Below are 56,555 nucleotides of genomic sequence, written 5' to 3'. Positions count from 1 at the left end.
GTTCGCCAGCTCGCCGCGGACTGGTGCGCCCAGCCGGGCACCCGGGTGCAGCTGCAGGAGATCACCCTGCCGGCGGTGTTCCCCGGGGTCGGCATCGGCCACGCGCTGCCGTTCGTGCTCGGTGCGCCCGACGCCCAGCGCTGGCTCTACGAGCGCTTCGTGGCTGCGGCCACCGGCAGCACCGGCCCGGCGCCGAGCACCTGCGCTCCGCAGGGCTGAGCTGCAGCAGGGCTGAGCCGCAGCGCGGTCAGCTGTTGGGGCAGCCGCCCTCGGGCAGGTTGTCCCTGGCCCAGGCGGTGAGCTCGCTCAGCGCCGGCAGCAGCGCCTGACCGGCGGGGGTGAGGCTGTACTCCACCGCCACCGGCGGGCCCTCCGCGACGGTGCGCTGCACCAGCCCGGCCTTGCTCAGCTCGCTGAGCCGCTCGGAGAGCACCGAGTCGCTGATGCCCCCGACCCCGCGGCGCAGCACGGCGAAGCCGGCCGGCCCGGCCAGCAGGGTGGCGAGGATGACGCCGTTCCAGCGCTTGCCCAGGAACCCGAACGCCCGCGCGAGCGCGGCGTCACAGACGCGCGGCTCGTGCAGGGGGGCACTCTCAGCTGGACTCACCACACCATCATAGGCAGGTGCTAGCGTCTCTCTTGTTGCTTGTTTTTTCGAAGCCAATAGGAAGTAGGTAGCACCCACGTGACCTCCACGACGAGCTCCACCGCCGGTACCGCGATCGACGAGCTCAGCCGTCAGATCCTGTTCACCGAGGCGCGCACCGCCAACGCCTTCACCGACACCCCCGTGACCGACGACGAGCTCGCCGGCATCTGGGACCTGGCCAAGTGGGCGCCCACCGCCGCCAACACCCAGCCGATGCGGGTGCTCTACGTGCGCACCGACGAAGGCAAGGCGCGGCTGCTGCCGCACATGGCCGAGGGCAACCAGGCCAAGACCGCCTCCGCCCCCGCGGTCGCCGTGCTCGCCGTGGACAGCCGCTTCCACGACCACCTGCCCACCGTCTTCCCGATCAACCCGGGGATGCGCGACGCCTTCGAGGCGGACGAGGCCATGCGCACCGGCATGGGCACGTTCAACGCCGCGCTGCAGGCCGGCTACTTCATCCTGGCCGTGCGCGCGGCCGGCCTGGCCGCAGGCCCGATGGCCGGCTTCGACCACGCCGGCATCGACGCGGAGTTCTTCGCCGACGGCCGCTGGCGCTCGCAGCTGGTGGTCAACATCGGCCACCCCGCCGCGGAGAACGCCTGGTTCGACCGGTTGCCCCGCCTGGAGCAGGCCGACACCCTCACCTGGGCCTGACTCCCCCGCTCCCCCCGGCGTTCAGGGCCCGCATCGCCGGCAACGGCCCCCAAGAAGGGCGTTGCGGGCCCTGAACGCCTCGAAGCTGAACGCCCGAAGGGGGCCGCCGGGCTCAGGCAGGGGAGCCGATCGCGCCGCCGTGCTCGAGCACCTCGGCCAGCTCTGCCTCCACCGCGGCCGCGCTGCCCAGGGTGAAGGCGATCTGGCGGCCCCACAGGAAGTAGCGGTGGATCGGGTAGTCGATGTCCGCGCCCATGCCGCCGTGCAGGTGCTGGGTGGCGTGCACCGCGCGGAGCCCACCCTTGGCCGCCCACCACTTGGCCACCAGGGTGGCCGCCCGCGCCTCCTCCTCCTGCCCGGCGTCCATCAGCCAGGCCGCCTTCTGGGTGGTCAGCCGGATGCTCTCGGTGTCCAGGTAGGCGTCCGCCGCGCGCACCGCCACGGCCTGGTTGGTGGACAGCGGCCGACCGAACTGCACCCGCTCGGAGGTGTACCTGGCGGTCATCGCCAGCGCCTCCTCGCACACGCCCAGCTGCAGCGCCGCCAGCGCCAGCTGGGCCCGTCGGCGCACCCAGGCGGTGATCTCCGCGCCGTCGCCGGGCAGCACGTCCTCCTGGCCCACCGCCACCCCGGACAGGCTCAGCGCCGCCGCGCTCTCGTGGTTGGTGACGTGCACCGGGGTGACCGTGACGCCGGCGCGGTCGGTGGGCACCACCACCACCATCACCTCGCCGGAGGGCAGCAGCGCCGGGGCGAGCACCGCGGCGGCGCGCTGCGCGGCGGGGACCACCGGCACCTCCCCGTGCAGGGTCCAGCCCTGCCCCGCCGGCTCGGCCCGCAGCACCGCCGCCACCCCGGCCGGCACGTCGAAGGCGCCGGTGACCAGGGTGGAGCCGTCCAGCAGCGAGGGCAGCCAGCGCTGCTGCTGCTCGGGCGAGCCGTGCTCGGCCAGCGGCAGCACGGCCATGCTCAGCACCGCCCACAGCGGCACGGGCGCCACCCGGCGGCCCTGCTGCTCCAGCAGGGTGATCATCCCCAGCGTGCCCAGCCCGGCGCCGCCGTGCTCCTCGCCCACCGCGATGCCCACCAGGCCGGCCTCGCTGAGCACCCGCCACAGCTTCTCGTCGAAGCCGCTGCCGTCGCGCTCGGCGGCGCGGAGCCGGTCCACCTCGCCGAGGTCGGTGAAGATCTGCCCGGCCAGCTCGCGCACGGAGGCCAGGTCGTCGTCAAGCTCGAACTCCATGTCAGCTCTTTCCACTCGTGCTGGGCTGCTTCGGGTCCTCGCGGCGCCGGGCGGCCAGGGCCATGCCCAGACACTTGGCGGCCACGATCTCGCGCATCACCTCGTTGGTGCCACCGCCGAAGGTGTTGTTCTGGGCCCGTCGGGCCAGTGCCTCCACCCGGCCCTGGATGGCGGCGCCGTGGCTCTCGGCGCGGAGCAGCCCCTCGGCGCCCAGCACCTCCTGCAGCATCCCGTAGGCGTTGACCACGGCCTCGGTGCCGAAGATCTTGGCCGCCGCGGAGTCCCCACCGCCCAGGGTGCCGGCGGCCACGTCGGCCACCAGCCGCAGGTTCATCAGGTCGGCCGCGCTGAGCAGCGTGTAGACCTCGGCCAGCTTGGCGCGCACCCAGGGCTGGTCGTAGGGCCGGCGGCCGTCCTGGTGCGTCTCCTTGGCCCAGGCCAGCACCTCGGCGAACAGCTCGTTGGCCACCCCGCCGCGGGCGGCCAGCGCCACCCGCTCGTGGTTGAGCTGGTGGGTGATCAGCTGCCAGCCGGCGTTCAGCTCGCCGACCACGTTGGTCAGCGGCACCCGGACGTTGTCGTAGTAGGTGGCGGCGGTGCTGATGCCGCCCACGGTGTGGATCTCGGTGACCGAGAAGCCCGGGGCGCTGGTGGGCACCAGCACCACCGAGATGCCCTGGTGGCGCGGGGCGTCGGGGTCGGTGCGCACGGCCAGCCAGATCCAGTCGGCGAAGACGCCGGCGCTGGTGAAGATCTTGTTGCCGTTGATCACCAGCTCGTCGCCGTCGATGGTGGCCTTGGTCTGCAGCGACGCCAGGTCGGTGCCCGCGCCCGGCTCGGTGTAGCCGATGGCGAAGATCAGCTCACCGGTGAGGATGGGCGGCAGGAAGAAGTCCTTCTGCTGCTGGGTGCCGTGCTTCATCAGCGCCGGGGCCACCGTGTTCAGGGTGACCAGCGACAGCGGGGCGTTGGCCCGGATCACCTCGTCGTAGAAGACGTAGAGGGCCTCCGGGTCCTCCCCCCGGCCGCCGTACTCGGCGGGAAAGCCCAGCCCCAGCCACCCGTCCCGGCCCATCTGGCGCAGGATCCGGGTGAAGACCGGCCCGCCCTCCGTCTGGTGGACCAGCGCGCGGCGGTCCTCGTCGTTGATGGTGGCGGCGAAGTAGTCGCGCAGCTCGCGGCGCAGCTGCTTCGACTCGGCGGACAGGTCCAGGTGCATCGGGGTGGCTCCTGCGGGTGGTGGGGGAAGTGGTCAGGTCGTCCGGCGCGCGGCTACTGCCACTTCGCGGCGAAGCGGCGGATGCTCTCGGCGATGCGCTCCACCTCGGCGTCGGTGAGGCCGTGGCTCATGCCCAGCGTCATCCCGCGGGCGAACACCGCGTCGGCCTCCGGCAGGCCCTCCTCCGGCTGGCGGAAGTCGATGCCAGCCATCATCGGGTGGCGGGTGATGTTGCCGCTCCACACCGTGCGGGTGTCGATGCCGTCGCCCTCGATGGCCTCCTGCAGGTCGCTGCGGGTGAAGGGCGCGTCGGCGTTGATCATCACCGGGTAGCACAGCCAGGCGGTGTCCAGGCCCGGTGTCTGCACCGGGGTGGTGAACAGCTCCGGGTGGGCGCCGTAGGCCGCGGTGTAGGCCGTGAAGGTCTGCTGACGACGCCGGTAGTTGGCCGGCAGCTTGTCCAGCTGGACCACGCCGTAGGCCGCGCCCAGCTCGGAGGGCTCGAAGTTCCAGGACAGCTCGTCGAAGATGAAGTCGTTGTCGTAGTCCACCCCGTCCAGCTCCTCGCGGAACACCCGGCCGGTGCCGGTGCTGCCGAAGAGGTTGGGCTCGGAGCGCCGGCCCCAGCGGCGCAGCAGCAGCGCGCGGTCGCGCAGCGCCACGTCGTCCACCATGACCATGCCGCCGGTGCCGGCGCAGGTGATGATGTGGGCCATCGAGAAGCTGGTCACGCTGATGTCGGCGCGGGCCCCCGTGGGGGTGCCGTGCAGGCGTGGGCCCAGCGCGTCGCAGGTGTCCTCGATGACCTTGAGCCCGTGCCGGTCGGCGACCGCTCGGATGGCGTCCCAGTCGGGGCAGTTGCCGGCCAGGTTCGGGATGAGGATGGCCCGCGTCTTGTCGCTGACCATCGCCTCGATCTTGGCCACGTCGACGTTGAAGGTGTTGGGCTCGACGTCGACGAACACCGGGACCAGCCCGGCCCGCACGATGGGGGCCACGTCGGTGGAGAAGGTCAGCGGCGAGGTGATGACCTCGCTGCCGGCGGGCAGGTCCAGCAGCTCGATGGCCAGGTACAGCCCCGAGGACCCGGAGTTGCACATCACCCCGTACGCCTTGCCGCTGAGCTCGGCGACGCGGGTCTCCATCTCGTGCACGTTCTTGCCGATGCGCAGCCCCTGGTGGCCGCTGCGCAGCACGTCCACGACCGCCTGGATCTCCTCCTCTCCGTGGGTGGCGCGGGCGTAGGTGATGCGCTCGGTCATGGTGGTGCTCCTTCAGGGGTCAGGGGTGCGGTGCGGGCGCCTCAGCGGTCGGCGGAGAGCACGATGGCGCTGTGCGGCACGGGCGAGCCGCCGGTGACCAGGACGTTGTCGAGGGACTTCGACGGCTGGTTGGTGGAGGTGCCGCGGATCAGCCGCACGCCCTCGGCGATGCCGTTGACGCCGTGGATGTAGCCCTCGCCCAGCTGTCCGCCGTGGGTGTTGATGGGCAGGCGTCCGTCGAGGTCGGCGTGGCCCTCGCGGAGGAAGTCCTTGGCCTCGCCGCGCCCGCAGAAGCCGTACTCCTCCAGCTGCAGCAGCACCATCGGGGTGAACGCGTCGTAGAGGATCGCGGCGTCGATGCTCTCCGGGCCGCCGCCGGACTGCTGCCACAGCTGCTTGGCCACCAGCTCCACCTCGGGCATCCGGTCGATGTCGTCGCGGTAGTAGCTGCTCATGGAGATCTGCTGCGGCCCCACCCCCTGGGCGGCCCCGGCGATGAGCGCCGGCGGGTGCGGCAGGTCGCGGGCGCGCTCGGCGCTGACGATGACCAGCGCCTGGCCGCCGTCGCTCTCCTGGCAGCAGTCGAGCATCCGCAGCGGGTCGGCGATCATCCGCGAGGCCTGGTGGTCGGCGAGGGTGATCGGCCGGTTGTGGAACCACGCCTTGGGGTTGTTGGCGGCGTGCTTGCGGGAGAGCACCGACACCCGCCCGAAGTCCTCGCTGGTGGCGCCGTAGCGCTCCATGTAGGTGCGCGCCAGGAACGCCTCCTGCTGGGCCGGGGTGAGCAGCCCGTAGGGGTTGATCCAGTTGCGGTACTCCTGGTCGGTGTTGGCGTTGTAGGCGAACGGCGGCGGGCCGGCGCCGAAGCGGTGGCCGGAGCGCTCGTTGAACGCGCGGTAGACCACCACCACGTCGGCCACGCCGGAGGAGACCGCCAGCGCCGCCTGCTGCACCGGGGCGCACGCGCCACCGCCGCCGTGCGGGATGCGGCTGAAGAACGTCAGCTCGGGGATGCCGAGCGCGCGGGCCACCGCGATCTCCGGGTTGGTCTCCATGGTGAACAGCGCGAAGCCGTCCACCTCCTCCACCCCGATCTGGGCATCGGCGAGCGCGGCGAGCGTGCTCTCGCAGGCCAGCTGCCACTCGGAGCGGCCGCTGTTCTTGGAGAACTCGGTGGCGCCGATGCCGACGATGGCGGCGTCGCGGGAGAAACCTCGCGTGCTCATGCTGCTCCTCCTGCAGTGGGAACCACGGTGGCGGTGGCGGTGACGTGGACTCCGCGGCTGGTCTCCCCGCGGAGGGCGAGGGTGACGGCGTCGCCGTCCACCGCGGTCACCTCACCGGCGAGGCGCAGGGTGTCGCCGGGGAAGCTCGGCACGCCCAGGCGCAGGGAGATCCTGGCGATCCGCGACGCCGGGCCCGACCAGTCGGTGACGTAGCGGTCCAGGAAGCCGTTGGTGGAGTTGATGGACAGGAAGATGTCCGGGGTGCCGCGGTCCTGGGCCTTGCCCGGGTCGTGGTGGACGTCCTCGAAGTCCTGCGAGGCGATGGCCGCGGCGACGATGAGGGTGCGGTCCAGGTCCAGCTCGAGCACCGGCAGGGTGTCGCCCACCGCGGCCTCGGGAAAGCGGGCGGTGGTGGCGGTACTCATGCCGCACCGCCGGCGGGCTTGCGCAGCTGGGGCAGGACCGCACCGTGGGCGTGCTCGGCGAAGCCGATCTCCAGCTCCAGGCCCGGCCTGAGCTCGGCGTGGTCCACCCCGGCGATGTCGGCGACCAGCCGGGTGCCCTCGGGCAGGTCCACCAGGCCCACCGCGAGCGGGTACTCGAACGCGGGGTCCTGCGGGTGGTGGATGACGGTGTAGCTGTGCAGGGTGCAGCGGCCGCTGGCGGTCACGGTGTCCCAGTCGAAGGAGCGGCACTGCGGGCAGGCCGGCGCCGGGGGGTGGCGCAGCGTCTCGCAGCTGGTGCAGCGCTGGATCTCCAGGCGGCCCTGCGCTGCCGCGGTGAAGAAGAACTCGTTGTCCTGGGTGACCACGAGGTGCGGAACCGTGGTGGACCGGACGGGCGTGTTCTCGGTCGGTGCGCTCATGCCGCGCCCTCCTGGGTGCTGGGGTTGAAGCGGAGCAGGCGGAAGCGCTCCTCCACGAGAAGGTCGTCGTGCTGGTTGACGTACTTCTTCAGCAGGGTGATGAAGCAGCCCGCACCCAGGCCGGTCTTCTTCACCGGCGAGATCGCCTCGATGGTGAAGTGCGTGGTGACGTGGTCGCCGGGGTGGATCTCCTGCAGGTACTCCTGCTCGAGGTTGGTGGCGACCACCGAGGTGAAGCCGGCGTCGTCCAGCAGCTGCAGCAGGCGGGAGTAGGCGAAGTCCTCCACCACTCCCTCGCTGCGCATCCGCTGCACGTCGCGGTAGCGGCGGTAGCCCGACATCACCCAGGTCGAGGCCATGGCCGGTGGGCACACCACGTCCGGGCGCCCGGTGGCGCGCGCGGCCTCGGCGTCGACGTAGACGGGGTTGCGGTCGTCGTGCGCCTCCACCCAGTTGCGGATCATCGGGGCGTTGACCTCGTACCGGGCGACGCGGGGCGGCTCCGCCTCCACCCCCAGGAACTGCTCGAGCTGCTTCTCCAGGCTCTGCACGGCGGACCCTTCTAGTTGAGCAAGCGCTTGATCAGACAGTAGCACCGGAGCAGGCCCGACGGCGCAACCGCGCGCACCACGCGGTGACACAGCACGCCAGGAGGGCGACCTGCCCTAGCATCAACGGCCGGCATCCTCAGCAGAGGTGCCGCAGACAGTGGGAGACACCGGTGGCCGCCACACCCGATCGACGCGCGATGATCCTGTCGTCCTCCGCGGAGCTGTTCGCGGAGAAAGGCATCGCCGCCACGACCGTGCGCGACATCGGCGAGACCGCCGGGGTGTTCTCCGGCAGCCTCTACCACTACTTCAAGTCCAAGAACGCCATCGCCAGCGAGATCCTGCGGCTGTTCATGGACGACATCCTGGAGCGCTTCGACCGCGTGGACCGGGGCACCAGCTCGCCCGCGGAGACCGTCCGCGGGTTGATCCGGGAGACGCTGCTGGTGATCGACGAGCACCCCCACCCCACCGCGATCTACCAGAACGACCGCCAGTACCTGCGCGACAACGGGCTGCTCGAGCCCATCGACACCGCCTCCCGCGGCGTGCGCGCCCACTGGCTCACCGCGATCGAGACCGGTGCCGCGGACGGCACCTTCCGCACCGACATCCCGGCCGAGGTCTTCTACCGCACGGTGCGCGACACCCTGTGGGCCACCAACCACTGGCCCAACCGGCGCGGGCACACCGTGGAGGAGTTCGCCGAGCTGATGACGACGCTGTTCTTCTCCGGCTTCGCGGTGCCGGGCCAGCAGGGCTGACCCGGCACCGCGCCCGCCGCTCAGCCGACCTGCTGCTCCAGCGGGGCGGGCAGCAGCGCCAGCCGCCCGTGCTCGCGGAACTCCGCCTCGAGCTGGGTGCGCCGGGCGTCGTCGAGCGGCACGTACTCGCTGGTGCGCCCCACCCGCTCGAAGACGGGGTCGGCGGTGTTCCACGCCTGCGCCCGCAACGGCGCCTTGTTCACCTTGTTGCTGCCGGTCAGCGGCACCTGCTGGACCACCCGGACGAAGCGGGGCCACCACTTGGCGCCCATCTCCGGCTGGTCGGCCAGGAAGGCGCCGAAGACCGCCGGGTCGAACGACGCCCCGGCGCTGAGCTCCACCGCACACATCACCTGGTCGCCGGTGCGCGGGTCGGGCACGGCGTACACCGGCGCCGCCGTGACGCCGGGGACGCGCTGCAGGATGCGCTCCACGGGTGCGGCGGAGAAGTTCTCCCCGTCCACCCGCAGCCACTCCGAGGAGCGGCCGGCGAAGTAGAAGTAGCCGTCCTCGTCGCGGTAGGCGAGGTCGCCGGACCAGAAGTCCGCACCCTTGACGCGGTCGGCCATGGCGCCCGGGTTCTGGTAGTAGCCCTCGAAGGTGTGGGCCAGCCCGACCGCCACCATCTGTCCGGTGGCCTCGGGGTTGAGCAGGCGCCCGGACTCGTCGAAGCGCGCGCGGGGGCACTCCTGCCCGCTGTTCTCGTCGTAGACGCGGATGTCGGCGTTGTTCTGCGGCAGGCCCAGCGCGCCGGTCGGGGTGTCCGGCGTCTTGCCGATGCGGAAGACCCCCTCGCTGAGCCCGTAGCCCTCCACCACGTCGCAGCCAAAGCGCTCCCGGAAGCGGGCGGTGTCCACCTCGGAGGCCTCGGTGCCGAACGCCAGCTGCAGCGTGCTGGTGCGGTCGCGCGGGTCCTCCGGCTGGTTGAGCACGTAGGACAGCGCCCGGCCCACGTAGTTGACGAAGGTGACGCCGTAGCGGTGGATGTCGGCGGCGAAGCGGGTGGCGGAGAACTTGCGGGTGAGCACCACGGTGCCGCCGACGGCCATGGCCGGAGCCAGGTTGAGCATCACCGCGTTGCCGTGGAACAGCGGCATGCACAGGTAGGCCACGGTGGAGCGGTCCATCCGCACCCGGTCCACCAGCGCCCCGGTGAGGCGACCGAGACGGCCCTGACCGACGATCACCGCCTTGGGGGCACCAGTCGAGCCGGAGCTGAACATCAGCAGCGCCAGCTGCTCCGGGCCGGGCAGCGTCTCGGGCAGCGCGCCGCCCCGGTGCGGCGCCAGCAGCTGCTGGTAGCTGGGGTCGTCCACGTCCAGCACCCGCTCGGCGGGCACCGGCTGACCGGTGCCGGTGACCAGGTGCTTGAGCCGGGACTCGGTGACGATGACGTCGATGTCGGCGTGGGCGATGTCGTGGGCGAGCTCGGGCCCGCTGCGGCTGGCGTTGATCCCCACCACCACCGCACCGGCCAGCGCCCCCGCGCCGAGCCAGAAGACGAAGTCCGGGACGTTCTCCAGCAGCACGCCGACGTGCACCTGCCGGTCCACGGGCACCGGGGCCAGCGCGGCGAGCGCCGCCGCGCGGTCGGCGGACTCCTGGACCACCTGGTCCCAGGTCCACTGCTCGTCGCCGAAGCGCAGACCCACCGCCTGGTCGCCTGCTCGGGACCGAACGATCTCGGCGAACGTCTCCACGTCAAACCTCCACGGCGGGTGCGGTGAGCCGGCTGCCGGCGGCCGACCTGGCCGCCAGCTCGGCGCGGGTGATCTCGATGAACAGGCCACGAGCCTCGACGGTGCGGACCCCGTCCACCTCGATCCAGCCCTCGGCCACCGTCTTGCGGCCGCTGACGTCGAGGATGCGGGCGTGCAGCTCGACGCTGGCGTCCAGCGGGGTGCGGTGCAGGTAGCGCAGGTCCAGGGTGGCGGTGACCACGAGCTTGCCCTGGGCCTGCAGCAGCACCCCGAGCATGCAGTCCATGAGGTGCGCGCTGAAGCCGCCGTGCAGGTGGTCGGGCGGGCCCTCCAGCAGGGCGTCGGTGCGCAGGGTCGCCCGCGCGGTCGTGCCGTCGAAGAAGACGTCGATCGGGATGCCCTGCGGGTTGTACCGGAACAGCGCCCACGGCTGGTCCGGCCCGGCGGCCTTGGCGGCAGCGGGGCCGGGGAAGGGCGCGCGGATCGCGCGGGGGCGGCCCTGGCTCCCCATGTCCGCGACAGCCGCCCGCAGCCGGGCCGCGTGCGCGCGCAGCTGGGCGGGCTCGGCCTCGCTGGTGGCCACGGCGAGCATCACCTCGCGGGCCGCGCGCACCAGGTCCTCGGCGGCCTCCCGGTGGTCGGCGTCGAGGGCGGGCGTGGTGGCCAGGCCCGGTGCGCCTGCTGTGGTCGTCATCAGGGCGGTGTGCTCCGTCGGTTCGGCCGGGGCCGGCGGCCCCGAGGCTGTCTGAGGTGCTGCGGTTCCTGTTGTTGAGCAAGCGCTTGATCGGACCTTAGCACCGGCCCCGTCCGCGGCCCCGACGCCACTCCGTCTCCGGGCGCATACTCGAGAGATGAGCGATCCCGCAGAGCACGACCTCGAGCTGACGACGAGCGCGCTGAAGGCCGGCCCCACCGACCTGGGACTGGCCGGCGGAGTGCTGGAGATCGAGCGGTGGCAGAACCGCCTCGACGGTGTCGAGGGACCGCTCCTGGAGGAGATAGGCGGCATGCTCGCCGAGCTGCGCGGCGAGCTCGAGAGCGACGCACCCGACCCGGCCGTGGCCGCGGACCTGATGCGTCGCCTGGGCAACCAGTGCGTGCTCATCGCCGAGCAGATGCCGCCGGGCAACATGCACTCCCGCCTGCGCGAGCTGGGCAACGAGCTGATCGAGGGCGCTGCCGAGGTCTAGCTCAGCCGGGCACCGCCGGGGCGAACGGTCCCGGGTCGCCCAGCAGCTCGGCGTAGCGGATCAGGTCGCCCTGCCCGCTGGTCGGCGTCTGCAGGTCGTGGCCCGCCATGACCTCGGCAAAGTGGTCCCGGAACGACTCCGGCGACGGGTCGTCCTCGAAGTGCCCGCGCGTGGTCGCGAACAGCACCCGTGATGCTCGCCCCGCCCCCACCAGGAACGTCTCCCCGGACACCGGGACCGACCGGTGACACAGCAGCAGCGCGAAGGCCGCCACCTTCTCCGGGGTGAACCAGCGCTGCAGCCAGTCGGTGTACACCGGGTCCGGCGCCGCGGCCGTCATCCGGGTGTGCGCCACCGGCATGAGGACGTTGATCGCGATGTCGCGGTCGCGGTTGTCGGTGGCCAGCACCCGGCTCAGCCCGATCACCCCGCCCTTGGCCGCGGCGTAGTCGCCCGAGCCGGGAGTGCCCAGGAACGATGAGGAGGCGGTGTTGACCACCCGGCCGTAACCGCGCTCCAGGAAGTGCGGCCACACCGCCCGCAGCACGTTCACCGTGCCCATCAGGTGGGTGGACAGCACCGCGTCGTAGACCTCGGGCGGCGAGAAGGCGCCGCGGCCGAAGATGCCCGCGTTGTTCAGCACGACGTCGACCTGGCCCCACTCCTGCAGCGCGTGGTCGACGATCGCCGCTGCGCCGTCGACGGTGGCCACCGAGTGGGTGTCCGCCAGCGCCTGCCCGCCCGCGGCCCGGATGGCGGCGGCCACCCGCTCCGCCGCACCAGGATCGCCGTCCCCGGCCACCCCCGGCGTGCCGAGGTCGTTGACCAGCACCCGCGCGCCGCGCTCGGCGAGCAGCGCGGCGTGCGCCGCCCCCAGCCCGCCGCCAGCTCCGGTGACGATGGCCACCTGACCGTCCAGTCGCAGCTCGTCCGACACGGGACCTCCTGAGGTGGGTGGTGTTGTCCGAACGTAGGCCACACCATCCCGAGAAGGAACGTGCCGCACCGGCACACGCCGGTCAGCGGGTGCGTTGGTAGCGACCAGGACTGCAGATCTCAAGCCGAGCAGGCGTGAGAATCAGCACCGTTGACGAGTTTCCGGACACCCGCTCGGCGGACCTACCATGGTGTTCCCGGCTCGGTTCCGCTGTAGACCGACGACGGGTGCACCCCCCGCGGTGCGCCTGTGATGAGTCCGGCCCCCGCCGACTCCGCTCCCGTGGTTCCTGCTTGTCCGGAAGGCACCCATGTCTGCGTCAACCTCGGCTGCGTCAACCTCGGCTGCGTCAACCTCTGCTGCGCCACCTACTTCTGCGCCAACCCGGCCGCGGAGCCCCGTCTCCACCCCGCTCATCCTCATCCTGGCCCTGCTCACCGCGGTGTCCCCGCTCGCCACCGACATGTACCTGCCGGCGTTTCCCGAGATGGCGGACGAGCTGGGCACCAGTGCCACCAGCATCCAGCTGACCCTCACCGCGTTCCTGCTCGGCATGGGTGTGGGGCAGCTGCTGATCGGACCGCTGTCGGACTCCATCGGGCGCCGCAAGCCGCTGCTGGTGGGCTCGGTGGTGTGCCTGGTCGCCACCGTCGCCTGCGCGGTCGCCCCCAACGTCGAGCTGCTCACCGTCGCCCGCCTGGTGCAGGGCCTGAGCGGCGCGGCCGGGGTGGTGCTGGCCCGCGCGATCATCTCCGACACCGCGCGGGGCGCCGCCGCGGCCAAGCTGATCGGCGTGATGATGGTGATCATGGTGATCGCGCCCGTGGTCGCCCCGCTGGCCGGTGGAGCGATCGTGGCCAGCACCAGCTGGCGCGTGGTGTTCTGGGCGCTGGCCGCCCTCACCGCGCTGATGCTGCTCGGTGCGGTGACGCTGGCGAAGGAGACCCTGCCGCCGAGCGAGCGGCACCCGGGTGGCTTCGCCTCCGTCGTCCAGGGCGCGCGCACGGTGCTCGCCAACCGCAGCTACGTCGGCTACCTGCTCACCTTCTGCTTCTCCTTCGCGGCGCTGTTCGCCTACATCTCGGCGTCACCGTTCGTGGTGCAGAACGTGCTGGGCTTCTCCGAGGGCCAGTTCTCCCTGGTCTTCGGTGGCAACGCCCTGCTGGTGGTGCTCACCAGCAGCGTCGCTGCGGCACTGGCCGGCCGGGTGTCCTACCGCCGCATGGTCGTCGGTGGCGTCACGGTGATGACGCTGGCTTCCGCAGGTCTGCTGGTGTCCGCCCTGAGCGGGCTGCCCACCGTGCCGACGCTGGTGCTGTTCGCGATCTTCCAGGGCTCGCTCGGCTTCATCTTCTCCAACGCCACCGCCCTGGCGCTGGCGCAGGTCACCTCGCACGCCGGTACCGGCTCGGCGTTCCTCGGCTTCGTGCAGTTCCTCCTGGCTGCGGCCATCACTCCGCTGGTGGGCATCGGCGGGGAGCACACCGCGGTCCCGATGGCCGTGGCCATGCTGGTGTGCACCGTGCTGTCCATGCTGGCCTTCGCCACGCTCACCCCGAGGGCTGAGACGCCGGTGGTCGAGCAGACCGAGGCACTGGCCCACTGATCGAGCACTGGCCCACTGATCGAGCACTGACTACCGCCGACGGCGGGTGCCAGGGCGCTACCGCGCCTCGGTGCCCGCCGTCGGCAGGTACGGGCCTTCCTGGTCCTCCACGGGCGCCGCGTCCGCCGCCCACCGCCCGTGGCCGAGCACGGCCGCCAGCAGGCACCAGCCCAGGAACGCCACCGTCGCGCAGACCATCGCGGCGTCCACGTTCCACGCCGTGGTCAGCCCACCGATGCACAGCACCAGCACCCCGCAGAAGCCGTAGGAGGTGGAGGCGTACACCGAGGTGCGCCGTCCCTGCATCACCGGCGAGAGCCCCTGGGTGAGCAGGCGCAGGCCGAAGGCGTAGCAAAAGCCTTGGGCGGCACCCCAGAACAGGCAGCCCAGGATCATCAGCCACAGCGCGTCCGCCAGCAGGCCCGCGCAGCTGAGCACGGTGCCCACGGTCAGGATGGCCAGGGCCTGCGGAGCGGTGAACGCCCGGCCCAGCGCCCGCAGCAGGTGCGGCGTGGCCCAGGCCGCCGCGAGCAGCACCACGCCGGCCACCACCCCCAGCAGCAGCGAGTCGCTCGCTGACCCGGAGCGCAGCGCGGAGGGGAACACTCCCAGCGCGATGCCCCCGACGGTCCAGCCCGCGGCACCGAGCACGTAGCCCGCGGCGGCCCGCCGCCCGAGCCGGGGACGCGGCAGCACCGACGCGGTGTCCTGCGGTGCCGGCAGGTGCGCCAGCGCCACGGCGAGCACGGCGCGGTTGCGCCACAGCACCACGCTGAGCGACGTGGCGGCGAGCACCAGCAGCACCGCGTGCGCCTGGTAGATCAGCTCGGTGGGGCGCGGCAGCAGGTCGCCCACCAACGCGGCGAGCACCAGCCCCAGCAGCGACCCGGCGATGGCGCCGCTGGCGGCGATGGTGCGGCCCCGCTCCCCCTTGCCCACCACCGCCAGCGTGGCCGCCGAGCCGGTCGCCAGCCCCACCGCCAGGCCGGCCGTGGCCCGCCCCGCGAAGAGCAGCCCGACGCTGTCCGCGCCGACGGACAGCAGCGCGTCGCCCACCACCCCGATCAGCAGGGCCACCGGCAGCAGCAGCCACGACAACCGCGCCAGGTGGGTGCGGCTCATGAGCACGAAGACGGCGATGAGCGCAACGAAGTACATGACGAACAGCGCCGAGGTGGTGAGCGCGGACAGCCCGAGGCGCTCCTGGTACAGCGGCAGCAGCGGAGCGGGGATGTTGGAGCCGATCACCACCACGGTGAACGCCACCGAGGCCATCACTCCGAGCTGGGCACGGCGGCGGGCAGTGGCCGGCTCGGACAGCGGCGCCCCGACCAGATCGTTCGGCATGCGAAGGAGACTACGGTCGCGGCGCCGCCGGGGCGCGGCCGATGTGCTGGCGCGCCCCGCTAGACCCCGAGCACCTCGGGGGTGCGGGCCAGCGGGTAGAGCAGGTCGGCCTCGGCGCGCTTGCGGGCGGCCAGGCCAGGCAGCACCTCGGCGAGGCTGCCCGTCCCCTGCGGCACCTGCAGGGGGCCGGGACCGTCGGCCACTCCCCAGCCGCTGCCCAGCCGACGCAGCGAGTGGTGCTTGACGTCGTAGTAGCCGTGGCGGATGGGCACCGCGACCCCCCGGGCACCGGCCGCGGAGGCCAGCAGGTGCAGGTGGAAGCGGGTGGTGATCCACTCCTGCTCGGCCGAGACGGGCAGTCCGCGGGTCCACACGTCGGAGAAGGGCACGAAGCGCTCGTCCGGGATGAGGTCGGCGAGCCGGTCGTAGGCCAGCCGGTCCACGCCGGGAATGGCCTCCACGTAGTGCACCGCCTTGCCCTGCCGGGCGGCGTGCTCGACCAGGGGCCGAGCGGCCGCGACCACCTCGTCGAACCGTCCCTCGTCGGCCATGTCGCTCTGGATGCACACGTACAGCCCCGCCGGCGGGGCTGGGCGGCGCGCGATCTCCGCCTGCGCGCCGAGGAAGGCGTCGTCCAGCCCTAGTGGCAGGTGGTGCGCCTGGGCACTGGCGTCGTCACGCACAGTGACGTGGTCGAAGTCCGCGAACAGCTCCCGGGCGGCGTCGACGGCCGCGGGCATCAGCCCCTGCCCCGTCGCGTACAGCGGGGCACCGGTGAGCTGCTTGACCGCCTTCATGCCCTCCACCAGGCCGGCGTGGTGCGGCCAGACGCCGTTGACGTAGCCACCGCCGATGAGGTGCATCGACCGGACGCTGCGCAGCCGCAGCAGACCCAGGTCGTAGTGCGGTGAGCCGAGGTCGTGGATCAGCGCCGCCACCCGCGGCCCGACCTCCTCCACCGGCAGGTGAGCGGCATCGCCGACGGCCCGCCACAGCGTGTTGGTGGTGCGCAGCCGCGGGTGCAGGCCCTCGAACAGGTTCTGCGCCATGCCCGGCTGCGGGCAGTCCAGCCAGACGTCCACCGCCGGGGCCACCTCGGCGAGGTGCCGCAGCCAGGACGCTGCGATCAGCTCGTCACCGAAGTTCGGGTATCCGGCGGAGCCGATCAGGTAGTACGGCGGTGCAAGCACCTGGTGATCGTAGATCCGGACATCCGTTACTCAGCGTCACCACGCCGAGGGGGACGTCAGCTGTTTCGCGGGGTCAGGCCGAAGGTCTCGGCCAGCAGCTGGTGTGAGCGGATCCGGTCGGCGGGGTCGGCGATGAGGTTCTGCACCATCACCTCGTCCGCCTCGCTCTGGGCCATCATCTGCTCCAGCGTGGCGCGCACCTGGGCGGGGTCCCCGGCGACGAACTGCGGCCACCGGCCGTCCACGATCGTCGTCGGCTGCGCCTTCTCCGTCGGGCTCAGCTCGCGGGCGGCCTCCTCGGCCGAGGGCAGGAGTGCACCGCCACCCACGGTGCGCAGCCGGGCGTAGTAGCCCTTGGCCGAGCCGACCAGGTGCTGCGCGTGCGCGGCGCTCTCCCCCACCGTCACGTTCACCGCGAGGATGGCCCGCGGCTTCTCCAGGCCGAAGCCCTGCGGCTGGAACTGCTCGCGGTAGTGCCGCAGCGCCGGGGCCGCGCCGGTGGGGTTGATGAACCCGGCGAAGGTGTAGCCGATGCCCAGGCCCGCGGCCAGGGCCGACCCGCTGGGGCTGGAGCCGAGCAGCCAGGTCTGCGGCTTGCCCGCCGGCGTGTGCACCAGCGGCTTGTCGGCAAAGGGGTGGTCGGGTGGGAACGCCTCGTAGAGCCAGGCGAGGGTCTCCAGCACCTGCTGCTGGTGATCGGCCTGCGCCGGGTGCTGACGGTCCCGCTGCAGCGCCAGGTCGATCGCCGGACCCGCGGTGGCCCGGCCCATCCCGAGGTCCACCCGGCCGGGGAACATCGCCGCCAGCTGGGCGAACATCTCGGCCACCTTGAACGGGCTGTAGTGGTTCATCAGCACCGCGCCCGAGCCGATGCGGATGCCGCTGGTCTGCATCCCGGCGGCGGCGATGAGCAGCTCCGGGTGGTGGGAGGCGCCCATCCGGCTCAGGTGGTGCTCGGCGAACCAGATGCGGTGAAAGCCCACGGCGTCGGCGTGGCGCGCGACGGCCAGGGAGTCGGCGATGCCGTCCTGCTCGGTGGTGCCGGGCGCCACGGTGCCCAGGTCGACGATGGACAGCTTCACGGGGGGCTCCTGAGCGTGGACGGTGCGGCACCTGATTGTGCCGGGCCGGGTGTCGATCTGGGGGTTCCCCCGTTCGACCTGCAGGTGAGAGGGTCCACCCAGGGCCCTCCCAGGGAAGGGGATCACCATGAAGTACATGCTCATCATGCGCGGCACCGACGAGGGCTACGCCGCCATGCAGGACGTCGACATGAACGAGATGCTCGAGACGATGGGCCGCTTCAACGAGGAGATGATCTCGGCCGGGGTGATGGTCGCGGCCGAGGGCTTGGACGACCCGACCACGGGGTTGGTCGTGGACTACTCCGCCACCCCGCCCGTGGTTACCGACGGGCCCTACGGCGAGACCAAGGAGCTCTTCGGCGGCTTCTGGATCCTGGACGTCGCGTCGCAGCAGGAGGCCGTGGAGTGGGCCAGGCGGGCCCCGATGGCGGGGGCGGGGATGAAGACCGAGATTCGTCGCATCGCCAGCATCGACGAGTTCCCGCAGGACAACGAGTGGGTCAAGCGGGAGCGGGCGTGGCGCGAGGAAACCGGCCAGCTCTGAGCCCGTCCGGCACCGGACGCCAGGCCGTGGAGGCGGTCTGGCGGATCGACTCCGCGCGGATCGTGAGCACCCTGGCCCGGTTCACCGGCGACTTCGCCCTGGCCGAGGACCTGGCCCAGGAGGCGCTGGCCGAGGCGCTGGTGACCTGGCCCCGGGAGGGTGCACCGCGCAACCCCACGGGGTGGCTGCTCACGGTGGGGCGGCGCCGGGCGATCGACACCTACCGACGTCGCGCCGCGCTGGACGAGCGGTACGCCGTCCTCGCTCGCGAGGCCGGCGCTGCCTCCGGCTCGGGCTCCGAGGACGGGCTGCTGTGGGACCCCGATCGCGTCGACGACGACGTGCTGGCGCTGATGTTCATGGCCTGCCACCCGGTGCTCTCCCGGGAGGCGCAGGTGGCGCTGACGCTGCGGGTGCTCGGTGGGCTGACCAGCGACGAGATCGCCCGGGCGTTCCTGGTGCCCACCGCCACCGTGCAGGCCCGCATCACCCGGGCGAAGAAGACGCTGGCCGCCGCGCAGGTGCCGTTCGCGGTGCCTGCGCCCGAGGAGCGCCGGGAGCGGCTGGGCTCGGTGCTCAGCGTGCTGTACCTGATCTTCACCGAGGGATCGGCTGCTACCTCCGGCGCGGAGTGGATCCGCCCGGACCTGGCGCACGAGGCGGTGCGCCTGGCCCGGGTGGTGGCACGGCTGGCGCCGGAGGAGGCGGAGACGCACGGGTTGCTGGCGCTGCTGGAGCTCACCGCGGCGCGGTTTCCCGCGCGGGTGGGTGCCGACGGTGAGCCGGTGCTCCTGGCCGAGCAGGACCGGCGGCGCTGGGACACCTCCGCCATCCGCCGCGGCCGGGCGGCGCTGGCTCGGGCCAGCCGCACTGGCCGTGGCCTGGGCGCGTACGGCATGCAGGCGGCGATCGCAGAGTGCCACGCGGTGGCCCCCTCGGTGGACGCGACCGACTGGGAACGCGTGGTGCTGCTCTACGAGGTGCTCGGCCGGCTCGCGCCGTCTCCGGTGGTGGAGCTCAACCGGGCGGTGGCGGTGTCGATGGCGCAGGGCCCGGCGGCTGCGCTGGTGATCGTGGACGAGCTGGCGGCGGCAGGCGCGCTGGCGGGCTCGCACCTGCTGCCCAGCGTGCGGGGTGAGCTGCTCACCCGGCTGGGGCGCACTGGGGAGGCGCGGCACGAGCTGGAACAGGCGGTGAAGCACTGCGGCAACGAGCGCGAGCGCGGCCTGCTACAGGGCAAGCTCGCGGCCTTGCTCTCGCTCGAGTAGTGGCGCCGACGGGTCTTCCTCGCGGGTCAGCCGCATCAGCGTGCCGCAGATCTCTCGCCAGTAGGCGGCTTGGGCATGGGCTGGGCAGCCTCTGTGGCGAACGCTGGAGCAGGTACCCGCCAGGCGGCGCCAGGGCTCGGGAACGGCCCCGCGGGGTGGCGTTGATGCCCCTGGGCATGGGCCGCCTTTGCCCGCTCGAGGCGGTGGATCTCCACTCCTGGCGCGCGCCCAGACAGCTACGTCATACGAGGGCGGCACGGGCGGCTGTGAGGAGGGCCCGCCGTTCACCTCTGAGACGGTGCATTGAGGACAGAACGAGATTCATGTATCCATGCCCTACCCAGTCCGAGTCGTCACGCAGGGCCTCCTCGACCGCCGCCTTGGTCAACGGGATGAATTCGAGGTTGTTCGACTCCCAATCATCGGGGCCCATGCCGAGCCTCCGGGCATGAATGAAGGACGCGTTAGTCCACTCAGTCTGCGTCAAGTTCACGTGGCCCAGCAGGGCCCATTCATACCGTGTGACGTCGCAGACAAGGCTGTGGAAGGTGATACGTTCACGAATGTCCGGCTCCCCCTCAAGGTCGATTCCCAGTTCCTCCGATATTCCCCGAAGCGCCGTGCGGTATGGGTCCGGAAGACCAGTTCTCGGGTCCTGGTCTACCAGCGCCATGCCTTCGTTGACGGAGATGTGCCGAAGGTTCTTGCCACCGGCGGTCTTCCCACTTCGTCTTGTGAGAATTAGTTGGTCATCCGCCGTCTCGACCGTCAGGTTGATGCCAAACGAGTTCGAGAGCCCAGGGAACACGTCTAGAAGTTCCTCCCCCTTGAGCTCCCCTCCCGACAGACCGGCCACAAATCGCTTCTCCCACTCCGAGGCAACGACCTGGAAGGACGCATAGTCCGTTCTCGCAAAGTGGAGCTTCAGCACTGGCAGCTCGAGGGAGCCGACCCGGGAAACCTCGAGCTTTCGCAGGGCTAGCTTCTCAGCGTTCCATGCATCCGGAGCCGCCTCCAGGTCTCTGCGTCTGTTTTCGATCTTCTGTTCCAGCTCTGTGGCCGGATCGGGCCACAGCCTCGGAGGCAGCCGCGCGACGAGTGTGGCAGAGGACTGTTGCGGCACTGTTGCGGAACAGAGGTTTTCCGGTCGGAATCCCTCCACAGCGAACTGTCTGACGTAGATCTCGTGCTTTGCCGCACCGACAGCAAAGGTCTCCGCGGCGCCGATAAGCCGGGATTCCTCCCGGAGGCGTCGTCGCCGGGAAATCTTCCCAAAGGTTCTGTACCAGAGCGGTTGAGTCAACCGACCCGAAATATCGAGAAACCTCTCGGCCAGCGCTCCAAAGAAGGCGCCAACCAACGAGGCAGATCCATAAGACAAGACTCCGGAGACCCATTCAGGCATCGGGCTACTCTATGGGACGAGAACCTTCTCGCACCACCGTGGGGCCGCCACGCGCCTATACGTTGAAGTGGAACTACTCTATCCGTCGCCGTCGGACCTGGCCGCCGCGCTTGACGAAGCTACGCTCCCACACTTCACGCTCAGGTCGTGGCGGCGCCGACGGAGTCTTCCTCGCAGGTCACCCACACATCAGTGCGGCCAAAGTCGCGCGCAGCTCGTTGACGACACGCTGCATCAAATGGTGCCTGCCTCCGCCAGTGTCTCAAGTCAGGTCGAGACCCTTCGGGCGAGTCGGCGGGCGGCAAACACTAGAACCTCTGCCATTGCCGGCGGCCCTTCCTTCCACCCGAGGTTGTCGGAGCCGTGCGCCAGACTTCGAGCATGGCTCGCACACAGCATCTACCCGCAGACCTCTCCCCCGCCCAGGTCATCGCGCTGCAGGACGCCCTGCTCGCAAACGCGGACCGGCTCCTGACGGCGGCGCTGACGATGCTTGACAACAACGACTTACCGCTTGCCCGGTCCCTGGCGATCCTCGGCATGGAAGAGTCGGGGAAGGCGATCGCGCTGCACGAGCGCCGGGTGATGATGGCGATCGCGCCCGAGGGTGAGGCGTTCGTGGATCAGGGCCTCACGGATCTGTGGGCGCGTCACACTCTCAAGCTCGAGACGGTGCACGACTTCCTGGCACGCGAGGAGTATTGGTTCGGCACGCAGGCTGCGGACCCGGAGGAGAACAAGCGGGTGCTCGGCGCCATCGACGAGTGGAAGCGCGATCACAACTCGGTGAAGCAGCACGGCCTTTATGTCGATGTCACACCCGAGGGGACCCCGTTATGCCGCAGAGGGTCGCCGACGACGAGGCCGTCCGTGCTGTCGTCGGTCACGTGCACCAAATCGGATGGCAACTCCGTCTCGGTGAGCACATCGAGCGCAAGGGCCGCTTGCTGGTTGAGCAGGACGCGCCACCGTCGAGCGAGGAGAAGCTCGAGGAGACGCGTCAACTGCTCCTCGCAATTCGATTCAGCCAGCGCCGAGCGGATCCTCGAGTCCATGAGGCAGGGAACGAAGGGCAAGAAGTTCAACAACATCGGCTATTGGTTTCGCGAACCGAGCAGTCTGTTCGAGAACTTTGGACGTTCCGGGTATGAAGCGCAAGACCGCGAGTTGTGGGCGCTCGCGGAGGAGACTTCCGGCGCGCCAGACGAGAGCACCGACTCGGACGACTGACGTCGCGGACTGGCAAGGTCCCGCTACTCCATCAGTTTTGGCGACGACTCCGAGCGCAGCGGTCACAGGTCCGCGGGATTTTCCCTTCGCAGCCCTAAACCGAAGTCTCCGAGCATCTGGGTCACCCACTGCCCGTACGGTCAGCACTCGAGCAGAGGGGGATTCCATGAGAGTTCGGCGCGTCCGAGCCGCGGACCAGACATCCACAATGGCCACCGCGGCGCTGGCGGCAGTCGGATCCACGACACGGCTTGGTCACCCGAGTGCGGGCACCGGACGCAGGCGATGACGAGGACGGCGCTGGTCCTCGGCTGCGGTGGCACGATCGGTGGCGCCTGGATCATCGCCACGCTCAAGGCGCTCGCCGACGAGTCGGGGTTCGACCCCGCCCAGGCCAGTGTTGTGCAGGGCACCTCAGCCGGGGCGGAGCTGCTCACCATGCTGGGCGGCGGAGCCACGGTCGATGACCTCGTGGCGATGCAGCGAAAAGAGAGCGACGATCCCCGTCTGCGTCGGCACCTCGACAACACCCCGTCCGGACGACCGCCTCTTCCACGGCTGCCCCTGCTGAACCCGTCCCTGCTCAAGACCCAGTCGGGCCTCGCCGCTCTCACCGGCCTAGTGCCGCGGGGCACGGGCAGCCAAGCCTGGCTGCAGCAGCTCGCCGACGACTTCACCGACTCCACCGGGCACCTCGCTCGGCCCGTCCGCATGGTGGCCTACGACTACCAACGGGGCGAGCGGGTTGCCTTCGGCGCCCCTGACGCGCCGCCGGCAACCGTGTCGGAGGCCCTGCGCGCATCGTGGGCGATCCCCGGCTGGATGCGACCGGTGACCATCGGCACCAGGAGCTTCGTCGACGGCGGCGCCGCGTCCACCGCGTCGGTCGACCTCATCTCCCCGGCCGACGCCGACCGCATCATCGTCATCGCCCCCATGGCGTCGGACCCAGGAGTCCGCGTCCCCGGCCTTGGCGGCGTGCTCGAGGACCGGGTGATCCGGCGCCCGATGTCCGCCACCCTCGCCGCCGAGATCGCCACCGCACGCGCGCGGGGCCAGCAGGCGGTGCCGATCCTGCCGAGCGCCGCCGACCTCGCTGGCCTGGGCGCCCACTTCATGCTCCAGAGCAGGCGACGACGCGCGTTCGAGTCGGCGATGCGCACCGCGCCGGCCACCGTCCGTGCGGCGCTGGAGGCTGAGGCTGCCGCACAAGACCGTTGAGCCCTGCAGACGGCCAGCGGCCGCTCAGCTGGTCTGCTCGCTGAGCACCGCGCGTCGGCGGGCATAGGCGCGCGCAGCACGCACCCGGTCACCGCACCGGTTCGAGCACCACTGCCGCCGTGCGTGCGTGCGCAGGAAGAACCACTGGCAGGACTCCGACTCGCAGGCGGCGAGCAACGACGCCTCGTCGCCGGCCAGCAGGGCGGCGGCGTCCTCGGCGATCACCGCCATCGCGTTCTCCACCACCTGCGTCGCCGGGTGGTCGGCGCTGCGGGAGAACCCTGTCGTGGGGTGGTGGCGCAGGAGCATGGCTCCCGGAGCGCTGGTCAGCGCCCGGTTGAGCGCCGCTACCGCCTCGGGCCTGGGCGGGCGCCCCGTGACGTGCGCGGTGAAGAGCTCGCGCAGCTCCGCACGCAGCTCGGCGAGCCTGCCCCGGCAGTGCTCGTAGAGCACGGCCTCCGGCGCGACCAGGTCGCGGTCGACCAGCCAGGCCGTCGCAGCGACCGGGTCGGCCAGGTCGTCGTGACGCCTGCCGCCGGGCTGGTCGGTGACGCTGTTCACCAGGGCCAGGCTGGGGTGCTCCTGCACGCCCGGCACCACCGGTTGTGAGTTCTCCACCATGCGTTACACGGTATCAGGTGGATTTTACCGTGATACTGCTGCTAGCCTCCGGCCACGTCAAACGTTAGACATTTCCATGAGATCTGAGGTCATGCATGCAGCTGCCACCCCCTTCCGGCACGGCGTCCGTCGCCCTGTCCGTGCTCGCCAGCGGCGGCACCGGCGTCGGGACCACCGCGACCCAGGGACTCGCCAGCACCGTCTCGCTGGCCCGGGCAGCAGACGTGCTCGGGTACCACCGGTTCTGGATGTCCGAGCACCACGCGATGGGCGCAACGTCGGTGTCCTCCCCGCCGCTGATGGTCGCCCGGCTCATCGCCGAGACGGCGCGCATCCGTCTCGGCGCAGGTGGGGTGATGCTCCCCAACCACGCTCCCCTGCTGATCGCCGAGCAGTTCGGGATGCTCGAGGCGCTGGCCCCCGGCCGCATCGACCTCGGGCTGGGGCGCGCCCCGGGCACCGACGGAGCAACCGCCGCGGCCCTGCGCCGCGGAGCCGACGCCAACGACGGGTTCCCCCAGCAGCTGCTCGAGCTGCTGGGCTTCCTGGGCGAGGCGTTCCCAGCCGGGCACCCGTACCGGAACGTCCACGCGGTGCCCGGTCCGTGGCAGGCCGCCCAGAACCGGGTGCCCTCGGACTCGGTCGGACCGGACGTCTGGGTGCTGGGCTCCTCGCCGTACTCGGCGCAGCTGGCCGCGCAGCTCGGCCGGCCCTACGCGTTCGCGCTGCAGTTCGGCGACGCCGACGTCGACACAGCCCTGCGCATCTACCGGGAGACCTTCCGGCCCTCCGACGTGCTCGATCACCCGCACGCCCTGGTCAGCGTGCCCGTCGCGATCAGCGATGATCCGGCCGAAGCACAGCGCCAGGCAGCGACGTCGGCGATGGCGATGCTGCGGATGTTCAAGGGCCAGGGCTACCTGCTCCTGCCGCCGGAGGAGGTCGAGGCGTACTCGGCCACATCGCAGGAGCGGCAGATCCTCGACGCCTACACCAGCCGCAGCTTCCACGGCACCCCTGCCGCGGTGGCCGACCGTCTCGAGCGCCTGCACCAACGCACCGGCGCCGACGAGCTGATGCTCGTCGTCAGCGGGCACTCGGCAACCCTCGACGAGCACGGGATCGAGCTCCTCGCCGACCACTACCACCTCCCGCGCGCGTGACGACCCGTCCGCTCGCACCCCACCCCGACACCCTGGAGAACGACATGACCACACCCCGCCGCGCCCTGATCGTCATCGATGCCCAGCAGGAGTACTTCGACGGGCTGCTCCGGATCCAGCACCCCGACCCGGACGAGTCCGTTGCGCGCATCCGGGTGGCGATGGACGCCGCCGAGCACGCAGGCGCTCCGGTCGTGCTCGTCCAGCACGGGCTCCCCGCCGAGGCCCCGGTCTTCGCCTCCGGATCGGCCACCTTCGCCAACCACCCCGACGTCGCCGCTCGCGAGGGCCAGGTGTCCAAGCGCATCACCAAGCAGCTCTCCAGCGTCTTCGCCGGCACCGATCTGGAGGCGTGGCTGCGGGAGCGGGACGTCGACACGATCACCCTGGTCGGCTACATGACCAACAACTGTGTGCTCGCCTCCGCCGCCGGCTCGGAGGGCCTCGGCTTCTCCGTGGAGGTCCTCTCGGACGCCACCGGCGCGATCGACCTGACCAACGACGCCGGCAGTGTGCCCGCCCGGCAGGTGCACGAGACCCTCATGGCGCTGCTCCACTCGAGCTGGGCCGCGGTGGCCGACACCGACACCTGGGTTGCTGCGCTGCAGGCCGGCAAGCCGTTGCCCAAGAGCGACCTGGTCACCTCAGCGGCACAGGGCCGCGACGCACGCTGAGCCCCACGCTCCCAGAGCTGCCAGTAGCGTGGAGCCCCGTGACCTTCTGGCCGCGGGGCTCCACGCCCATGACCGTCGAGCGGCACCGCCCGCGCATCGTCATCATCGGCGCCGGACTCTCCGGCATCACCGCGCTGCACGTGTTCACCGAGCACGGGTTCACCGACGTGACCGTGGTGGACAAGGCCTCCGACGTGGGTGGGGTGTGGCACTGGAACCGCTACCCCGGCCTGACCTGCGACGTGCCGTCCCAGCTGTACCAGTTCCGCTTCGCGCCAAAGCCCGACTGGACGCACGTCTGGGCCAGCGGCGCCGAGATCCAGCAGTACCACCGCGACGTGGTCAGCGACCTCCACCTCGACCGCCACCTGCGGCTGAACACCGAGGTGGTCTCTGCGCAGTGGTCCGAGGAACGCTCGTCGTGGACGCTCACCACCTCCGAGGGCGAGCACCTCGAGGCCGAGGTCGTCATCTGCGCGACCGGCATCCTCCACCACCCGGCCACCCCGCCGATCCCCGGCCTGGACACCTTCACCGGCCCGGTGGTGCACACCGCGCGCTGGGACAGCGAGCTCGACCTGCGCGGCCGCACTGTCGCCGTGGTGGGCACCGGCTCCACCGGGGTGCAGATCGTCTCGGCCCTGCAGCCGGAGGCCGCCGCGATCACCCACTTCGTGCGCACCCCGCAGTGGATCCTCTGGGCACCCATGTCGCTGCGCCAGCTCGAGGCCGTCGGCACGCTGCTGCGCCGGTTCCCTGCGCTGCACCGCACCCTCTACGACACGCTGCTCCTTGGCTCGGGATTCCTGGCCGACGTCACCACGCGCCCGTCGTGGCGGCGCCGCCTCGTCCAGGCCTACGCACGGCTGTCCCTGCGTGCCCAGGTGCGCAACCCGCAGCTGCGCCGCCAGCTCACGCCCGACGACGAGCCGCTCTGCAAGCGGCCAGTGGTCTCCGGCACCTACTACCGCGCCATCCAGCGCCGCAACGCTGCGCTGGTCACCGACAAGATCGTCGAGGTCACCCCTGCGGGCATCACCACCTCCGACGGCACCCACCACCGGGCTGATGCCCTCGTGCTGGCCACCGGGTTCGACGCGCACAGCTACATGCGGCCGATGACGATCACCGGGCCCGGGGGCACCACCTTGGACGAGTTCTGGGCCGAGGGCCCGCGCGCCTACCGGATGACGGCCATCCCGGGCCTGCCCAACCTGTTCACGATCCTCGGGCCGAACTCGCCCACCGGGTCCATCTCGCTGCAGTACTCCGCCGAGCGCACGGCGCGGTACCTGGTGCACCTGCTCGAGCTGCTCGCCACCGGCACGGCGAGGTCCGTCACGGTGACCGAGGAGGCCACCGACGAGTTCAACCAGAGCGTCGCCGAGGCCATGGGGCCCACGGTGTGGAACACCGGCTGCAGCTCGTGGTACCTCACCGAGCACGGCACCGTCGACCTGTGGCCCTTCGACAAGCCAACCCTGGCCGCGATGCTCGACGAACCGACGCTCGCGCACTTCACGCTCGGGTAGCGGTGCGGGCGGACTCTTCCTCGCGGGCCGGGTCGGAGGCCGGTGTGGTGGCCGGCGACGCCGTCGGCGGAGCGACCTTGTTGACGCGGATGAGCGCCAGCGACGCGACGAGCGCCAGCACGGTCACCACGACGGCCGCCTGGAAGGCGGACTGCTGCCCGGCCACGAAGACCTCCATCTGGCCAGCTGCGGTGCCGGCACCGCTACCCAGCTCGCCGGCGCGATCGGTCGCGGCGTGCGCGAAGACCGTGCCGAAGACCGCGAGCCCGATGGCACCACCGACCTGCTGACCGGTGTTGAGCAGCGCCGAGGCCAGGCCCGTCTCGTGCGGCGCGACGCCGTTGACGGCGGTCATGGTCAGCGGCACGAAGCTGCAGCCCATGCCCACGCCGAGCAGCAGGAGGCCGCCCAGGAACGGCCAGTAGCTGCTGTTCGCGTCGAGCTGCGCGAACGACACCATCCCCGCGAGGGCGAAGATCGGGCCGATGGTGAGGAACGGGCGGATGCCGATCCGCGGGATGAGGCGGCGCACCACGACGACGGACAGGAACATGATCGTCGTCGGCATGGGCAGGAAGCCGACGCCGGTGCGCACCGGGCTCCAGCCGTGCACGTTCTGCAGGTACTGCGCCAGGAAGTAGAACGTCGTGAACATGCCCGCGGCCAGGAACAGCATGATCAGGTACGCGCCGGTGCGGTTGCGGTTGGCGAAGATGCGGAACGGCATGAGCGGGTGGGTCGCGAAGTGCTCGATCGCGACGAAGGCGACCAGCAGCGCCGCGGCGATGCCGAGGGTCACCACCGTCGACGTGGAGCCCCAGCCGTCGCTGGCGGCCTTGGTCAGGCCGTAGACCAGGGTGGACATGCCGGCGGTGACGGTGATGGCGCCCGGCAGGTCGAGCTTGGTGCCCGAGCCCTGGGACTCGTGGAGCACGCGCGGGGCCAGGAGCAGCACGATCGCGCCGATCGGGACGTTGATGAACAGCGCCCAGCGCCAGCTGGCGTAGTCGGTGAGGATGCCGCCGAGCAGCAGCCCGAAGGCGCCTCCCGAGGCCCCCATGGCCGCGAACACGCCGAAGGCGCGAGACCGTGCCGCCGGCTCGGTGAAGGTGGTGGCCAGCAGGGCGAGCGCGGTGGGTGCAGCGATCGCCCCACCGGCACCCTGCGCGGCCCGGGCGATGATCAGCATGGCCTCGCTGTTCGCGAGGCCGCCGACCAGCGAGGCGGCCGCGAAGAGCGCGACGCCGATCATGAACATGCGCCGCCGGCCGAAGAGGTCACCGGTGCGTCCGCCGAAGAGCAGGAGCCCGCCGAAGGCCAGCGAGTAGGCGGTGACCACCCAGGTGAGGTTGTCCAGCGAGAAGTCGAGGTCGGCGCGGATGCTGGGCAGCGCCACGTTCACGACGGTGGCGTCCAGGACGACCATGAGCTGGGCGACGCAGATCACGGTGAGGGCGAGACCGCCGTTGCGGGTCGCTTGCGCGGGTGGTGCGTCAGTCATGGGGGGTCTCCACATCAGTAAGCGTGGGTCGTGGGGGGCGCCCGAGCACCGGGAGCAGCACGCTGCCCACCACCTGCTCGGCGTAGGCGCGGCCGGCGGGCTTGCCGGTCATGAGTGCTCGCTGCAGCATCAGCGACGGCACCAGGCTCGCCGCCATGGCGATGTCGACCTCGGGGCCCAGCTCGCTGCGGTCCCGGGCACGTTCGAGCACCGTGGTGATGCGGGCGATGCGGGGCTCGGTGAAGCGGGTGGCGAACGCCTCGAGCAGCTCGGGCTCGCGGGGCAGGGCGGAGCAGATGCTCACCATCACCTCCTGCAGGCGCTGCGTGCGCGGGCTGCAGGAGGCGGCGGTCAGCAGCTCGATGTCGCCCTCGAGCGAGCCGGTGTCGATGGTGTCGACGACGGGCTTGAGCGACATCATCGCGTCGATGACGAGCTCGGCCTTGCTGCCCCACCGGCGGTACACCGTCGCCTTGCCGACGCCCGCCGCGGTGGCGACGCCCTCCATGGAAAGGCGGTCGTAGCCGTCCCGGACGAGGACGTCGATCGTCGCGTCGATGATCGCGTGGTCTCGGCTCGGGTCCCGAGGGCGGCCCCGCCGGGGCTCCTGCGCGGCTGCATCGGTGTCGCTGATCTGCACGACGCCGAGGCTAACACGATACGGAACGGGTGCGTATCGTAAAGAACAGGCAAAACAGCGGCCTCGCCGTAGGGTGAGCGCCAGTGCCACTTCTCGTCTCGGGTGATGGAGCGATCAGGAGACAGCAGCGGATGAGCGCGTGGGACGTGATCGTCATCGGAGCGGGCGGCAGCGGTGCGGTGCTGGCGGCCCGGCTCAGCGAGGACGCCGGCCGGCGGGTGTTGCTCCTGGAGGCCGGCCCGGCGCCGACCCGTCGCAGTGCGTTCCCCCCTGGTCTGCTGGATGCCCGCCGGGTGCCCGGCGCTGAACCAAGCGCACCCACCAGCTGGCGGTTCCCCGCGAGCCTGGCCCACGGTCGCCCCTGGGTGGTCACCCGGGGCCGGGTGCTGGGCGGCTCGACGACGACCAACGGCGGCTACTTCGTGCGGCCACGGCCCGAGGACCTCGACCGCTGGTCAACCACCGGCGGCACGACGTGGAGCTGGGATGCCGTCCTCCCCTTCCTCCGCACCCTCGAGCACGACCTGGACTTCGGCTCGGCTCCGGAGCACGGATGCACCGGGCCGATGCCGGTGCGGCGCCCAGCGCTGGACTCCCCCGCCGCTGCCGCCTTCGTCGCCGCAGCGACTGAGCTGGGACACGCCGCCGAACCGGACAAGAACGCCGCCGGGGTGGGCGGCGTCGGCCCGGTGCCGGGCAACGTGGTGGACGGCGTGCGGGTCAACACGGGGCTGGCCTACGTGGTGCCTGCGCTGTCCCGCCCCAACCTCACCGTGCTGGGCGGCACGCTGGTGCGCCGAGTGATCATCGAGCACGGCGTGGCCACCGGGTGTGAGGTCGAGCGCGACGGTCGGGTGGAGACCGTGTCCGCCGGCGAGGTGGTGCTGGCCGCAGGGGCGGTCGGGTCGGCGCACCTGCTGGTGCTCTCCGGCATCGGCCCGCGCGGCGTGCTGGAGCGGCTCGGGCTGCCGGTGGTGCGCGACGCCCCCGTCGGGGGTTTCAGCGACCACCCCCAGGTCGTGGTCGAGTGGCAACCCCGGGTGGACCTGCCCGCACCCGGGGGCTCGTGGACGGGGGCCGCGCTCAACGTCTCCCTCGGCGGCGGACCGGCCTCGGGCGACACGGAGGTGCTGCAGTCCCTCGTGCCCCTGCCCGTGCTGGCCGGCGGGCCGCCCGTGCCCGGGGCCCCCTTGCCGCTGCTGGTCGCCGTGCACGCGCCGGTGCTGTCCGGGCGGGTCGAGGTGCGGTCGGCGGATCCTCGGCAGACGCCGTTCCTCGACTATGGCTACCTCGCCACTGCCGATGACCGCCGCCGGATGCGGCAGGCCGTTCGGGCGTCGGTCGACGTGCTCACCGCCCGCGCCTTCCGAGACGTGTCGGCCGGCGTCGTCGACCTCGACGTCGCCACCGCCTCGGACGACGACGGGCTGGACGGCTGGATCGCCGCCCACCTCAGCACCTCTTTCCATACGTGTGGCACCGCCCCGTTCGGCGCGGCCGACGACCCGGCCGCAGTGGTCGCGCCGGACGGGCGGGTGCACGGGGTCCGCCACTTGCGGGTGGCCGACACGTCGATCCTGCCCACGGCCCCGCTGCGCGGCCCGGCGGTCAGCGCCGTGCTGGTGGGAGAGGTGATCGCTGACCAGATGCGGAAGGCCTGATCAGCTGAAGGCTGACCGGCTCAGACGTTGAAGCGGTACGTTCTGGTACTTTCGGCCCCTCGCCGATCCTTGCGGAAAACACGCTCTGCCCTGCGCAAACATCCGTGTTGGCCTGCTGATGGGTAGTCTTCGTTGCGGTCGATTTCGGTGCTGGTGAGGGCAAGTTGAGGGCAAGTTGAGGGCAAGATGCCTCGTTCGGGCGACCTGCGGACACCTCAGCCACACGCGAGTCCGACCCGCGCCGGTGTATCCCCGACCCGAGTAGTTCGGAGCCGCCCACTGGCCGATGAACCCCGCACCCGGACCCGCTGGTGCTCACCACCGCGGCCGTGGTGAGGCTCATGAGCGGCGACGCCCGCCGGTCCAGACAATCGAGCGAACTCGTCCCCAATCTTCAACGTGTTCGTGACACCAAAACGTTTCAGTGTTGCGCTCGGCCTGCAAGTGACGGCTTCGGAACCACCTGGAGCCGGAGTGTCCTGCGAGGGAAGACGTGAACCAGTAGTGAGCCATCATCGCCACCACACCCTCGCCGGAGTTGCCGGACGGCTCAGTCTCGTCGCGGTGGCCCGGAACATCGCGTAATGCGGGCACTCTCGGAAAATGACTCGTCCCTGGTGATCGAACGCAACCACGCGACCAAGTAGTACGCGACCGGCGCCGATACCGTTCACGTAGGTCGCGACGTCGATCTGGTCGTCGGACGAGGGGAGCCGGTGTTCCTCTTGGGGGCCAGCGGCTCACACAAGACCACATTGCTCAACCTCATCGCAGGGCTTGGACCGCCCCGACAACGGAACCATCTGTGTCGCGGGAACCGACCTGACGTAGCTGCGCGAGAAGGAGCTCACCGCCTTCCGTCTTGCTCGCATGGGAGTGGTCTTTCAAGACCACAACCTGATCGAGGAGTTCACGCCCGTCGAGAACGGAAAGTTGCCGCTCGAGGGCACGCGCCGCCGCGGGCGCAGTTGGCTGTCGTGGGCATCGAGAAGCTGAGCGACCGCCTGCCACGGCAGCTCTCTGGGGGGCAGAGGCAACGGGTGGGCATTGCTCGAGCTCTCGTCAGGGACCGTCACGTCCTCCTCGCCGACCAACCCACCGGGGCACTGGACTCGGCGAACTCGCTGGCTCTCTTCGAGACGCTCAGGTCGCTGTGCGTCGACGGCACGTGCGTGGTGCTGGCTACGCACGGCCCCCTCGCCCAGGACTTCGCAACCTCGAGCTACACGATGACCGACGGTCACCTTCGCCGGACGAGGTAACCGTGAGAAGTTCGGTCGTAGTGCGAGTCAATTGGCGTCTTCTGCGCAGTACGGCCCTGCGCCGCTCGGCAGTCGCCTCGAGCGTCATCATCACGGGCCTGGTCGCGCTGTTCGTGGGACAGAGCTCGTTCACGTTGAGCGGTCCTCTGGCCGCGGATCGGGACTTGAGCCGCTACGAGTAATCCTTCGCGGTGCCGTCTACTTCCCCGGCGACCACGCGGCCCGAGGAACTTCCCTGCGGCCTACCGCGTCAACGCGTTGTTCACCAGCACGTCCACCGGCGGAATGGAGCAGGTCCTCGCACGCCCGAGTCCGATGCGGTGAACTTCGGCCGGTGAACTAGCGATTCCGCCCTTCCGCGGGCTCGGGGCAGGTAATGTTCTGCTTGCCGGCAGCGCTGGCACCTCGGGGAGGGTTTCGCCGCCCCCTCAAGGACGCAACTCCCGAGGCCGCCAACATCATGGCGGTACGAGGTGTCCCTGCCCACCGCCCCTAAACTGGGCGGTGGGCACTCGGGTTTTTGGACCTCATGAAACCAGACTGCGAACCGAGCAATCCTCGACGCATGCCGAGTGGCGGTCGCCGCTCAGAATGGATACGGCCGTGACCTCGATAATCTCGTGGGTAGGTGTGGACGAGCGTGGCCCGGCATCCGTCTACATTGCCAGCGATAGTCGGATCAGTTGGGGCTCAAGTCACGTCTGGGATCGCGGTCGGAAGACGTTTGCTTCCGCGGCCCACCCCTATATCTTTGGGTACTGTGGAGACGTCCTTTTTCCGTCAATGATCCTACCTGTCGTGCTGGATCATTTAGCCTGCGGGGCTATTAACCCGGGTCCGCGATCGATGTTTGGGGAGATCGGTAGCGTCATCCGCCGATTGTGGCAGGAGTACCCGCATGAAGAGCATCGTGACTTCTCGATCATCATGGCATCAAGACTCGGGACGAAGATGGCGGCGCGTTTTTCTGTCGCCGTGATGACCTTCAATGCTGCAACACAGACGTGGCACCTGCGGGAGGAACATATGCCGGATTCATCCTCGTCACTTGTGCACTCCGGCAGTGGCGCCGCCGAGATCGTCGCGGCCGAGACATTGTGGCAAGCAAGCGCGCACTCCGAGACGAGCCGAGCGGTGTTCAGTGCATTCTGCGAGTCTATGCGGACAGGCGCCGATCCTTACACTGGCGGTGGTCCCCAGCTCGTGGGACTGCGTCGAATCGGTGCCGGAATGTCCTTCGGAGTCGTATACGACGGTTCCCGCTACCTCTCGGGCACGGTCCTGAACCGTGAAGCTGCTGCGTCCTCTGCCGTCGACTGGTTCAACGAGTTGTTTGAACGGGTAGACGGACCCCGGAAGAGAAGAATCACGAACGCACAACCGCACCTTCCTCGCTAAGGCCGCATTCGGGTGCAGTGACGCGTTTTCACACTGGGCGAGTTCAGGGTTGCCGCCAAGACAATTCTTATGCGAGCGACTTTGGCGCGAGAACTGGCAGTTCTACGGGCCGTCGGCGCTATTGCGAGCATTCAGACATGCGCATCCTCGGAGTCTCCGCGACCTCAGACTTTGCCTCAGAGGGCGTGGCCGACGGCCACCTTCGACGAAGCTAGATGGCCATAATCCGCTGCACGAAATCATTCCAACTGGCGCTTGTTGCTCTCGGAGCTGCGAGCTCTCCCGAAATCGCAATCTTCTCTGCAATCTTGGGAGAATCCCGCTCCGCGTAGTCAGGGACCTTGGCACGCGCCGCACCAGTGGGGCGAAGGAGCCGCTTTAGTTCCTCTTTAGAATTCTTCACCATGCCGACGTTACGGCCTACGTACTTGTCTGGAGCTCTCCAACCAGCATGCAAGCCCGAAACGGCGTCGGGCCACAATAACCACCAAGTCTCTATCTCCCACGCCGGAACTACCGCGACCACCTTGCCAGGCGCGCCAGCTACAGCTGCCTCCTTCGCATGAATCAGGCCGACGTGGGCAGGCTCGACATCGTCTGCGTCCTCGTGAAGCAGTGTCGCTACTACATGTGACTCGACGTTGGAGGCTTTGATCGCCAACATAATCCGGTGATGACGGCTTTTCGCATTCTCGGGCCGCATTCCCCTGACTAGACTCAAGGGTTGCTTGAGTGGGCGGTACTTGACAGGAAGGTCCGGGCGAAGTGCCCGAACGAGAGTGATGATCGCATCCCTATCGGAAGCGTCCTCGCCAAAGACCAATATCCGCGACCCTGTCGTGTTCGACGCGGAATGCCGACTCATTCCGGCACTCCGCCAAGCACGCCACTGAACCACAACTCACCCAGTTGAAGCTCCCCACCGGTTGCTGCCTCCATGCGTCGAACCACGCTCGGGTCGATAGCAGGGATGCGCGAGGAGCCATCTGGATCGCGCTCGCAGACGATCAGCTCGTCTGCTGAGAGCCGGTTAACGAGGGACGGGGAATGAGTGGCGATAATGAACTGGGTCCGCCTACTAGCCTCTCGGATAAGTTCCACCAAGCGGTCCAAGACGTAGGGATGCAGTCCGTGGTCGATCTCTTCGATGCAAGTCAGGCGAGGCGGCGCTGGGTCGTAGAGTAACGCAAGCAGGGCAAGTGCTCTGATGGACCCAAAAGACGCGTCCGCCAGAGGGGTCGTGCCTGGCAATCCCGCCTCGCGCAACTGGACATACGAAGCCTGAGATGCTCCCCCGATCTTCTCAATGACGATGCCCTCAAGGCCGGGGATGAAGTGTCGGGCGTCCTCTTCAAGCCGACTCAGTTCGGCAGGATGGGAGTCGCTTAGATAGCGCAAGAACGACGAAAGGTTCGACGCATCGTTCGCCAACTGCGGACTGCTCACGGAATCAGAGGGGCGACGCGCGGCGTCCACGTTGACATCAAAGACTCGAAAACTCGCAAACAAGCTTGCTACCGCGTCAACTTGGTCTCCGCCTTCCGCCGGACCCAACCGGGGGAGGGTCGCGAGCGCGAGAGTCCCTTCGTTGAGATCAAGCTCCCGCTCCGGTCGTTGCGAATCCTCCCCCATCACGTGAAGATCTCTGCCCTCAAGCGTGATTCGGCGTCCGGGGCCAGCTGTACGCTTAAAAAGGAACCGTTCCGTCCGCTGTAGGCCCGGTCGAATGTTTCTTCGCGAACCGCGCGCTACGACTCTTACTGGTCGGAAGGACAACTCGTAGTTGTCCGTGGCGTTTCGGTTGCTGTTCTTCGTGACTGCCGCCACAACCTTGATAGTGACGACCCGCTGTTTCCCTTGCGCGCCACGAAATATTATTCGATCGAGATCTCCTCTCGCTTGGACCGCTCCAGCGATATCCAGTCGCACGCTGTCACCCAAGAACTGGAGCACGTCAAGCAGGTTGGACTTTCCTGCGCCGTTCGCGCCGACCAGCACATTAACTGCTCCGAGAGTCACGTCCACGTGCCGAAGGCTCCGATAGTTCTCCACAGTCAACCGAAGGAGAAATGGGGGTGTTCGCGCTGCCATGATGCCCACCCTAGTCAGGCCACGTCCCTCTAGTGCGACCGCGACCAAATCGAGCCAGGAGTTAGACGGTCCGTCGGGTGGTCTGCCGGCCACGAGGCGCGTCATTCTGGGCTACTAGAGGACCGGCGTCCAGCCAGGTCCGGGCGAGGTGCCTGGCGAGTTCGCTATCTTTTTGGCTGCCCGCACGCTCGCGAGGGTGTGGCTCGATGCACAATTGTTGGTTCGGTCTCGCCCGGTACTGTTTCAGTCCCAGCGCCCAGGTGATCACCATCGCGGCCTGCCAGCGGAGGTGCCTTCCGGACGCGGAAGCCCTCGTGGCCGTAGCCCGTGGTTCGCCAGGCGTAGACGGTCCGCTTGGGCACGCTGGAACAGGCCGGAGTCGCGGGTCGCGGAGGACCGCGTGCGGGACGCCGCGGCGCACCTGTTCACCGAAGTCGTTGGTTCTGGTGAGGGCACGGTGAGGGCCAGAACGGCTCTGAAGGCTCGCGAACCGCCCCTGACCGGTGCAACAGTTACAGGTCAGACGTTGAAGCGGAACTCCACCACGTCGCCGTCGGCCATCACGTAGTCCTTGCCCTCCATGCGCACCTTGCCCGCGGCCTTGGCCGCCGCCATGGAGCCGGCCTCGACGAGGTCGTCGTAGGAGACCACCTCGGCCTTGATGAAGCCACGCTCGAAGTCGGTGTGGATGACGCCGGCGGCCTGCGGGGCGGTGGCGCCCTTGGGGATCGTCCACGCCCGGGCCTCCTTGGGACCGGCCGTCAGGTAGGTCTGCAGCCCCAGGGTGTGAAACCCGGTGCGGGCCAGCTGGTGCAGGCCGGGCTCGGCCTGGCCGATGGACTCCAGCAGCTCCAGGGACGACTCCTCGTCCAGCTCCAGCAGCTCCTGCTCCACCTTGGCGTCCAGGAACACCGCGTCGGCCGGGGCCACCGCGGCGCGCAGCTCGGCCACCCGGGCGTCGTCGGTGAGCACGCTCTCGTCGGCGTTGAACACGTACAGGAACGGCTTGGTGGTGAGCAGGCTCAGCTCGCGCAGCAGCTCCAGGTCCAGCTCCTTGGCCGCGGAGTACAGCGTGCGGTCGTCGCTCAGCACGGCCTCGGCCGCCTTGGCCGCCTCCACCACCGCCTTGCGATCCTTCTGCGTGCGCGCCTCCTTCTCCAGGCGCGGGATGGCCTTCTCCAGCGTCTGCAGGTCGGCGATGATCAGCTCGGTCTCGATCACGGAGATGTCGGCCAGCGGGTCGACCTTGCCGTCGACGTGCACCACGTCGTCGTCGGCGAACACCCGGACCACCTGGCAGATGGCGTCGGCCTCACGGATGTTGGCCAGGAACTTGTTGCCCAGCCCCTGCCCCTCGCTGGCGCCCTTGACGATGCCGGCGATGTCGACGAACGACACCGTGGCCGGGACGATCTTCTCCGAGCCGAAGATCTTGGCCAGCTCGTCCAGCCGCTTGTCCGGCAGCGGCACCATGCCCACGTTCGGCTCGATGGTGGCGAACGGGTAGTTCGCCGCCAGCACGTCGTTGTTGGTCAACGCGTTGAACAGGGTGGACTTGCCGACGTTGGGCAGACCGACGATTCCAAGGGTGAGGCTCACGGTCTGTGGAGTCTACGGCGCTGGCGGGCAGTGTTCCGGCGGCGGTCGGTGCTGGTTGCCGCGCGGCCCCTCCCCCGCGTGCAGTCTGTCCCGCGATGGGCAATGCTGCGTGCCTATGACCACGCAGGCGCAGCGCCGCCCGGTCCGTCCCGCGCGGCAGTGGGGCCAGGGCCTGTCGATCGCTGCCGCGCTCACCCTGGTGGCGGCCTACGCCGCCCTGGTCGCCTCGTTCTTCTACCTCGGGCCGGTGGCCGACGGGGTGTTCGACAACGCCCAGACCCCGCAGCAGCAGGCCGACACCGAGGCCGCGATCGTCCCGTTCTGGTCGCTGCAGGCGGTGGCCTTCGTCCTGTGGGTGGCCTCGATGGGCATGGCCCTGGTGGCGCTGGCTCGCCTGGACCTGCGCCGGCAGCGGCGCCTGCCGGCGTGGACCCTGGGCATCGGGGTGCTGGCGCTGCCGGCCGTCCTGCTGGTGTTGTTCCTGTTCGCTTCCCTGCTGTAGCTACCTAGCGCCGGGCGAGACCCGCCGGGTCGGGGTGGCCGTCAGCGGGTCCTCCGGCCAGGGGTGGCGCGGGTAGCGCCCGCGCAGCTCGGCCCGCACCTGCGGGTAGCCCTGCCGCCAGAACGACGCCAGGTCCGACGTCACTGCCACCGGCCGCCCCGCCGGCGAGAGCAGGTGCAGCACCACCGCCACGCGCCCGTCGGCCACCCGCGGCGACTCGGTCCAGCCGAAGGCCTCCTGCACCTTCACCGCCAGCACCGGTGGCTCGTCGGCCAGGGCGTACTCCAGGCGCACCTTCGACCCCGACGGCACCGGCAGCCGCTCGGGCACCAGCTCGTCGAAGCGGGCCGCCGCCGGCCAGGGCAGCAGCCGGCGCAGCGCGGCGGCGACGTCGATGCGCGCCAGGTCGGCGGTGCGCCGCACCCGCAGCAGGTCCGGGCCCAGCCAGGCGTCGAGGTTGGCCAGGAGCGCCTCCTCGCCGACGTCCGGCCAGGGTGCACCCAGGGCGCGGTGCGCGCAGGCCAGCCGGGCCCGCAGCTGCTCGGCGTCGTGGGTCCAGCGCAGCACCCGCAGCCCGGTGCTGGCCAGGCCCTCGCGCACCGCGGCCAGCACGGCGGCGGGGTCCGGGTCGGCCAGCGGCGTCTCCCGCAGGGTGATGGCGCCGAGGCTCTCCCGCTGCCGGGCCAGCAGCGCCCCGTCGCGCCACTGCACCTGCACCTGCTCGTGCACCATCGGTGCCGCGACCTCCCGGGCGGTGGCCTCGTCCAGCGGTGCGGCGGAGCGGATGCGGGCGGCCACCCGACCTCTTGGTCGGTCGGCCACCGCCACCGCCAGCCACTCGCTGCCGCGCAGCGGTGAGCCGGCGTCCAGCACGGCCCCGGTGCCGCCGGCCAGGAGGTAGTCGGCGGAGCCCGGTGCACGGGCCTTGGCGATGCGGTCCGGGTGCGCCAGGGCCACCACCGTGCCCACGGCCAGGTCGTCCGGCAGGTCGGTCGTGGCGCTGCCACCGCCGCGGCCCAGGCGCTGGATCTCGGCGCGCCAGCGGGCGGTGGCCGCCCGGTCGGTGCCGCGGCGCAGTGAGCGCCAGCGGGCCACCAGGTCGTCGTCGCGGCCGGTGAGGGTGTCGTCAGACAGCAGCGCCACGATCTCGCGGGCCCGCCCCGGCCCCACCAGCTCACCACCGTCGAGCAGGGCGCGGGCCAGCCGCGGGTGCGCGCCCACCGCCGCCATCCGCTGCCCCCGCGCAGTGATCCGGACGTCGGCGTGCAGCGCACCCAGCTCGGTGAGCAGCGTGGTGGCCGCGGCCAGCGCTGGCTCGGGCGGCGGGTCGAGCAGCGCGAGTCCCCGCCCACCGGGAGCGCCCCAGGCCGCCACGGTGAGCACGAACCCGGTGAGGTCGGCGGTGGCGATCTCGGCCGGGGTGTGGGCGTCGAGGTGGGTGTGCTCGACGGCCGACCAGCAGCGGTAGACCCGGCCAGGGCCCTCCCGCGCGGCCCGCCCGGCGCGCTGGTCGGCCGAGGCCTGCGACACCCGGGTTGTGACCAGCGCGGCCAGCCCACGGCGGTGGTCGGTGCGGGGCTGACGGGCCAGCCCGGCGTCCACCACCACCCGCACGCCCGGCACGGTCAGCGAGCTCTCCGCCACCGACGTGCTCACCACCACCCGCCGGCGCTCCCCCATCCGCAGCGCCCGGTCCTGCTCGGCGCTGGCCAGCCGCCCGTAGAGCGGCAGCACGTCGGCCGCCACGCCGTGCAGCCGCCGCACCACGCCGTGCACCTCGGCCTCGCCGGGCACGAACACCAGCACGTCCCCCGGCGCCTCGGTGAGGGCGCGGCGGACCACGTCGGCCACGTGGTCGAGCAGCCGCGGGTCCACCCGTGCGTCGGCCAGCAGCGGCAGCGCGCGCTCCGGCGGTGCCCACACCACGTCCAGGGGGTAGGTGGTGGCCTCGGCGGTGATCACTGGGGCGCCGCCCAGCGCAGCGGTGAGCCGATCGGTGTCCGGGGTGGCCGAGGTGGCCACCAGCAGCAGGTCCTCGCGCAGGGTGGCCCGCACGTCCACGCCGAAGGCCAGCGCCAGGTCAGCGTCGAGGTGGCGCTCGTGCACCTCGTCCAGCACGATCGCGCCGACACCGGGCAGCTCCGGGTCACGCTGCAGGCGCTGCAGCAGCAGGCCGGTGGTGACCACCTCCACCCGCGAGCCCGGCGTGCGCTCCCCGCGCATGGCGTAGCCCACCCGCTGGCCCGGGCGCTCCCCCACCAGCGCGGCCAGCCGGTGCGCGGCCGCCCGCGTCGCCAGCCGTCGCGGCTCGGCCACCACCACGGTGCCATCGACGGCGTCGGCCAGAGCCAGCGGCAGCAGCGACGTCTTGCCCGATCCGGGCGGCGCCACCAGCACCGCCGTTCCGTGGCTGCGCAGCGCGGCCACCAGCTGCGGCAGCGCGGGGCGCACCGGCAGGTCGGCGCCGGGGGCCGACCTGGGCGGGAGCAGAGCGTCAGCGGGCACGGGGCGACGGTAGTCGCCGGTCACCACTGCACCCGGTTGCCTAGGTCTGGGCAGCGAACCAGGTAGCGCTACTCACGACACCGGGCGCTGGTGCGGCAAGGGTGAGGGGCATGAGCAGCCACCCGTTCCCCGCAGCCAACGACCACCAGCCGCTGCCCGCGCAGTGGCGGCCCGAGCCCGTGCAGGCGGTGCTGGCCCGCAAGGAGCGGCAGGCCGTCGTCGCGATCCTGCTCATGGTTCTCGTGCTCCCGCTGTGTGCGGTGGCGGTGGAGCTGTTCGGCACAGTGCTCAACGAGGCCGTGGTGTACACCGAGCCCGGCTCACCTGAGGAGGCGGCCGCGGCCAGCGCAGGTCGCTGGCTCTGGGCGGTTGCCCTGCCCACGTTCGTGCTGTGGGTCATCGCCCTGGCCCAGGCGTTCAACGCCCTCTCGCGCCCCGGCCCGAGGCATGACCAGCCCCGGCCGGGCAACCGGTACCTGGCCATCACCGCCATCGTCCTGGGCTTCGCCTTCCTGCCCGCTTGGACGGTGCTGCGGTTCGCGATCGCCGTCGTCGCCGCCTCCTCGTAGCCCAGGCCAGCCAAGACGTTTCGTCAGCCGTCGGCAGCCGTGTCCAGCCACCCCTCGTCCAGGCCACTGTGGAATGATCAGCTGGCATGACGGACCAGCTGCTCCTCGCTGAGGAGCTCTTCCTGCTGACCCATGACGACACCTCGGGCAAGGCTGACGTCACCCTCGCGCTGGACGAGGGCCTGGCCGGGGCGCTGCTGCTGGACCTGGCCGCGGAGTCGCTGCTGGGCGCCAAGGGCAAGACCGTCGTCGCGGCACCGGGCACGCCGGCACACCCGCTGCTGGCCGCAGCCCACGACGAGCTGCTGGCCGCCGACCGTCCCCGTTCCGCCGGACACTGGGTGCGCAGGCTCCCCACCGCACTGAAGCCGCTGGCGCCCACGGTCGGGCGCTCCCTGGTGCAGCGAGGGCTGCTCACCGAGGAGCACCGCAGGGTGCTCAAGCTCTTCCCCACCACGACCTGGCCGACGGTGGACAGCGGCCCGGAGAAGGTGCTGCGCGCCCGGCTCGGCTCGGTGCTGGTGGACGGCACCACACCCGACCCGCGGACGGCCCTGCTGATCGCGCTGCTGCACCCGCTGGACCTGGCGGGCAGGGCGGTGGACAAGCCGCACCGCAAGGCAGCAAAGGCCCGGGCCAAGGCGATCTCCCAGGAGACCCAGGCCAGCGCCGCGGTGTCCGGCGCCGTGGCCCAGTCGGTGCAGGCGGTGCAGGCCGCCGTGCTCAGCGCGGTCACGGTCACCACCGTCGCCGCCTCCGGGTCCTCGTGACCCCGCCCATCCCTCACCTACCCACTCCTGGACCAGTGCGCGAACCCACGTCCTCGCGCATCCTTGGTACTACCGACGACGACGGAGGCCCCTTGATGAGCAACCCGGACACCGCGAGCTACCCGACCTCCGAGCTGCAGCGAGACCTCCGCTGGTGGGACGCGGCGAACTACCTGACCGTCGCCCAGATCTACCTGCAGAACAACGTGTTGCTGCGCGACCCGCTGACCATCGAGGACATCAAGCCGCGGCTGCTCGGGCACTGGGGAACCAGCCCGGGACTGTCGATGATCTACACGCTGCTCAACCGGCTGATCAAGAAGACCGACGTGGACTGCCTCTACGTGGCCGGGCCCGGCCACGGCGGCCCGGCCCTGGTGGCCAACGTCTACCTGGAGGGCACCTACTCCGAGGTCTACCCGAAGATCTCCGAGGACGCCGAGGGGCTGCGCCGGCTGGCTCGGCAGTTCTCCACCCCCGGGGGCGTCCCCAGCCACGTCAGCGTGCAGACCCCCGGCAGCATCCACGAGGGCGGCGAGCTGGGCTACGCGCTGATCCACGCCGCGGGGGCGGCGTTCGACAACCCCGACCTGGTGGTCGCCTGTGTCATCGGCGACGGCGAGGCGGAGACCGGCCCGCTCGCGGGGTCGTGGAAGCTGCCCGCCTTCCTCAACGCCCGCCGCGACGGCGCGGTGCTGCCGATCCTGCACCTCAACGGCTACAAGATCGCCGGACCCACGGTGCTCGGCCGCACCTCCGACGGGGACGTGCGCCGCTTCCTGGCCTCGCAGGGCTGGGACCCCATCATCGTCGAGGGCGACGACCCCACCATGGTCTTCCCCGCCTTCTACCAGGCACTGACCGACGCCTATGCCCGGATCAAGGCCGCTCAGGACGCCGCCCGCACTCCGGGTGCCGAGCACGAGCTCGTCCAGTGGCCGGCCATCGTGCTGCGCACCCCCAAGGGCTGGACCGGCCCCGACGTGGTGGACGGCAAGCAGGTGCAGGGCACCTTCCGGGCCCACCAGGTCCCGCTGTCGGACATCATCCACAACCACGAGCACCTGCAGACGCTGGAGAAGTGGCTGCGCTCGTACTCCCCCGACACCCTGTTCGACGCCGAGGGCAAGCTGGTCGAGGACGTGGCCAGCCTCGCCCCCGAGGGCGACAAGCGGATGGGTGCCACCCCCTACGCCAACGGCGGGCGGCTGCTGCGGGCGCTGGACGTCCCGCCGATGGAGAACTACGCCCTGGACCTGCCCGCACCCGGTCAGGTGATGCACCAGACCACCAAGCCGCTGGGCGCGATGATGCGCGACATCTACCAGCGCACCACCACCGCCGACGGTGGCGGCACCTTCCGACTGTTCTCCCCCGACGAGACGGCCAGCAACCGGCTGCAGGACGTCTTCGAGGTGACCGACCGGTGCCTGCAGCTGCCGCTGCTGCCCACCGACGACCACATCTCCCCGGACGGGCGCGTGATGGAGGTGCTCAGTGAGCACCTGTGCCAGGGCTGGCTGGAGGGCTACCTGCTCACCGGCCGGCACGGGCTCTTCGCCACCTACGAGGCGTTCGCCATGGTCAGCGCGTCCATGCTGGTGCAGCACGTCAAGTGGCTGCAGCACGCCAACCAGCTGCCCTGGCGCCAACCGGTGGCCTCGCTGAACATCCTGCTGACCTCCACCGCGTGGCGCAACGACCACAACGGGTTCAGCCACCAGGGCCCCGGCCTGATCGACACCGCCATCCCGCTCTCGCCCGAGGTGGTGCGGGTCTGGCTGCCGCCGGACGCCAACACCTTGCTGTCCATCAGCGACCACTGCTTCCGCAGCCACGACCACGTCAACCTGATCGTGGCGGACAAGCAGATGCACCTGCAGTACCTGAACATGGAGGAGGCCAACGCGCACTGCGCCGCTGGTGCCGGCATCTGGGAGTGGGCGGGCACGGAGAACGCGCCGGCCGCCATCGGTGCACCGGAGGACCCCGACATCGTGCTGGCCTGCGCCGGGGACGTGCCGACGCAGGAGACGCTGGCCGCCGCCGAGCTGCTCCGCACGTGGGTGCCCTACCTGCGGGTGCGGGTGGTGAACGTGGTGGACCTGATGGCGCTGCTGGCTCCCGGCGACCACCCGCACGCCTACAGCGAGCAGCGGTTCATCGAGCTGTTCACCCGTGACACCGACGTGGTCTTCGCCTTCCACGGCTACCCCCGCGCGGTGCACGAGCTGATCCACGGCCGCACCAACGCCGCGCGCTTCCACGTCCGCGGCTTCAACGAGCAGGGCACCACCACCACGCCGTTCGACATGGTGGTGCTCAACGGGATGAGCCGCTACGACCTGGTGCTGGAGGCGCTGCGCCGCTCCCGCCGGGTGCCGGAGAACGGGGAGAAGCTGGCGGCGCACTGCCGGGAGATGCTCACCAAGCACCACGGCTACGTGCGCGAGCACTTCGAGGACATCCCGGAGATCGCGCAGTGGACGTGGGCCGGTGAGCCGGTGTGACCGCGGCAGTACTCGCCCTCAACCCGGGCTCGTCGTCGCTGAAGGCGACCGTGCGCACCGACGAGGTGGTGGTCAACGCGCACGTGCAGCGGCTGGGCACCGACCGGGCCGAGCTGTGGTTCACCGACTCCGCGGGCACCTCGGAGAAGGCGCCGCCGGGACGGACGCTGACCGACGCAGTGCAGGCGGTGGCCGCCGAGCTGCGCCGGCGCGGCATCGACGTCGCCGCGGTGGCTCACCGGGTGGTGCACGGCGGCCCCACCCTGCTGGAGCCGACGGTGATCACCGACGACGTGGTGGCCACCCTGAGGTCGGTGACGCCGATGGCGCCGCTGCACACCCCGGGCAACCTGGAGTCCATCGCCGCCGCCCGCGCCACCTGGCCGCAGCTGAGCCACGTGGCCTGCTTCGACACCACCTTCCACAACACGATGCCCGACGAGGGCAAGCGCCTGCCGCTGCCCGACGACCTGGTGGCGCTGGGCATTCGCCGCTACGGGTTCCACGGGTTGTCGGTGCAGAACGTGGTGGACCGCATCCCCGACCTGGGCAACGCCGTGGTGGCCCACCTGGGCAGCGGCTGCAGCGTGACGGCGGTGTCGCAGGGCCGCTCGCTGCACAACACCATGTCCTTCAGCCCCACCGGGGGGATGATCTCGGCCACCCGCAGCGGCGACCTCGACCCCGAGGTGGCGCTGTTCCTGGTGGAGCAGCACGGCTGGAAGGTGCCCGACCTGCGCATCCTGCTGGACAAGCGGTGCGGGCTGGCGGGGGTCTCCGGCGGCACCACCGACATGCGCGACCTGCTGGCGCAGCGCACGGAGAACGCCGCCGCCGACCTGGCCGTGCGGGTGTTCACCCGCAGCGCCGCGCAGGCCATCGCCTCGGCCGCCGCGGTGCTGCCGGGCTGGGACACCCTGGTGTTCACCGGTGGCATCGGGGAGCACTCCCCGCAGGTGCGCGAGGCGATCTGCGACCGCCTGCGCCACCTCGGGCTGCCCCGGCTGCTGGTGAGCACCGCCGACGAGGAAGCGGTGATGGACGACATGGCCAGGAAGGTGCTGGCCGGCCAGCTCTAGAGCGGGATGACCCTTGACACAGCGGCTCGGACGATATTAGGTAAGGTTGCCCTAACTACCGGAGCCGCCACCATGTCCACGCCCAGTTCTGCCGAGCTCGCCCGTACCGCTGTTGCCCGTGCCCGGGTGGCGGTGCTGACCACCTATCCACGCAACGCCCGCTCGGTGCTGGCCACCGTGGAGGTCAGCGACGCCGACGGCGCCCTGCTGCTGCGGCTGCCGCGGCACACCCTCGCGGCCCAGACGCTGGAGCGACGCCCGCTGGGCACCGTGCGGCTGTCCCCCGAGGGGTGCGAGACCGTCACCATCCAGGGCGCCGCCCGGCGCCTGCAGCGCGCCGACGACCAGGGCCTGACCCACTACCGGCTCGACGTCGGCGCGGTGCGCGTGGGCGAGCGGGTCGGCGAGCCGGTGGACGTGGACGAGTACTGGGCGGCGACGGCCGACCCGTTGCGCGACGAGGCGCCGGCGATCCTGGATCACCTGCGCCACCACCACGGCGCCGACCTCACCGCCTGCGTGCGGGCCCACGGCCACACCGGCGTGCTGTGGGCCGACCCGCGCCGGTTGGACCGCTACGGCCTGGAGCTGAGCATCCTCGACGACGCGGGCGCCAACACGCTGCGGCTGAGCTTCGACCGGCCGGTGCAGTCGGTGGCCGAGCTGTCCCCGGGTCTGGCGATGCTGCTGCGCGGCCCCGGCGGCTGTGGCCACCGGCGAGCCATGCAGCAGCCCGCCGAGCCCGACCGCCGGCACCAGGCCTAGGCGCGGCGCGCTACGCCGAGCTCATCTGCAGGTGTGAGCCGGTGCGCCCCTTGCAGACCAGCAGCCGGTTGGGGATGCGCTGGCGCAGCTCGTCCACGTGGCTGACCAGGCCCACCACCCGGCCGCCGGCGCGCAGCTCGTCGAGCACCGCCATCACCTCCTCCAGCGTCGAGGCGTCCAGCGAGCCGAAGCCCTCGTCGATGAACAAGGTGTCCAGCAGGATGCCGCCCGCCTCGGCCGCCACCACCTCGGCCAGGCCCAGCGCCAGCGCCAGCGACGCCAGGAACGACTCCCCGCCGGAGAGCGTCTTGGCCGAGCGCACCGCGCCGGTGTAGTCGTCGCGGATGTCCAGCCCAAGCCCGCCGCGCGTGCCCCGCGATCCGGGGGCGTCGGAGTGCACGAACTCGTAGCGGTCCCCGGACATCCGGCGCAGCCGCACCGACGCCACCGCAGCCACCTCCTCCAGGCGGGCGGCCAGCACGTAGGAGTGCAGGGAGACGCGGCGGCTGTTCTGCCCCAGCCCGTTCACCACGTCGGCCAGCGCGGCCAGCTCGGCGTGGCGGGCCAGCTCCGGACCCAGCGCCGCGCAGTGCTGGTCCAGCTCGGTCTGCAGCCGGCGCACCTCCTTGCGCCGGCGGGAGGCATCGGCTGCCGCCCCGGTGGCCTGGGCCAGCGCAGCCTCGGCCGTCTCGCACGTCTGCTGCGGGGTGTCCAGGTCGACCTCCGCATCGGCCACGGCGGCCACCTCGGGCTCGGCGAGCACCGCGCAGGCTGCGGCCTCGGCGCCGCGGGCCTGCTGCAGCTGCTCCTCCAGCGCGCGGACCTCGGCGTCGGACCGCACGGCGGCCAGCGCCGTCGTCAGCTCCCCCAGCCCGGCGTCGGCGGCGGCACGCTCAGCCTTGGCCTGGGCCTGCTCGGCCTGGCGCTCGGCGGCGCGAGCGGCCACCTGTGCGGTGAGCAGCGCCTCCGCGGCCTCGGCCAGGCGCTGCAGGCGCACCCGGCGGGTGTGCACGTCGGCGTCGGGCCCACAGGCATCGCTCAGCCGAACCTTGGCGGCGGCGATGCGCTCCTCCGTGGCCCGCACCCGCTCCCGGTGGGTGTCGATGGCGCTGCGCACCGTCGCGGCCTCGGCGTCCAGCCGGCCGCGCTCGGCCCGCAGCGCGGTGAGCAGCTGCGCGGCCGTGTCGGCCTCGTCGGCCAGCGCTTGGGTGCGGGCGTGCTCGGCGTCGATCTCGGCCTGGGTGGCCAGCAGCTCCTCCAGCGTCACGCCGCCAGTGCGGACGGTGAGGCTGTCGACGGTGCGGTCGAGCTCGTGCAGTGCCCCGGTGGCGGCCTCCGCCGTCGCGGCAGCCCGCTGCTCCACCTGGTGCGCGGCGTCCTCCTCGGCACGGGTCACCCGCTGCTCACCGGCGGTGGCCGGGGCCGGGTGCTCGGCGGAGCCACAGACCGCGCAGGGCTCGCCGGGAAGGAGGGTGCTGGCCAGCTCGGCGGCCATGCCGTCCAGCCGACGCTCACGCAGGTTCAGCCAGTGCTGCTTGGCCTCCTGGTGGGCCTCGATCGCGTGCAGCTGCGCCTGCCGGGCCTCCGCGGCCTGCAGCCGCACCTTCTCCAGCGTGCCGGCAGCCTGGGCGGCCTCGGCCGCGCGGGTGCGCTGCGCCGCCAGGGCGGGGACCGCGTCGGCGGCGCGGCGGGTCTGCCCCAGGTGCTGCTCGGCGGTCTCGATCGCGCCGGGCAGGGCCTCGAGCTGCTGGCGCAGCTGCTCCAGGGCGGCGGTGGCAGTGTCGATCTCCGTGCGGAGCCCGGCCAGCGCGGCGACGTCGGCCTCGGTCCGCTCGGCCAGGTCCACCAGCTCGGTGAGCCGGCCGATCTCCGCGCGCCACTGCGCCAGGGAGTCGCCCAGCTCGGCCTCCAGCCCGCAGGCCCCGTCCACGTCGTTGCGCACGGTCTCGCTGAGCTGGGTGACCTCCGCAGCGAGCGTGCGGGCGCGGGCGCGGGCCTCCTCGGCGTCGGCGACGGCCAGCCGTACCGGGTGCGCCTTGCGTGCGGCGCTCAGCTCCTGGTCGAGCAACTGCAGCCGGGGCCGGTCGGCCTCCAGCGCGGCCAGCTCGCCCTGCGCCCGCCGACGGCGCTGCAGCAGGGCCGCGCGCTCCCGGGCCGCCGACAGCGCCGTGCTGGCCTTCTTGGCGGCCACCCGCGCCGCCTCCAGGTCGACGTCGCCCTGCACGGCCGCGGTCTCCGCGGCGTGCAGCAGCTCGGCGGCCCACTCCTGCGGGTCCTGCTCGGCGCCGGGCTCGGCGTCGTCCACCCCGGCGGCGGTCGCGAGCTTGCCGAGCAGCACGGTGCGGGCGGCCTCGGACTGCGCCACCCGGGCGGCGCTGGTTCGGCGCTCCTCCCGGAACCAGGCCTCCACGTCACCGAAGCGGCCGGTGTCGAACAGCCGTTGCAGCAGGGTCGCCCGCTCCTCGGTGCTGGCCCGCAGGAAGCGGGCGAACTCCCCCTGCGGGAGCAGCACCACCTGGAAGAACTGCTCCGCGCTCATCCCCAGCAGGTCCGACACCGCCGCGCCGATCTCGTCCAGCCGCGTCAGGCCCTCTGACCCCGGCTCGTCCACCCAGGTGAGCGAGGCCTTGGCCTGCTCCTTGGTGGAGCCGGTGCCGCGCCGCTTGGGTCGCTGGTACTCGGGGCTGCGCACGATGCGCATCCGCCGCCCGCCCACCGTCAGCTCCAGGGTGACCTCGGGGCGGGCGCCCGGTGCGGCGTGGTCGGACAGCAGCCGCTTGGCCTCGCTGCGCGCCCCCGGGACCCGGCCGAACAGCGCGAAGGCCACGGCGTCGAGGACGGTGGTCTTGCCCGCGCCGGTCTCCCCGTGCAGCAGGAACAGCCCGTCGGCGCCGAGGGTGTCGAAGTCCACCTGCTCGGTGCCGGCGAACGGGCCGAAGGCGCTGACCTGCAGCGAGTGCAGCCTCATCGCGACTCCTTGCCCAGGGCCGCGGCGAACGCGCGCTCCAGCAGGTGCGCCTCGGCCGCGGCCGGTGCGGCGCGGACGTCGGTGAGGAAGGAGTGCGCCACGTCGGCGTCGCTGCGCCCGCGGACCCGCTCGGCGTAGCGCATCGCCGGCTGTCCCCCGGGCCGGCACCACTCCAGGTGCACCGCCCGCGGGAAGCGCTTCTGCAGCTGGCGCATGGCGTCCAGCGGTCGGACCTCGTCGGTGAGCACGGCGGAGACGTAGTGCTCCTCGGCCGCGGCGTGGGCGGGGTCGCTGAGCAGCTCGGGCAGGGTGCCCTGCAGCTGGCTCAGCCCCTGCACCACGGGCAGGTCCAGCCGCTGCACCGCACCCAGCCCGGTGGCGTCGAGCTCCACCAGCCAGGTGGCCTTGCGGTGGTTGCGCTCGCCGAAGGAGTACGGCAGGGGGCTGCCGCTGTAGCGGACCCGCTCGGTGAGGGTCTGCGGGGAGTGCAGGTGGCCCAGCGCGACGTAGTCCACCCCGTCGAAGACGCTGGCGGGCACGGTCTCCACCCCGCCCATGGAGATGCTGCGCTCGGAGCCGGTGCTCTCCCCGCCCACCACGAAGGCGTGCGCCAGCACCACGCTGCGCGTGCCCGGGCGCTGGGCGAGGTCGGCGCGCACCCGGTCCATGGCCACCTCCAGCACCGCCGCGTGGCTGCGCGCCGCGGGCTCGGCCAGGGCGTGGCGGGCGGTGTCCGGCTCCAGGAACGGCAGCCCGTAGAACGCCACGGGGCCGTGCTCGTCGGGGCAGAGCACCGGGGTGTCCAGCTCGGCCACCCGGGTGCGCAGGTGCAGCCCGCCGGCGGCGGCGAAGGACGCGGCCGCACCCAGCCGGGGCGCGGAGTCGTGGTTGCCGGACGTGGCGATGATCACCGCGCCGGCGTCCCGGATGCGCTCCAGGGCCCGGGTGCACACCGCCACCGCCTCCGCGCTGGGCACCGCACGGTCGTAGACGTCGCCGGCCAGCAGCACCACGTCCACTCGCTGGTCAGCGACCTGATCGGCCAGCGCAGCCAGCACCTGCTCCTGGTCGGCCAGCAGGTCCACGCCGTGGAAGGTGCGGCCGACGTGCCAGTCGGAGGTGTGCAGGATTCGCATGCCCAGCACGCTAGGGCACGGCTCCGACAGAACTGGGGTGGTGCCGGGAGTGTCGGTGCCCACGTCCACCATGGGCGCCATGGACCTGCTCACCGCCCTCGCCCTGCTCGTCGTGCTGCTCATCGGAGCGGCGCTGGGGTGGTTCGCCAACGCTGCGCGCAGCGGTGCCCGGCTGGCCGGTGCCGAGGCCGCGCTGGAGGCCGGCCGGGCCAACGAGGAGGCGGTGCGCCGCTCCATCAGCCTGCTGAGCGAGGACTCCGCCCGCCGGCAGTCCGGGGCCATCGGCAGCGAGGTCGCCGGGGTGGTCGGGCCGCTGCGCGAGGCGGTGGGCGCCCTCGCCGCGCACCTGGACGCCGTGGAGCGCTCCCGGCTGGACGCCTATTCGGGTCTCCGCGAGCAGGTGGCCGGCATGCACCGCACCTCCTCGCTGCTGTCCAGCCAGACCAACCAGCTGGTGACGGCGCTGCGCGCCCCGCAGGTCCGCGGGCGCTGGGGCGAGCTGCAGCTGGAGCGGGTGGTGGAGCTGGCCGGGATGCTGGAGCACTGTGACTTCGCCACCCAGGTCTCCACCACGCTGGACGACGCCGACGGACCGGTGCGGCTGCGGCCGGACATGGTGGTGCGCCTGGCCAACGACCGCAACATCGTGGTGGACGCCAAGGTCCCCTTCGCCGCCTACCTCGACGCCACCGAGGCCACCGACGAGGCCGAGCACCGCGCCCTGCTGAGCCGGCACGCCCGCCAGCTGCGCACCCACGTCGACCAGCTCTCCAGCAAGACCTACTGGAAGGCGTTCAGCCCGAGCCCGGAGTTCGTGGTCCTCTTCGTGCCCGGCGACCCGTTCCTGGAGGCGGCGCTCACCGCCGACCCCGAGCTGCTCGAGCACGCCTTCGCCCGCAACATCGTCATCGCCACCCCCACCACGCTGATCGCGCTGCTGCGCACGGTGGCGCACACCTGGCGGCAGGAGTCGCTCTCGCGCGACGCCGCGGTCATCCACCAGCTCGGCCGGGAGCTGCACGGGCGGCTGGCCACGGTGGGGGGCCACCTCGACAAGCTGGGCTCCCAGCTCGGCCGGGCGGTCGACTCCTTCAACGCCACCGTCAGCTCGATGGAGAGTCGGGTGCTGGTCACCGCACGCCGGCTCAACGACCTGCAGGTGTCCACCACCGAGGTGCCGCAGCCGACGCAGATCGACCGGCTGCCGCGCCGGGTGATGGCCGCAGAGCTGCAGGACACCGCGTCGCCGGAGCGGCAGGAGCACACTGCCTAGCAGTGCCGGACGGTAAGGTTGCGCCGTGAGCACCACCATCCCACCCGCGCGACGGGTCCCCCTGGCCGACCGCTCGGTCGTGGCCACCAAGACCGGGGTGCCGTGGTGGGGGGCAGTCCTCGGCGCGTTCGCGATGACCGGCACGGGCATCGCCATCGACCTGACCCTGGGCGACACGCTCACCAAGATCTTCCTGGTCTTCTACGCCGTCGGGTGCGTCGCGGCGGTGCTCGCGGTCCAGCACCGCGGGATCTTCGCCGCCATGGTGCAGCCGCCGCTGATCCTCGCGGTCACCGTGCCGCTGGTGGTGCACAGTCTCGGCAGCTCCGCCCGCGGCGGGTTGCGCAACGAGATCATCACCCTGGCGCTGCCGCTGATCAACGGCTTCCCCACGATGGCCGTCACCACCGCGGTCACCGTCGGGCTGGGCGTGGCGCGCATCCTCATCCAGCGTCGGGCGTACCCCAGCGACACGCCGGAGCGCATCGAGTCGGACCGGGAGAGCTACCGGCCGCGCCGCCAGCTCATCCAGCGGCCCACCGCCCCGACCAGCAGCAAGACCCGGTCCGAGGCCACCGCCGGCCGCGGTGCCTGAGCAGCACCGGGCCTGAACAGCACCGGGCCTGAGCGCCAGCGGGCCTGAGGAACAGCGGCTCCGAGGGGCAGCCGGTCTGCGGGCTAGCGGGGGCCGCGGCCCTTCCGCAGCTCGTGCGGCAGCGCGAACACCAGCGTCTCGTTGGCCGTGGTCACCGGCTGCACCTCGCCGTAGCCCCGCTCGGCCAACCGGTCCAGCACCCCGCGCACCAGGATCTCCGGCACCGAGGCGCCCGAGGTGACGCCCACCGTCTGCACGCCGTCCAGCCAGGCGTCGTCGATCTCGTCGGCGTAGTCCACCAGGTAGCTGGCCCGGGCACCGGCACCCAGCGCCACCTCCACCAGGCGCACCGAGTTGGACGAGTTGCGCGAGCCCACCACGATCACCAGGTCGCACTCCGGCGCCATCGCCTTCACGGCGACCTGCCGGTTCTGGGTGGCGTAGCAGATGTCGTCGCTCGGCGGGTCCTGCAGCAGCGGGAAGCGCTCGCGCAGCCGGGCCACGGTCTGCATGGTCTCGTCCACGCTGAGGGTGGTCTGGGACAGCCAGATCACCTTGGACTCGTCGCGCACGGTCACCTTGTCCACCGAGGCGGGACCGTCCACCAGCTGCACGTGCTCCGGCGCCTCCCCGGCGGTGCCCTCCACCTCCTCGTGGCCCTCGTGGCCGATGAGCAGGATGTCGAAGTCGTCGCGGGCGAAGCGCTTGGCCTCCTGGTGCACCTTGGTCACCAGCGGGCAGGTGGCGTCGATGGTGCGCAGGTTCCGGCCCGCGGCCTCCGCGTGCACCGCGGGCGACACGCCGTGCGCGGAGAACACCAGCAGCTCGCCCTCGGGCACCTCGTCGGCCTCGTTCACGAAGATCACGCCACGGTCGGACAAGGTCTGCACCACGTGCCGGTTGTGCACGATCTCCTTGCGGACGTACACCGGCGCACCGTGCTTCTCCAGCGCCCGCTCCACCGTCTCCACGGCGCGGTCCACGCCGGCGCAGTAGCCGCGGGGCTCAGCCAGCAGGACGCGCTTGGTGGAGCCGGCAGGTCGGGCATCAAGTACAGACGACATGGCCCCAGCCTACGGTGACACGCTGCGGCGGTGGCCAGTTGTGTGTCTCACCAGCGGATGAGGCACTCTGGTGCCATGCCTCGTATCCCACTCGCCGTGCGGGTCGCCGCCGGGCTCGCGGCCGCCACCGCCACGGAGGTGCGCAACCTCCCCAGCACCGTCGTCTCGCTCCCGGTCACCGCCGTGAGCCAGGTCCTGCAGAACCTCATGCGGGTGCAGCAGCAGGTGACGGCACTGGCCATCCGCGGTGACGAGGTGCTGTCCTTCCTGCACCCCGCCCAGGAGAAGCCGGAGTGGGCCACCTTCGACGAGCCCATCCAGCGGCCGGAGGCGCCGTCGGAGTCGGTGCGCCGCAGCGGGAACGGACGGTTCGCGCTGTACTCCAACGTGCCGGTGGACGCCACCACCGCGGACAGCGACGACACCGAGGAGTCCGGCTCCGCAGTGGGCGCCGAGGAGCCGGTGAGCGGCTACGACACCATGACGCTGGCCCAGCTGCGCGCCCGCCTGCGCACGCTGACGCTGGTCGAGCTGGAGGCGCTGCTGGCCTACGAGCAGGCCCAGCGCGCCCGGGCCCCGTACCTGACGATGCTGGACAACCGCATCAGCACCGTGAACGCCCAGTGAGCCTGACCTCGCAGTGAGTCGAGTCACCACTGCTCGTTGCTCGTGACCGCCCCCAGCACCCCGGAACAGCCGTGGCCGGTGCGCACCGTCTCCATGAAGGTGGCGCAGTGGATCCAGCGTCTGGGTGACGTGTGGGTGGAGGGTCAGCTCACCCAGATCAACGCCCGGCCCAACACCGCCACCGCGTTCCTGGTGCTTCGCGATCCAGCCGCCGACGTCTCCCTCACGCTGACGTGCTCGCCGCGGCTGCTGCAGGCCAGCCCGGTCCCGCTCACCGAGGGCAGCCGCGTCATCGTGCACGGCTCCCCCACCTTCTACGCCGGCCGCGGCACCTTCTCCTTGCGGGTGGACGAGATCCGCCCGGTGGGCATCGGCGAGCTGCTGGCCCGCATCGAGCGGCTGCGCCGCCTGCTGGCCGCCGAGGGGCTCTTCGACGACCGGCTCAAGCGCCCACTGCCCTTCCTGCCCGGCACCATCGGCCTGGTCACCGGACGGGCCAGCGCGGCCGAGCGGGACGTGCTCAGCGTGGCCGGCGCCCGGTGGCCGGCGGTGCGCTTCGCGGTCCGCAACACCGCGGTGCAGGGTCCCACCGCCGTGGCGCAGATCTGCGCCGCGCTCACCGAGCTCGACCGGGACCCCGAGGTGGACGTCATCGTGCTGGCTCGCGGCGGGGGCAGCGTGGAGGACCTGCTGCCGTTCTCCGACGAGACCCTGTGCCGGGCCATCTCGGCCTGTCGCACCCCGGTGGTCAGCGCCATCGGCCACGAGCCGGACAACCCGCTGTCGGACCTGGTGGCCGACGTGCGCGCCGCCACCCCCACCGACGCCGCCAAGCGCCTGGTGCCCGACGCCGCCGAGGAGAGCCGCCGGGTGGCGGAGATGCGGGCTCGCAGCCGGGCCGCGCTGCAGGCGTGGGTGGTGCGCGAGTCGCGCTCGCTCGCGCAGCTGCGCAGCCGCCCCGTGCTGGCCGACCCGCTGCGCACCATCGACAACCGGGCCGAGGAGATCACCCGGCTGCGGGCCGGCGGGCGTCGGGACGTGCGCCGCCACCTCGAGCGCGCGGAGACCGCCGTGGCCCACCTGCGGGCGCGGCTGTCCACCCTCGGTCCGGCCGCTACCCTGGCCCGCGGCTACGCCGTGGTGCAGCGCATCGACGACAGCGGCGCGGCCCACGTGCTGCGCTCCACCGCCGACGCCCCCCTCGACTCCGCGCTGCGGGTGCGGGTGGCCGACGGCGCCGTGCACGCCCGCGTCGTGCCCGCCAGCACCAGCCAGGACACCACCCCGCCCGACCTTCCGGAGGCCCCGCAGTGACCACCCCGCCCCACGAGCTCGGCTACGAGCAGGCGCGCGACGAGCTGGTGGAGGTGGTGCGCCTGCTGGAGCAGGGCGGGCTGGACCTGGACGCCTCGCTGGCCCTGTGGGAGCGCGGCGAGGCCCTGGCCAAGCGCTGCGACGAGCACCTGGCCGGTGCTCGCGCCCGGGTGGAGCAGGCCCTGGCCAAGGGCGCCAACGGCTCCGGCTCCTAGGCCGCTCCGGCCGGGCTCAGCCGTTGAGCGGTTGGGCCTCGGCGGCCGCAGTGGCCAGCGTCTGGTAGTCCTCCGCGCTGCCGCTGCCGGTGATGAGCAGCCGCACGTCGCCCAGGTCGGCCACCCACACCGCCTCGGCGTCCTGCTCGGGGTACACCACCCAGCTGCGCCCGCCGGCCTCCCTGGTGCCTGAGGCGCTGCGCACGCCACCCACCTGGCTGGCCAGCAGGGCGTCCTCGCCGGCGGTGCTCTGCACCAGGCGCAGGTAGCGGCCCGAGCCGGTCATCCAGCCGACGGTGGCGCTCGGGCCACCCTGCGGGCCGGACACCTCGCCGCGGCTGGCGGAGTTGCCGTGCCACTCCGGGGGCAGCTGGGGCAGGCGGACGGGGAAGTCCAGCACGGCGGCGTCGGTGCGCAGCTCGGCGGCCACGTCCACGTTCAGCGGCGGACCCTCGGTGGGACCACCCGGGCTGAAGCTGCAGGCCCGGGAGAGCCCGGCCAGCGCCATGACGATCAGGACCAGCGGAATGATCGTGATGAACATGTCACCGCTGGTCTGGAGGTGGCGGGGCTTGTCGGCAGGCACGGCTCCATCATCGCACCGCTCAGCACGCCTACCACCAGCCTGTGGCCCGTCCACCGGCCCAGGGTGAGGCGGGCAACACCTCCTTCTGCGAGAATCACCGCAAACCCCGCGTCCCGCGCGCCGACCAGGAGGCCCTCAGTGACCAACCCGACCGAGCAGGTTCCATCGACCCAACGCCGCCGGGAGGCGCCGGATCGCAACCTCGCGATGGAGCTGGTCCGGGTCACCGAGGCTGCGGCCATGGCGGGTGGCCGCTGGGTCGGCCGCGGCGACAAGAACGGCGGTGACGGCGCCGCCGTGGACGCCATGCGCAAGCTCATCGGCTCCGTCTCCATGCGCGGCGTGGTCGTCATCGGCGAGGGCGAGAAGGACGAGGCGCCCATGCTGTTCAACGGCGAGGAGGTCGGCAACGGCGACGGGCCCGACTGCGACGTCGCGGTGGACCCGATCGACGGCACCACCCTGATGGCCAAGGGCATGCCCAACGCCATCGCCGTCCTCGCCGTCGCCGAGCGCGGCGCGATGTTCGACCCCTCGGCGGTGTTCTACATGGAGAAGATCGCGGTGGGCCCCGAGGCCGCCGACGTCATCGACATCAGCGTCCCGGTGGCGGAGAACATCCGGCGCGTGGCCAAGGCCAAGGGCAGCGACGTCTCCGAGGTCACCGTCTGCATCCTGGACCGCCCCCGACACGAGAACCTGATGCGCGAGGTCCGCTCCGCCGGCGCCCGCATCCAGCTGATCTCCGACGGTGACGTGGCCGGCGCCATCGCCTG

At 71.4% G+C, this 56,555-nt stretch carries 51 protein-coding genes (2 of these 51 running past the window's edge); 26 read left to right on the top strand and 25 right to left on the bottom strand.

Annotation, left to right across the window (positions count from 1 at the left end; translation table 11 throughout):
- Nucleotides 1-219: the 3' end of a lipase family protein gene (locus AC3YNX_RS08790; protein ID WP_489995238.1), read on the top strand. 1,077 nt of this gene lie to the left of the window's left edge; the window shows 219 of its 1,296 coding nt (coding positions 1,078-1,296); its start codon lies off the left edge, out of view; its stop codon occupies nt 217-219.
- A gap of 28 nt (nt 220-247) precedes the next feature.
- Here AC3YNX_RS08790 and AC3YNX_RS08785 read toward each other — a convergent pair whose 3' ends face one another.
- The gene (locus AC3YNX_RS08785; RefSeq protein WP_489983777.1) at nt 248-607 is read right to left on the bottom strand and encodes a winged helix-turn-helix transcriptional regulator; all 360 of its coding nucleotides are present in this window, start codon (nt 605-607) and stop codon (nt 248-250) included.
- Nucleotides 608-685: 78 nt separating this feature from the next.
- Here AC3YNX_RS08785 and AC3YNX_RS08780 point away from each other — a divergent pair, with 78 nt between their 5' ends.
- Nucleotides 686-1,306, top strand: coding sequence for a malonic semialdehyde reductase (locus AC3YNX_RS08780; RefSeq protein ID WP_127782238.1), 621 nt, complete (start codon nt 686-688; stop codon nt 1,304-1,306).
- Between the two features lie 112 nt (nt 1,307-1,418).
- Here AC3YNX_RS08780 and AC3YNX_RS08775 read toward each other — a convergent pair whose 3' ends face one another.
- The 7 genes from AC3YNX_RS08775 to AC3YNX_RS08745 are packed head-to-tail and all read right to left on the bottom strand — an operon-like array spanning nt 1,419 to nt 7,672.
- Entirely contained in the window at nt 1,419-2,549 is a 1,131-nt protein-coding gene (locus tag AC3YNX_RS08775; RefSeq protein ID WP_489995237.1) for an acyl-CoA dehydrogenase family protein, read from the bottom strand.
- A 1-nt stretch (nt 2,550) separates the two neighbouring features.
- Entirely contained in the window at nt 2,551-3,768 is a 1,218-nt protein-coding gene (locus AC3YNX_RS08770) for an acyl-CoA dehydrogenase family protein (RefSeq protein WP_489995236.1), read from the bottom strand.
- 53 nt (nt 3,769-3,821) lie between these two features.
- Nucleotides 3,822-5,030, bottom strand: coding sequence for a DegT/DnrJ/EryC1/StrS family aminotransferase (locus tag AC3YNX_RS08765; protein ID WP_489995235.1), 1,209 nt, complete (start codon nt 5,028-5,030; stop codon nt 3,822-3,824).
- 41 nt (nt 5,031-5,071) lie between these two features.
- Entirely contained in the window at nt 5,072-6,256 is a 1,185-nt protein-coding gene (locus AC3YNX_RS08760) for a lipid-transfer protein (RefSeq protein ID WP_489995234.1), read from the bottom strand.
- Nucleotides 6,253-6,681, bottom strand: coding sequence for a hotdog family protein (locus AC3YNX_RS08755; RefSeq protein WP_489995233.1), 429 nt, complete (start codon nt 6,679-6,681; stop codon nt 6,253-6,255). Before AC3YNX_RS08755 ends, AC3YNX_RS08760 begins: the two co-directional genes overlap by 4 nt.
- Nucleotides 6,678-7,121, bottom strand: a complete 444-nt coding sequence (locus AC3YNX_RS08750) for a Zn-ribbon domain-containing OB-fold protein (protein ID WP_489995232.1) — start codon at nt 7,119-7,121, stop codon at nt 6,678-6,680. The genes AC3YNX_RS08755 and AC3YNX_RS08750 overlap by 4 nt, the downstream gene beginning before the upstream one ends.
- On the bottom strand, nt 7,118-7,672 hold the full coding sequence (locus AC3YNX_RS08745; RefSeq protein WP_489995231.1) for an FAS1-like dehydratase domain-containing protein: 555 nt from the start codon (nt 7,670-7,672) through the stop codon (nt 7,118-7,120). The genes AC3YNX_RS08750 and AC3YNX_RS08745 overlap by 4 nt, the downstream gene beginning before the upstream one ends.
- Nucleotides 7,673-7,842: 170 nt before the next feature.
- On the opposite strand from AC3YNX_RS08745, the gene AC3YNX_RS08740 reads away from it, so the two are divergent.
- Nucleotides 7,843-8,436 (top strand): TetR/AcrR family transcriptional regulator, encoded by a 594-nt coding sequence (locus AC3YNX_RS08740; RefSeq protein ID WP_241249759.1) that lies wholly within the window; start codon nt 7,843-7,845, stop codon nt 8,434-8,436.
- A gap of 20 nt (nt 8,437-8,456) precedes the next feature.
- On the opposite strand, the gene AC3YNX_RS08735 is transcribed toward AC3YNX_RS08740, so the two are convergent.
- Both AC3YNX_RS08735 and AC3YNX_RS08730 read right to left on the bottom strand, forming a co-directional pair.
- The gene (locus tag AC3YNX_RS08735) at nt 8,457-10,136 is read right to left on the bottom strand and encodes an AMP-binding protein (RefSeq protein ID WP_489995230.1); all 1,680 of its coding nucleotides are present in this window, start codon (nt 10,134-10,136) and stop codon (nt 8,457-8,459) included.
- A 1-nt stretch (nt 10,137) separates the two neighbouring features.
- A complete protein-coding gene (locus AC3YNX_RS08730; protein WP_489995229.1) occupies nt 10,138-10,830 on the bottom strand; it encodes a PaaI family thioesterase in 693 nt (230 codons plus the stop codon).
- Nucleotides 10,831-10,987: 157 nt separating this feature from the next.
- Between AC3YNX_RS08730 and AC3YNX_RS08725 the strand changes: the two genes are divergently transcribed.
- Nucleotides 10,988-11,326, top strand: coding sequence for a hypothetical protein (locus tag AC3YNX_RS08725; protein ID WP_489995228.1), 339 nt, complete (start codon nt 10,988-10,990; stop codon nt 11,324-11,326).
- A gap of 1 nt (nt 11,327) precedes the next feature.
- On the opposite strand, the gene AC3YNX_RS08720 is transcribed toward AC3YNX_RS08725, so the two are convergent.
- Nucleotides 11,328-12,263 carry an SDR family NAD(P)-dependent oxidoreductase gene (locus tag AC3YNX_RS08720; RefSeq protein WP_489995227.1) on the bottom strand — a complete coding sequence of 312 codons (936 nt, stop codon included), beginning with the start codon at nt 12,261-12,263 and terminating at the stop codon, nt 11,328-11,330.
- A gap of 463 nt (nt 12,264-12,726) precedes the next feature.
- Here AC3YNX_RS08720 and AC3YNX_RS08715 point away from each other — a divergent pair, with 463 nt between their 5' ends.
- Nucleotides 12,727-13,869 (top strand): multidrug effflux MFS transporter, encoded by a 1,143-nt coding sequence (locus tag AC3YNX_RS08715; RefSeq protein ID WP_489995499.1) that lies wholly within the window; start codon nt 12,727-12,729, stop codon nt 13,867-13,869.
- Nucleotides 13,870-13,926: 57 nt separating this feature from the next.
- Here AC3YNX_RS08715 and AC3YNX_RS08710 read toward each other — a convergent pair whose 3' ends face one another.
- Genes AC3YNX_RS08710 through AC3YNX_RS08700 form a run of 3 tightly spaced genes read right to left on the bottom strand, consistent with a single transcriptional unit; the run spans nt 13,927 to nt 17,488 of the window.
- Nucleotides 13,927-15,216, bottom strand: coding sequence for an MFS transporter (locus tag AC3YNX_RS08710; RefSeq protein ID WP_489995226.1), 1,290 nt, complete (start codon nt 15,214-15,216; stop codon nt 13,927-13,929).
- 59 nt (nt 15,217-15,275) lie between these two features.
- Nucleotides 15,276-16,406 carry a polysaccharide pyruvyl transferase family protein gene (locus AC3YNX_RS08705; protein ID WP_489995225.1) on the bottom strand — a complete coding sequence of 377 codons (1,131 nt, stop codon included), beginning with the start codon at nt 16,404-16,406 and terminating at the stop codon, nt 15,276-15,278.
- A 56-nt stretch (nt 16,407-16,462) separates the two neighbouring features.
- The gene (locus AC3YNX_RS08700) at nt 16,463-17,488 is read right to left on the bottom strand and encodes an MsnO8 family LLM class oxidoreductase (RefSeq protein ID WP_489995224.1); all 1,026 of its coding nucleotides are present in this window, start codon (nt 17,486-17,488) and stop codon (nt 16,463-16,465) included.
- Nucleotides 17,489-17,615: 127 nt separating this feature from the next.
- Between AC3YNX_RS08700 and AC3YNX_RS08695 the strand changes: the two genes are divergently transcribed.
- Entirely contained in the window at nt 17,616-18,035 is a 420-nt protein-coding gene (locus AC3YNX_RS08695) for a YciI family protein (RefSeq protein WP_489995223.1), read from the top strand.
- Nucleotides 18,008-19,303, top strand: coding sequence for an RNA polymerase sigma factor (locus AC3YNX_RS08690; protein ID WP_489995222.1), 1,296 nt, complete (start codon nt 18,008-18,010; stop codon nt 19,301-19,303). The genes AC3YNX_RS08695 and AC3YNX_RS08690 overlap by 28 nt, the downstream gene beginning before the upstream one ends.
- 241 nt (nt 19,304-19,544) lie before the next feature.
- Here AC3YNX_RS08690 and AC3YNX_RS08685 read toward each other — a convergent pair whose 3' ends face one another.
- Nucleotides 19,545-20,708: a hypothetical protein gene (locus AC3YNX_RS08685; RefSeq protein ID WP_489995221.1), complete on the bottom strand. Its 1,164-nt coding sequence runs from the start codon at nt 20,706-20,708 to the stop codon at nt 19,545-19,547.
- Between the two features lie 381 nt (nt 20,709-21,089).
- Between AC3YNX_RS08685 and AC3YNX_RS08680 the strand changes: the two genes are divergently transcribed.
- Nucleotides 21,090-21,938, top strand: a complete 849-nt coding sequence (locus AC3YNX_RS08680; protein ID WP_489995220.1) for an AbiV family abortive infection protein — start codon at nt 21,090-21,092, stop codon at nt 21,936-21,938.
- A gap of 285 nt (nt 21,939-22,223) precedes the next feature.
- Nucleotides 22,224-23,159, top strand: coding sequence for a patatin-like phospholipase family protein (locus AC3YNX_RS08675; RefSeq protein ID WP_489995219.1), 936 nt, complete (start codon nt 22,224-22,226; stop codon nt 23,157-23,159).
- A 24-nt stretch (nt 23,160-23,183) separates the two neighbouring features.
- Here AC3YNX_RS08675 and AC3YNX_RS08670 read toward each other — a convergent pair whose 3' ends face one another.
- Nucleotides 23,184-23,780, bottom strand: a complete 597-nt coding sequence (locus AC3YNX_RS08670; protein ID WP_489995218.1) for a CGNR zinc finger domain-containing protein — start codon at nt 23,778-23,780, stop codon at nt 23,184-23,186.
- A gap of 95 nt (nt 23,781-23,875) precedes the next feature.
- Here AC3YNX_RS08670 and AC3YNX_RS08665 point away from each other — a divergent pair, with 95 nt between their 5' ends.
- The 3 genes from AC3YNX_RS08665 to AC3YNX_RS08655 all read left to right on the top strand — a co-directional run bounded on the left by AC3YNX_RS08665 (nt 23,876) and on the right by AC3YNX_RS08655 (nt 27,149).
- Entirely contained in the window at nt 23,876-24,943 is a 1,068-nt protein-coding gene (locus AC3YNX_RS08665; RefSeq protein WP_489995217.1) for an LLM class flavin-dependent oxidoreductase, read from the top strand.
- Nucleotides 24,944-24,987: 44 nt separating this feature from the next.
- On the top strand, nt 24,988-25,617 hold the full coding sequence (locus AC3YNX_RS08660; protein WP_489995216.1) for a cysteine hydrolase family protein: 630 nt from the start codon (nt 24,988-24,990) through the stop codon (nt 25,615-25,617).
- A 68-nt stretch (nt 25,618-25,685) separates the two neighbouring features.
- Nucleotides 25,686-27,149, top strand: coding sequence for a flavin-containing monooxygenase (locus AC3YNX_RS08655; protein ID WP_489995498.1), 1,464 nt, complete (start codon nt 25,686-25,688; stop codon nt 27,147-27,149).
- Here AC3YNX_RS08655 and AC3YNX_RS08650 read toward each other — a convergent pair.
- Nucleotides 27,136-28,650 (bottom strand): MFS transporter, encoded by a 1,515-nt coding sequence (locus tag AC3YNX_RS08650; RefSeq protein WP_489995215.1) that lies wholly within the window; start codon nt 28,648-28,650, stop codon nt 27,136-27,138. The two genes, AC3YNX_RS08655 and AC3YNX_RS08650, sit on opposite strands and share 14 nt — an antisense overlap.
- Entirely contained in the window at nt 28,643-29,290 is a 648-nt protein-coding gene (locus tag AC3YNX_RS08645; protein ID WP_489995214.1) for a TetR/AcrR family transcriptional regulator, read from the bottom strand. The genes AC3YNX_RS08650 and AC3YNX_RS08645 overlap by 8 nt, the downstream gene beginning before the upstream one ends.
- A 131-nt stretch (nt 29,291-29,421) precedes the next feature.
- On the opposite strand from AC3YNX_RS08645, the gene mftG reads away from it, so the two are divergent.
- Nucleotides 29,422-30,951: a mycofactocin dehydrogenase MftG gene (gene mftG, locus AC3YNX_RS08640; protein WP_489995213.1), complete on the top strand. Its 1,530-nt coding sequence runs from the start codon at nt 29,422-29,424 to the stop codon at nt 30,949-30,951.
- Between the two features lie 692 nt (nt 30,952-31,643).
- A complete protein-coding gene (locus AC3YNX_RS08635) occupies nt 31,644-32,213 on the top strand; it encodes an ATP-binding cassette domain-containing protein (RefSeq protein WP_489995497.1) in 570 nt (189 codons plus the stop codon).
- A 2,259-nt stretch (nt 32,214-34,472) separates the two neighbouring features.
- Here AC3YNX_RS08635 and AC3YNX_RS08630 read toward each other — a convergent pair.
- Both AC3YNX_RS08630 and ychF read right to left on the bottom strand, forming a co-directional pair.
- Complete coding sequence (locus tag AC3YNX_RS08630) at nt 34,473-35,702, bottom strand: AAA family ATPase (RefSeq protein ID WP_489995212.1); 1,230 nt, start codon at nt 35,700-35,702, stop codon at nt 34,473-34,475.
- A gap of 519 nt (nt 35,703-36,221) precedes the next feature.
- Complete coding sequence (gene ychF, locus AC3YNX_RS08625) at nt 36,222-37,301, bottom strand: redox-regulated ATPase YchF (protein WP_489983749.1); 1,080 nt, start codon at nt 37,299-37,301, stop codon at nt 36,222-36,224.
- A 115-nt stretch (nt 37,302-37,416) separates the two neighbouring features.
- Between ychF and AC3YNX_RS08620 the strand changes: the two genes are divergently transcribed.
- Nucleotides 37,417-37,803, top strand: coding sequence for a hypothetical protein (locus AC3YNX_RS08620; protein ID WP_489995211.1), 387 nt, complete (start codon nt 37,417-37,419; stop codon nt 37,801-37,803).
- Here AC3YNX_RS08620 and hrpB read toward each other — a convergent pair whose 3' ends face one another.
- Nucleotides 37,804-40,308, bottom strand: a complete 2,505-nt coding sequence (hrpB, locus tag AC3YNX_RS08615) for an ATP-dependent helicase HrpB (RefSeq protein WP_489995210.1) — start codon at nt 40,306-40,308, stop codon at nt 37,804-37,806.
- A 110-nt stretch (nt 40,309-40,418) separates the two neighbouring features.
- Between hrpB and AC3YNX_RS08610 the strand changes: the two genes are divergently transcribed.
- The 5 genes from AC3YNX_RS08610 (at nt 40,419) to AC3YNX_RS08590 (ending at nt 46,001) form a co-directional block, all read left to right on the top strand.
- Nucleotides 40,419-40,877, top strand: a complete 459-nt coding sequence (locus tag AC3YNX_RS08610; protein WP_127782208.1) for a hypothetical protein — start codon at nt 40,419-40,421, stop codon at nt 40,875-40,877.
- Between the two features lie 86 nt (nt 40,878-40,963).
- Nucleotides 40,964-41,647 (top strand): GOLPH3/VPS74 family protein, encoded by a 684-nt coding sequence (locus AC3YNX_RS08605; protein WP_489995209.1) that lies wholly within the window; start codon nt 40,964-40,966, stop codon nt 41,645-41,647.
- A gap of 95 nt (nt 41,648-41,742) precedes the next feature.
- Entirely contained in the window at nt 41,743-44,157 is a 2,415-nt protein-coding gene (locus tag AC3YNX_RS08600) for a phosphoketolase family protein (RefSeq protein ID WP_489995208.1), read from the top strand.
- Nucleotides 44,154-45,236 (top strand): acetate/propionate family kinase, encoded by a 1,083-nt coding sequence (locus AC3YNX_RS08595; RefSeq protein WP_489995207.1) that lies wholly within the window; start codon nt 44,154-44,156, stop codon nt 45,234-45,236. Before AC3YNX_RS08600 ends, AC3YNX_RS08595 begins: the two co-directional genes overlap by 4 nt.
- A gap of 72 nt (nt 45,237-45,308) precedes the next feature.
- Entirely contained in the window at nt 45,309-46,001 is a 693-nt protein-coding gene (locus tag AC3YNX_RS08590) for a DUF2470 domain-containing protein (RefSeq protein WP_489995206.1), read from the top strand.
- A gap of 10 nt (nt 46,002-46,011) precedes the next feature.
- On the opposite strand, the gene AC3YNX_RS08585 is transcribed toward AC3YNX_RS08590, so the two are convergent.
- Both AC3YNX_RS08585 and AC3YNX_RS08580 read right to left on the bottom strand, forming a co-directional pair.
- Entirely contained in the window at nt 46,012-48,969 is a 2,958-nt protein-coding gene (locus AC3YNX_RS08585; RefSeq protein ID WP_489995205.1) for an AAA family ATPase, read from the bottom strand.
- Nucleotides 48,966-50,105, bottom strand: a complete 1,140-nt coding sequence (locus AC3YNX_RS08580; RefSeq protein WP_489995204.1) for an exonuclease SbcCD subunit D — start codon at nt 50,103-50,105, stop codon at nt 48,966-48,968. Before AC3YNX_RS08580 ends, AC3YNX_RS08585 begins: the two co-directional genes overlap by 4 nt.
- A 79-nt stretch (nt 50,106-50,184) precedes the next feature.
- Here AC3YNX_RS08580 and AC3YNX_RS08575 point away from each other — a divergent pair, with 79 nt between their 5' ends.
- Nucleotides 50,185-51,378: a DNA recombination protein RmuC gene (locus AC3YNX_RS08575; RefSeq protein WP_489995496.1), complete on the top strand. Its 1,194-nt coding sequence runs from the start codon at nt 50,185-50,187 to the stop codon at nt 51,376-51,378.
- Between the two features lie 25 nt (nt 51,379-51,403).
- Nucleotides 51,404-51,973 carry a DUF6542 domain-containing protein gene (locus AC3YNX_RS08570; protein ID WP_127782201.1) on the top strand — a complete coding sequence of 190 codons (570 nt, stop codon included), beginning with the start codon at nt 51,404-51,406 and terminating at the stop codon, nt 51,971-51,973.
- Nucleotides 51,974-52,056: 83 nt separating this feature from the next.
- Here AC3YNX_RS08570 and AC3YNX_RS08565 read toward each other — a convergent pair whose 3' ends face one another.
- Nucleotides 52,057-53,037 carry a 4-hydroxy-3-methylbut-2-enyl diphosphate reductase gene (locus AC3YNX_RS08565; RefSeq protein ID WP_127782200.1) on the bottom strand — a complete coding sequence of 327 codons (981 nt, stop codon included), beginning with the start codon at nt 53,035-53,037 and terminating at the stop codon, nt 52,057-52,059.
- Between the two features lie 75 nt (nt 53,038-53,112).
- Here AC3YNX_RS08565 and AC3YNX_RS08560 point away from each other — a divergent pair, with 75 nt between their 5' ends.
- Genes AC3YNX_RS08560 through AC3YNX_RS08550 form a run of 3 tightly spaced genes read left to right on the top strand, consistent with a single transcriptional unit; the run spans nt 53,113 to nt 55,193 of the window.
- Nucleotides 53,113-53,664 carry a lipid droplet-associated protein gene (locus AC3YNX_RS08560; protein ID WP_127782199.1) on the top strand — a complete coding sequence of 184 codons (552 nt, stop codon included), beginning with the start codon at nt 53,113-53,115 and terminating at the stop codon, nt 53,662-53,664.
- Between the two features lie 42 nt (nt 53,665-53,706).
- Nucleotides 53,707-54,978 carry an exodeoxyribonuclease VII large subunit gene (gene xseA, locus AC3YNX_RS08555; RefSeq protein ID WP_489995203.1) on the top strand — a complete coding sequence of 424 codons (1,272 nt, stop codon included), beginning with the start codon at nt 53,707-53,709 and terminating at the stop codon, nt 54,976-54,978.
- On the top strand, nt 54,975-55,193 hold the full coding sequence (locus tag AC3YNX_RS08550) for an exodeoxyribonuclease VII small subunit (protein ID WP_127782198.1): 219 nt from the start codon (nt 54,975-54,977) through the stop codon (nt 55,191-55,193). The genes xseA and AC3YNX_RS08550 overlap by 4 nt, the downstream gene beginning before the upstream one ends.
- A 16-nt stretch (nt 55,194-55,209) precedes the next feature.
- Here AC3YNX_RS08550 and AC3YNX_RS08545 read toward each other — a convergent pair whose 3' ends face one another.
- A complete protein-coding gene (locus tag AC3YNX_RS08545) occupies nt 55,210-55,779 on the bottom strand; it encodes a DUF4245 domain-containing protein (protein ID WP_127782197.1) in 570 nt (189 codons plus the stop codon).
- A gap of 207 nt (nt 55,780-55,986) precedes the next feature.
- Between AC3YNX_RS08545 and glpX the strand changes: the two genes are divergently transcribed.
- On the top strand, nt 55,987-56,555 hold the 5' portion of the coding sequence (gene glpX, locus AC3YNX_RS08540) for a class II fructose-bisphosphatase (RefSeq protein ID WP_127784653.1). Its footprint extends 421 nt past the window's final position; only the first 569 of its 990 coding nucleotides appear in the window; the start codon lies at nt 55,987-55,989; its stop codon lies beyond the right edge, outside the window.

Source organism: Rhodococcus sp. Z13_19A (assembly GCF_058133575.1).
The sequence above is the reverse complement of the archived record's forward strand: the minus strand, read 5'-3'. Positions and strand labels throughout refer to the sequence as shown.

Bases quoted from the DNA above. Each gene is read 5' to 3' on its own strand.
- AC3YNX_RS08590 (WP_489995206.1), top strand. From the start codon at position 45,309: ATGTCCACGCCCAGTTCTGCCGAGCTCGCCCGTACCGCTGTTGCCCGT.
- AC3YNX_RS08620 (WP_489995211.1), top strand. From the start codon at position 37,417: ATGACCACGCAGGCGCAGCGCCGCCCGGTCCGTCCCGCGCGGCAGTGG.
- AC3YNX_RS08755 (WP_489995233.1), bottom strand. From the start codon at position 6,681: ATGAGTACCGCCACCACCGCCCGCTTTCCCGAGGCCGCGGTGGGCGAC.
- AC3YNX_RS08695 (WP_489995223.1), top strand. From the start codon at position 17,616: ATGAAGTACATGCTCATCATGCGCGGCACCGACGAGGGCTACGCCGCC.
- AC3YNX_RS08670 (WP_489995218.1), bottom strand. From the start codon at position 23,780: ATGGTGGAGAACTCACAACCGGTGGTGCCGGGCGTGCAGGAGCACCCC.
- AC3YNX_RS08630 (WP_489995212.1), bottom strand. From the start codon at position 35,702: ATGGCAGCGCGAACACCCCCATTTCTCCTTCGGTTGACTGTGGAGAAC.
- AC3YNX_RS08665 (WP_489995217.1), top strand. From the start codon at position 23,876: ATGCAGCTGCCACCCCCTTCCGGCACGGCGTCCGTCGCCCTGTCCGTG.
- AC3YNX_RS08725 (WP_489995228.1), top strand. From the start codon at position 10,988: ATGAGCGATCCCGCAGAGCACGACCTCGAGCTGACGACGAGCGCGCTG.
- AC3YNX_RS08655 (WP_489995498.1), top strand. From the start codon at position 25,686: ATGACCGTCGAGCGGCACCGCCCGCGCATCGTCATCATCGGCGCCGGA.
- AC3YNX_RS08650 (WP_489995215.1), bottom strand. From the start codon at position 28,650: ATGACTGACGCACCACCCGCGCAAGCGACCCGCAACGGCGGTCTCGCC.
- AC3YNX_RS08600 (WP_489995208.1), top strand. From the start codon at position 41,743: ATGAGCAACCCGGACACCGCGAGCTACCCGACCTCCGAGCTGCAGCGA.
- AC3YNX_RS08575 (WP_489995496.1), top strand. From the start codon at position 50,185: ATGGACCTGCTCACCGCCCTCGCCCTGCTCGTCGTGCTGCTCATCGGA.
- AC3YNX_RS08680 (WP_489995220.1), top strand. From the start codon at position 21,090: ATGGCTCGCACACAGCATCTACCCGCAGACCTCTCCCCCGCCCAGGTC.
- AC3YNX_RS08580 (WP_489995204.1), bottom strand. From the start codon at position 50,105: ATGCGAATCCTGCACACCTCCGACTGGCACGTCGGCCGCACCTTCCAC.
- AC3YNX_RS08560 (WP_127782199.1), top strand. From the start codon at position 53,113: ATGCCTCGTATCCCACTCGCCGTGCGGGTCGCCGCCGGGCTCGCGGCC.
- AC3YNX_RS08730 (WP_489995229.1), bottom strand. From the start codon at position 10,830: ATGACGACCACAGCAGGCGCACCGGGCCTGGCCACCACGCCCGCCCTC.
- AC3YNX_RS08715 (WP_489995499.1), top strand. From the start codon at position 12,727: ATGTACCTGCCGGCGTTTCCCGAGATGGCGGACGAGCTGGGCACCAGT.
- AC3YNX_RS08750 (WP_489995232.1), bottom strand. From the start codon at position 7,121: ATGAGCGCACCGACCGAGAACACGCCCGTCCGGTCCACCACGGTTCCG.
- AC3YNX_RS08660 (WP_489995216.1), top strand. From the start codon at position 24,988: ATGACCACACCCCGCCGCGCCCTGATCGTCATCGATGCCCAGCAGGAG.
- AC3YNX_RS08585 (WP_489995205.1), bottom strand. From the start codon at position 48,969: ATGAGGCTGCACTCGCTGCAGGTCAGCGCCTTCGGCCCGTTCGCCGGC.
- AC3YNX_RS08605 (WP_489995209.1), top strand. From the start codon at position 40,964: ATGACGGACCAGCTGCTCCTCGCTGAGGAGCTCTTCCTGCTGACCCAT.
- AC3YNX_RS08565 (WP_127782200.1), bottom strand. From the start codon at position 53,037: ATGTCGTCTGTACTTGATGCCCGACCTGCCGGCTCCACCAAGCGCGTC.
- AC3YNX_RS08770 (WP_489995236.1), bottom strand. From the start codon at position 3,768: ATGCACCTGGACCTGTCCGCCGAGTCGAAGCAGCTGCGCCGCGAGCTG.
- AC3YNX_RS08710 (WP_489995226.1), bottom strand. From the start codon at position 15,216: ATGCCGAACGATCTGGTCGGGGCGCCGCTGTCCGAGCCGGCCACTGCC.
- AC3YNX_RS08775 (WP_489995237.1), bottom strand. From the start codon at position 2,549: ATGGAGTTCGAGCTTGACGACGACCTGGCCTCCGTGCGCGAGCTGGCC.
- AC3YNX_RS08765 (WP_489995235.1), bottom strand. From the start codon at position 5,030: ATGACCGAGCGCATCACCTACGCCCGCGCCACCCACGGAGAGGAGGAG.
- mftG (WP_489995213.1), top strand. From the start codon at position 29,422: ATGAGCGCGTGGGACGTGATCGTCATCGGAGCGGGCGGCAGCGGTGCG.
- AC3YNX_RS08685 (WP_489995221.1), bottom strand. From the start codon at position 20,708: ATGCCTGAATGGGTCTCCGGAGTCTTGTCTTATGGATCTGCCTCGTTG.
- AC3YNX_RS08675 (WP_489995219.1), top strand. From the start codon at position 22,224: ATGACGAGGACGGCGCTGGTCCTCGGCTGCGGTGGCACGATCGGTGGC.
- AC3YNX_RS08610 (WP_127782208.1), top strand. From the start codon at position 40,419: ATGAGCAGCCACCCGTTCCCCGCAGCCAACGACCACCAGCCGCTGCCC.
- AC3YNX_RS08760 (WP_489995234.1), bottom strand. From the start codon at position 6,256: ATGAGCACGCGAGGTTTCTCCCGCGACGCCGCCATCGTCGGCATCGGC.